The following is a 56753-nucleotide window of genomic DNA, read 5'->3' as shown; positions in this document are numbered from 1 at the left end:
CTTCTCCCACGCGGCCTTGACCTCGCGGCCCCGGTCGAGCGCCTCGCGCGTGTGGGCGAGGACCTCGTCCGCGACGTCGAAGCTCTTCTCCGGGTCGAAGCCCAGGACGCGCTTGGTGGCCGCGACCTCGTCGGCGCCGAGGGCCGAGCCGTGCGCGGCCTCGGTGTTCTGGGCGTGCGGGGCGGGCCAGGCGATGATCGAGCGCATCGCGATGAAGGACGGGCGTTCGGTCTCGGCCTTGGCGGCCTCCAGCGCGGTGAACAGCGCCTTCGGGTCCAGGTCGCCGTTCTCCTGCGGGGCGACGCGCTGGACGTGCCAGCCGTACGCCTCGTAGCGCGCGAGGGTGTCCTCGGAGACGGCCGTCTCCGTGTCGCCCTCGATGGAGATGTGGTTGTCGTCCCACAGCAGCACGAGGTTGCCGAGCTTCTGGTGGCCGGCCAGCGAGGACGCCTCGTGCGAGATGCCCTCCTGGAGGCAGCCGTCGCCGGCGATCGCGTAGATCATGTGGTCGAACGGGGAGGTGCCCGGGGCGGCCTCCGGGTCGAACAGGCCGCGCTCGTAGCGGGCGGCCATGGCCATGCCCACCGCGTTGGCGACGCCCTGGCCGAGCGGGCCGGTGGTCGTCTCGACGCCCTTGGTGTGTCCGTACTCCGGGTGACCGGGGGTCTTGGAACCCCAGGTGCGGAACGCCTCCAGGTCAGCCAGCTCCAGGCCGAAACCGGCCAGGTAGAGCTGGGTGTAGAGGGTCAGGGACGAGTGCCCTGCGGAGAGCACGAAGCGGTCACGCCCAACCCACTCGGGGTCGGCCGGGTCGTGCCGCATGACCTTCTGGAAAAGGGTGTACGCGGCGGGGGCCAGGCTCATCGCCGTACCGGGGTGGCCGTTCCCGACCTTCTGTACCGCGTCGGCGGCCAGGATGCGGGCGGTGTCGACGGCCCGCTGGTCCAGTTCGGTCCACTCGAGCTCTGTGGTGGTCGGCTTGGTGCTCACCGTTTGTCAGGGCTCCTCTCCACATGTCGTTTCCCGGTGACGAACGGTGCACCGGCGCGATTCCGAGCCTACCCCCGCCGGGGCGTGCGGCTATTCGAGTGCCGGTAGTGCGTCGCCTGGTTGGCCACTGGTGTTCACCTGGGCTCCCGCCGATCGGCCCAACACGAGGCGACCCCCGCGCGGGGCGACACAAGAGCAACGTCTAGAGTGGCGTGGTACGCGCAAGCCTTTACCGGACTTTCACGCCTGAAGAGTGCGAGTCGGAGCTTGCTGGATTCTCTCTCAGGGGTGTGCGTGACGGCCGTCGAATCCCGTCCAGCGGCGGTGCTCGGGACGAGCCCCGGTCACCGGCCGTTCGGGGCCAGGGCCATGGCATTCGTGGCTTTGACCAAGCCTCGGATCATCGAACTTCTGCTGATCACCACAGTGCCGGTGATGTTCCTCGCCGAGGGGGGCGTCCCCAGCCTCTGGCTGGTGCTCGTGACCTGCTTCGGCGGTTACCTGTCGGCGGGTGGCGCGAACGCGCTGAACATGTACATCGACCGCGACATCGACGCGTTGATGGACCGCACGGCGCAGCGGCCGCTGGTGACCGGCATGGTGAGCCCGCGCGAGTGCCTGGCCTTCGGCCTCGGCCTCGCGGTGGTGTCCACCCTCTTCTTCGGGCTCCTCGTCAACTGGCTCTCGGCCGCCCTCTCGCTCGGCGCGCTCCTCTTCTACGTCGTGGTCTACACGATGCTGCTGAAGCGGCGCACCGCGCAGAACATCGTCTGGGGCGGCATCGCGGGTTGCATGCCGGTGCTCATCGGCTGGTCCGCGGTGAAGAACGAGGTCTCCTGGGCCGCGATCATCCTGTTCCTCGTCATCTTCTTCTGGACTCCGCCGCACTACTGGCCGTTGTCGATGAAGGTCAAGGACGACTACGCGCGCGCCGGCGTGCCGATGCTGCCGGTCGTGGCGGGCAACAGGGTCGTGGCGCGCCAGATCGTCCTCTACAGCTGGGTGATGGTGGCGGTCTCGCTGCTGTTGACCCCGCTCGGGTACACCGGCTGGTTTTACACGACGGTGGCGCTGGTGGCCGGTGGTTGGTGGCTGTGGGAGGCGCACGCGCTGCACGCGCGGGCCAAGGCGGGAGTGACGGGCGCGAAGCTGAAGGAGATGCGACTGTTCCACTGGTCGATCACCTATGTGTCGCTGCTCTTCGTCGCCGTCGCCGTGGATCCCTTCCTCAAGTGATTACTCGTCGGTAGCATGCGATCCATGGCAGACACCGCAGACACCCCGGTCACCCCGGCCACGCCGGACAAGAAGCAGGACCGCACCGCCGCGAAGCTGGCCCGGCAGATCGGCGCGTTCGCCAAGCAGCACGGCGGCGCCGAGGGCCAGCTGGCCCACATCGGCCAGGCCGGCACCCGGATCGTGCTCGTGGGCACCGACGGCGGCTGGGGCGACCTGGTGGCCCCCACCCACGGCGTGGCCGAGCTGGCCGCCGAGAAGGCCGGACTGACCCTGCACGCGGAGTTCGACGGCGAGTTCGCCGCGCGCGTGCGGACCGGGCCCTACGAGTGGACCCGGATGGCCGGCATCCAGTGGGGCGGTCCCGCCAATCCCGGATTCTGAGGGCTCGGTCAACAGCGCGAGCAACACCTCACACCCCGCTCACCCGTTAGGACGTGTGGAAGCCCCTTCCTCACGTCCGCAACGGGATGACCGGATGATCGAAACGCCGCCCCTGGTGGACCAGTACTGCCACGGAGTGCTCCGCACGGAGCTGGGCCTCGGCACCTTCGAGACCCACCTGATCAGCTCTGCCGGCCCGCCCGCCGCGGGCACCACCTTCTTCGACACCCAGACCGGCTTCGCCGTGCGCCGCTGGTGTCCGCCGCTGCTCGGGCTGGAGCCGCACTGCACGCCCGCCCGCTACCTGGCCCGCCGGCGCGAGCTCGGGGTCGTCGAGGCCGGCAAACGCCTGCTGCGCGGCTCCGGGGTCGCCGCGTACCTGGTCGACACGGGGGTGCCCGCGGACCTCACCGGGCCCAAGGAACTGGCCCTCGCCGGCGACGCCGACGCCTTCGAGATCGTTCGACTGGAGCTGCTGGCCGAGCAGGTCGCCGACACCTCCGGGAGCGTCACCGCCTTCCTCGCCAACCTCGTCGAGGCACTCCAGCACGCAGCCGCCGGCGCCGCGGCCTTCAGCTGCGGGGCCGCCGCCGGATACCCCGCCGTGCTGGCCTTCGCCCCCGAGCCGCCCGGCCCGGGCGAGGTGCACGGGGCGGCCGGGCGGTGGCTCGCCCGCCGGGCCAAGGGCGAGGCCGTACGGGACCCGGTACTCCTGCGGCACCTGCTGTGGAGCGCGGTGGCGTCCGGGCTGCCGATCCAACTGCACACGGGCGCGGGGGAGCCGGCGGAGTACCCGGGGCGGGCCGATCCGGCCCTGCTGACGGACTTCGTACGGGCCACCGCCGGCCTCGGGACCCGGCTGGTCCTGCTCGGCGGCTACCCGTACCACCGTCACGCGGCGCGACTGGCGTCCGCCTTCCCCCACGTGTACGCGGATCTGGGCGCCGTCCTCTCGCAGACCGGGGCGCGGGCGGCGACGGTCCTGGCCGAACTGCTGGAGACCGCCCCCTTCGGGAAGCTGATGTTCTCCAGCGGCGGTCGCCGGCTGCCCGAGCTGCACGCCGTGGGCGCCCTGGTGTTCCGGGAGGCCGTGAACGGGGTGCTCGGCGGCTGGGTCGCCGACGGGTCCTGGGCCCGGCGGGACGCGGACCGGGTCGCGGCCATGATCGCGGCGGGCAACGCCCGCCGCGTCTACCGGCTGGACGAACGCGCCTGAGCGGCCCGGCCCGCGAGGGACCGGGCCGGGTCCCGGGCGGACCGGGTCTCAGACGCCGGCGAGCAGCGGGTCGCCCTGCGCGGGGATCCCGGCCGCGCCGGCCGGCCGCTCGCGCAGGCTCAGCACGATGCGGAGCACCGCGATCCACACCAGGCAGGAGCCCAGCATGTGGGCCGCGACCAGGGCCTCGGGCACTTGGGTGAAGAACTGCACGTAGCCGATGGCGCCCTGGGCGAGCAGGACGACCAGCAGGTCGCGGGCGCGCGCCCGGGTGTCGACGGGGGCGTCGACCACGCGCAGCACCAGCCACATCGCGACGGCGAGCGCGCACACCACCCAGGCGGCGATGGCGTGTACGTGGGCGGTGGCCGCCCAGTCGAACGGCATCCGCTTGATCTCGCTGCTGTCACCCGCGTGCGGACCGGATCCGGTCACCACCGTGCCCGCGGCGATCAGGACCAGGGTGGTGGCGAGCAGCGCCCAGGAGAGCCTGCGCACCGGGGCGGGCACCCGGGGCCGGGCCGGGGAGTCGCCCTCGGCCGCGCGCTGCCAGGTGATCGTCGTCACCGTGATCAGCGAGGTGGCGAGCAGGAAGTGCCCGGCCACGCTGTACGGGTTGAGCCCCGTGAGGACGGTGATGCCGCCGAGCACGGCGTTGCCCATCACGATGGCGAACTGGAGCCAGCCCAGCCGGCTGAGGGAGCGGCGCCACGGCTTGGCCGAGCGGGCGGCGACGATGGCCCAGCCGACGGCGGCGCAGAGCACGTACGTCAGCATGCGGTTGCCGAACTCGATCGCCCCGTGGAAGCCCTGTTCCCGGGTCACGATCAGGCTGTCGTCGGTGCACTTGGGCCAGGTGTCGCAGCCGAGACCGGATCCGGTCAGCCGCACCGCGCCGCCGGTGACGACGATGACCACGCTCATGACGAGCGCGGCGAGCGCGGCCCGCCGGACGGTCCGGGGTGACGGGGTCCAGCGGCCGGCGATGAAGGAGAGAGGGGTCAACACGGCCCCCATCGTATGCCGCCCCTTGTGCAAACTTTCACGAGGGGGTGCCGGCGGCCGAGTCCGGTCCCATGACCAGGCGGAACCGCGCCCCCGCCGGGTCACCCTCCTCGTGCCACCACAACCGGATCCGCCACAGGCCGCTGTCGCCCGGGTACTGCGGCGCATCCATGAAGCCGCGCACCAGCTCGGCCGCCACGTCCTGCGCGGTCCGGTTGCGCACCTCGGTGGCGCCGTGCCACGGACGCTCCTGCACGGTCCACAGCCCGTCCGCCCCCCGCACCTCCACCCGCCACACCGCGAGCCAGGGCGTGACCTCCAACATCGTGCCCACCTGCTCGGCGCCCAGGCCCAGCCGAGCGGCGATCTCGGGCTCGGCGACGCCCTGGATCCGCGCGGCCACCACCGCCTGCGGCAGCAGCCGTTCGGGCAGCAGGCCGCCCGCGCGCAGGCTCACCAGCGAGTCGAAGGACAGGAAGCGCAGGCGCAGCTCCAGTTGCCGACCGATGTGGTCCAGGGCCTCCTCGGCCTCCTGCGCCTCCTCGGCGCCGGGCGCGGCCAGCAGCAGGCGACGGAACCCGGCCTCGGCGTCCACCGCCCAGGCCACCGCGTCCTCGGCGAACCCCAGCTCCGCGAGCCGGTCCCCGAGGAACACCTTGGCCTGCGCCAGGCCCCGGCGGTTGACCGGGTCGTGCTGGTCGAGGGAGGCCCACACCTCGACGGCGGCCCGGGTCAGGTCCCGGGCGCGCTCCCCGGCCGCGCGTTCCATCGGGGTCGGGCCGCTCTCGGCCACCGTCCCCAGCGGATACCGGGGGAGCCGGGCGCCGTCGCTGAGGGGCCAGGACAGCCAGACGCCCTGGTTGATCAGACCCCGGGCGTACCAGCGGGCGTACTCGGGGGCGTGTCCGGCGGCCTGCTGCGCGTGCCGCAGGGCCTCCTCGATCGCCGAGAGAGCCCCGGCCCGGTCCCCGACGGCGAACCGACGGGCCGCGAGGTCGCCCAGCCGCAGCCCCAGCCGGGCCGCACACTCGGCGTCGGTCCGGGCGGGCTCACGGAGCGCGCCGATGAGTTCGGCCAGCAGACGGTCGTCCTCGCCGGGCTCCGCGTGCGCGGCCCCCGACCGGACCCTCGCCCATTGCTCGTCCAGCCGCAGAACGGCCTCCCGCTGTGTCATGCCCGCCCCCCGGCGTCCTCGTCCTGCGTCGCTGATGCGTGGAGGTGGTCATCCTCCTGCCAAGCCAACGCACGGGGGAAGGGATTCACTCCCAGCGGAAGAACCGCGCGGCGGCCCCCAGTCCCAGCACCGCCCAGCCGGCCAGGATCGCGGCGTCGCCCCAGGGCATCGGGGCCCCGTGTCGGAGCACCTCCCGCAGCCCGTCGGACAGGGCCGAGATCGGCAGCAGTTCCAGTACGGAGCGCACCGCGTCCGGGAACCGGTCCAGCGGCACGATCACCCCGCCGCCGACCAGCAGGAGCAGGAAGACGAGGTTGGCGGCGGCCAGGGTCAGCTCTGCCTTGAGCGTGCCCGCCATCAGCAGGCCCAGCCCCGAGAAGGCGGCGGTGCCGAGCAGGATCAGCGCCGCGACCGACAGCGGGTTCCCGTGCGGGGACCAGCCCAGCGCGAGGGCGATCACCGTCAGCAGGGCGATCTGGAGCACCTCGGTGACCAGGACGGACAGCGTCTTGGCGGCCATCAGGGCACGGCGCGGCAACGGGGAGGCCCCGAGCCGCTTGAGGACCCCGTAGCGGCGGTCGAAACCGGTGGCGATGGCCTGCCCCGTGAAGGCGGTGGACATCACCGCGAGGGCGAGGATGCCGGGCGCCAGGAAGTCCACGGCCTTGCCCTCGCCGGTGTCCACGACGTCGACCGCGGAGAAGAGCACGAGGAGCAGCGCCGGAATGATCACGGTCAGCAGCAGCTGTTCCCCGTTGCGCAGCAGCATCCGGGTCTCCAGCGCGGTCTGCGCCCGGATCATGCGGGACAGGGGGGCGGCCCCCGGCTTGGGGGTGAACGTACCGGCGCTCATGCGCGCAGCTCCTTGCCCGTGAGCGTGAGAAAGACGTCTTCCAGCGTGTGCCGCTCGACCGAGAGGCTGTCCGGCATCACCCCGTGCTGCGCGCACCAGGACGCGACGGTGGCCAGCAGTTGCGGGTGCACGTCGCCGGTGACCCGGTAGACGCCGGCGCTGAGCTCGGCGGCCTCGGTGCCGTCGGGCAGCGCCTTCAGCAGGGAGGCCAGGTCGAGGGAGGGGCGGCCGGTGAAGCGCAGGGTGTTCTCGGCGCCGCCCCGGCAGAGCTGCTCGGGGCTGCCGTGGGCGATGACCTTGCCCGCGTCGACGATGGCGACCTCGTCCGCGAGCTGCTCGGCCTCGTCCATGTGGTGGGTGGTCAGGACGACGGTGACCCCGTCGGCGCGCAGTTCCCGGACCAGGTCCCAGGTCGCGCGGCGGGCCTGCGGGTCGAGGCCGGCCGTGGGCTCGTCGAGGAAGACCAGCTCGGGGCGGCCCACGACGGCCATGGCGAGCGAGAGGCGCTGCTGCTGGCCGCCGGAGAGCCGGCGGTAGGTGGTGCGGCCGCATCCGCCGAGTCCGAGGCGCTCCACGACGGTGTCCACGTCGAGGGGGTCCGCGTACAGCCTGGCCATGTGGCGGAGCATCTCGACGGCGCGGGCGCCGGAGTAGACCCCGCCGGACTGGAGCATGACGCCGATCCGCGGACGCAGGGCCTCGGCGTGGGCGATCGGGTCGAGGCCGAGGACGCGGACGGTGCCCGCGTCGGGGTGCCGGTAGCCCTCGCAGGTCTCCACCGTGGTGGTCTTTCCCGCGCCGTTGGGGCCCAGTACCGCGGTGACCGACGCCGTGCGGACGGTGAGGTCCAGTCCGTCCACGGCCGGCCGGTGGGGGAGGGGGCGGTACCGCTTCACCAGTCCGCGGATCTCCACGGCGGGGTCGTTGCTCATGCCGGTGAGTCTACGGAGGGCCGAGGGGGGGCCTCGGCGGCGGGGGCGGCGGGGTCACGGGCGCGGCCGTCCATGATTCCTCGGCCCGCGGGACGCGGTGGAAATCCCCGCTCCCAGGTCGCCCGGGCGGATTTCCCGGCCATCGGATTCGAACACGGCGTCCCGAACCCGGCTCTTTTCGGCCCGGTGATCCTGGATGGCCCAGTCGGTTTCCGTGAACTTTTCCGGCCCTCCGCGCCTACCGCTTCCGGAGCCCTCCCGGGACCGTCCTGGGCGGGGGATTGCTGGTGGGAGCCGTGGGACGGGGCATCGGAGGCGCCCCCGCAGAGTAGGGAATGCAGGCCTCCGAATAACTCTGCGTCGACAAATTAGGTAACCCTTAGTGATGGAGACCACCTGGAGTGGCCTCGGTCACGGCTTGTCGATGCTCGGTTAATTACGCAACAATGGCGTTGTGAAATACGGCGAACGGATGATCGAGACCCCCCAGGGGGAACTCGTGACCGGGGAGCGGTCCACCCGCAACCGGGTCGCGCGCTCCATCCTGGACCACGGTCCGTCCACCGTCGCCGACCTCGCCCAGCGTCTCGGCCTCACCCAGGCCGCCGTCCGTCGTCACCTCGACGCACTCGTCGCCGACGACGTGATCGCACCCCGAGAGCAGCGTGTGTACGGCGCACGCACTCGGGGTCGACCGGCCAAGGTCTTCGCGCTCACCGACTGTGGACGCGACGCCTTCGACCAGTCCTACGACTCGCTCGCCGTCGAGGCCCTGCGCTGGATCGCGCAGTCCGCCGGCGGAGGCGAGCAGGGCGAGGCGGCGGTGGCCGCGTTCGCCCGGGCGAGACTGGCCGCACAGGCGGAGACCTACCGGGAATCCGTCGAGGCGGCCGCCCCCGCGGAACGGACCGAGGCCCTGGCCAAGGCGTTGACCGCGGACGGGTACGCTGCTACGGCCAAGAGCGCTCCCGGTCCGCACAGCGGTGAACAGCTCTGCCAGCACCACTGTCCGGTCGCCCACGTGGCCGAGCAGTTCCCGCAGCTCTGCGAGGCGGAGACCGAGGTCTTCTCCCGCCTGCTCGGGACCCATGTGCAGCGACTCGCCACGATCGCCCACGGCGACGGGGTGTGCACGACGTTCATTCCGCGCAGCGCGGGCGCCGGCGCCAAGGGTGCCGCACAGACCGACACATCAGTATCTGCAAGTACGGCCGGGAGGAACCCCGCATGACCACGGAGACTGCTCACCCTGAGCTCGATGGCCTGGGCACCTACGAATACGGCTGGGCCGACTCCGACGCGGCGGGCGCCGTCGCCAAGCGGGGTCTGTCCGAGGATGTCGTCCGCGACATCTCGGCCAAGAAGTCCGAGCCGGAGTGGATGCTGAACCTCCGGCTCAAGGGCCTGAAGCTGTTCGGCAAGAAGCCCATGCCGAACTGGGGCTCTGACCTCTCGGGCATCGACTTCGACAACATCAAGTACTTCGTGCGTTCGACCGAGAAGCAGGCCGCTTCCTGGGAGGACCTGCCCGAGGACATCAAGAACACGTACGACAAGCTCGGCATCCCGGAGGCGGAGAAGCAGCGCCTCGTCGCCGGTGTCGCCGCCCAGTACGAGTCCGAGGTCGTCTACCACCAGATCCGTGAGGACCTGGAGGAGCAGGGCGTCATCTTCCTCGACACGGACACCGCGCTGAAGGAGCACCCGGAGCTCTTCCAGGAGTACTTCGGCACGGTCATCCCGGTCGGCGACAACAAGTTCGCGTCGCTGAACACCGCCGTGTGGTCGGGCGGCTCGTTCATCTACGTCCCCAAGGGCGTCAAGGTCGACATCCCGCTCCAGGCCTACTTCCGCATCAACACGGAGAACATGGGCCAGTTCGAGCGGACGCTGATCATCGTCGACGAGGACGCCTACGTCCACTACGTCGAGGGCTGCACCGCCCCGATCTACTCCTCGGACTCCCTGCACAGCGCCGTGGTCGAGATCATCGTGAAGAAGGGCGGCCGCTGCCGCTACACGACGATCCAGAACTGGTCGAACAACGTCTACAACCTGGTCACCAAGCGCGCCGTGGCGTACGAGGGCGCGACCATGGAGTGGATCGACGGCAACATCGGTTCCAAGGTCACCATGAAGTACCCGGCCGTCTACCTGATGGGCGAGCACGCCAAGGGCGAGACCCTGTCCATCGCCTTCGCGGGCGAGGGCCAGCACCAGGACGCCGGCTCCAAGATGGTCCACATGGCGCCGAACACCTCCTCGAACATCGTCTCCAAGTCGGTGGCGCGAGGCGGCGGTCGCACGTCCTACCGCGGCCTGGTCGAGATCGGCGAGGGCGCGCACGGCTCCAAGTCCAACGTGCTGTGCGACGCGCTCCTGGTCGACACGATCTCCCGCTCGGACACGTACCCCTACGTGGACGTCCGCGAGGACGACGTGTCCATGGGTCACGAGGCCACCGTCTCCAAGGTCTCCGACGACCAGCTCTTCTACCTGATGAGCCGCGGTCTGACCGAGTTCGAGGCCATGGCCATGATCGTGCGCGGCTTCGTCGAGCCGATCGCGCGCGAGCTGCCCATGGAGTACGCGCTGGAGCTGAACCGGCTGATCGAGCTGCAGATGGAGGGGTCGGTCGGATAGTCCCGACCGCCCGACCGTCCCGCAGACATTCTTTGACGTAGGAAGAGAGCACGAAGACAGCCATGGCTGAGGCTCAGAACATTCCGGCGGGCTCGACCACCGCCGGCGCGATCGCGGTGGCCGCCGAGTCCACCGTCGCCACCCGGATGAGCGCGCCCCCGTCCTTCGACGTGGCGGACTTCCCGGTTCCCAACGGCCGCGAGGAGGAGTGGCGGTTCACCCCGCTCGCCCGCCTCAAGGGCCTGCACGACGGCACCGCGGTCGCCGACGGCACCCTGAAGGCCCAGATCGACGCACCCGAGGTCGTCACGATCGAGTCGGTGGAGCGCGGCGACGCGCGCATCGGCAAGGCCGGCACCCCGGTGGACCGGATCGCCGCGCAGGCGTTCTCGTCCTTCGCGAAGGCCACGGTCGTCACCGTGCCCAAGGAGGCCGTCCTCACCGAGCCCGTGCGCGTCACGCTGCACGGCGAGGGAGGCACCACCTTCGGCCACACGGTCTTCGACGTGAAGGCCTTCGCGGAGGCCGTCGTCGTCATCGACCACACCGGTGACGGCGTGCGCGCCGCCAACGTCGACTTCCTCGTCGGCGACGGCGCCAAGCTCACCGTCGTGTCGGTGCAGGACTGGGACGACACCGCCGTCCACGTCTCCCAGCACAACGCGCTGGTGGGCCGGGACGCGACCTTCAAGTCGATCGTCGTCACCTTCGGCGGCGACCTCGTCCGCCTGCACCCGCGCGTGACCTACGCCGGCCCCGGCGGCGAGGCCGAGCTCTTCGGCCTGTACTTCACGGACGCCGGCCAGCACCAGGAGCACCGTCTCCTGGTCGACCACAGCGCGCCCCACTGCAAGTCGAACGTGGTCTACAAGGGCGCCCTGCAGGGCCAGGACGCCCACGCGGTCTGGATCGGTGACGTGCTCATCGAGAAGACCGCCGAGGGCACCGACACCTACGAGATGAACCGCAACCTCGTCCTCACGGACGGCGCGCGGGTCGACTCGGTGCCGAACCTGGAGATCGAGACCGGCGAGATCGTCGGCGCCGGCCACGCCTCCGCGACCGGCCGCTTCGACGACGAGCAGCTCTTCTACCTGCAGGCCCGCGGCATCCCGGCCGACGAGGCCCGCCGGCTGGTCGTGCGCGGCTTCTTCGCCGAGCTGGTCCAGCAGATCGGTGTCGACGACATCGAGGAGCGCCTGCTCTCCAAGATCGAGACCGAGCTCCAGGGTTCCGTCTGATGAATTACGTCAAGGCCTGTGCGCTGAGCGAGCTGGAGGCGGACACCCCCAAGCGGGTGGAGCTGAACGGCACGCCGGTGTCCATCGTCTCCACCGAGGGGGAGGTGTTCGCGATCAACGACATCTGCTCGCACGCGAACGTGTCCCTCTCGGAGGGCGAGGTCGAGGACTGCATGATCGAGTGCTGGCTGCACGGCTCGGCGTTCGACCTGCGAACCGGCAAGCCGTCCGGCCTGCCCGCGACGCGCCCCGTACCCGTATACCCCGTAAAGATCGAAGGGGACGACGTGCTCGTCTCCCTCACCCAGGAGTCCTGAGGTATCCATGGCAACGCTTGAAATCCACGACCTGCACGTCTCCGTCGAGGCCGAGAACGGCGCCCGCGAGATCCTCAAGGGCGTCGACCTCACCGTCAAGCAGGGTGAGACGCACGCCATCATGGGTCCGAACGGCTCCGGCAAGTCCACGCTGGCCTACTCGCTGGCCGGTCACCCGAAGTACACGATCACCGGTGGCACCGTCACCCTCGACGGCGAAGACGTCCTGGAGATGTCCGTCGACGAGCGCGCCCGCGCCGGCCTGTTCCTCGCGATGCAGTACCCGGTCGAGGTCCCCGGCGTCTCGGTCTCCAACTTCCTGCGCACCTCGGCCACCGCCATCCGCGGCGAGGCGCCGAAGCTGCGCACCTGGGTGAAGGAGGTCAAGTCCGCCATGGAGCAGCTCCAGATGGACACGGCCTTCGCCGAGCGCAACGTCAACGAGGGCTTCTCCGGCGGCGAGAAGAAGCGCCACGAGATCCTCCAGCTGGAGCTTCTCAAGCCGAAGATCGCGATCCTCGACGAGACCGACTCCGGCCTGGACGTCGACGCCCTGCGCGTCGTCTCCGAGGGCGTCAACCGGGTCCGTGAGAGCGGCGAGGTCGGCACCCTGCTGATCACCCACTACACGCGCATCCTGCGCTACATCAAGCCCGACTTCGTGCACGTGTTCGCGAACGGCCGGATCGCCGAGTCCGGCGGCGCCGAGCTGGCGGACCAGCTGGAGGCCGAGGGTTACGACAAGTACGTGAAGGGTGGCGCGACCGCGTGACACAGCTGCCCGGCCTCCTCGACATCGAGGCGATCCGCAAGGACTTCCCCCTTCTGGATCGTGTGGTCCACGACGGGAAGAAGATCGTTTACCTGGACAACGCGGCGACCTCGCAGAAGCCGCGCCAGGTGCTCGACGCGTTGAACGAGTACTACGAGCAGCACAACGCCAACGTCCACCGCGGCGTGCACGTGCTCGCCGAGGAGGCCACGGCGCTGTACGAGGGCGCCCGCGACAAGGTCGCCGCCTTCATCAACGCACCGAGCCGCGACGAGGTGATCTTCACCAAGAACGCCTCGGAGTCGCTCAACCTGGTCGCGAACATGCTCGGCTGGGCGGACGAGCCCTACCGGGTCGACCGCGAGACCGAGATCGCCATCACCGAGATGGAGCACCACTCCAACATCGTCCCGTGGCAGCTGCTCTCGCAGCGCACGGGCGCGAAGCTGAAGTGGTTCGGCCTCACCGACGACGGCCGGCTCGACCTGTCCAACATGGAGGAGGTCATCACGGAGAAGACGAAGATCGTCTCCTTCACGCTGGTCTCCAACATCATGGGCACGGTCAACCCGGTCGACGCGATCGTCCGCCGGGCGCAGGAGGTCGGCGCGCTGGTGCTGATCGACGCCTCGCAGGCCGCTCCGCACATGCCGCTGGACGTCCAGGCGCTCGGCGCCGACTTCGTGGCCTTCACCGGCCACAAGATGTGCGGCCCGACCGGCATCGGCGTCCTGTGGGGCCGGCAGGAGCTCCTGGAGGACCTCCCGCCGTTCCTCGGTGGCGGCGAGATGATCGAGACCGTGTCGATGCACGCCTCGACCTACGCCCCGGCCCCCCACAAGTTCGAGGCGGGTACGCCCCCGATCGCCCAGGCCGTCGGCCTCGGCGCGGCCGTGGACTACCTGAGCGCGATCGGCATGGACAAGATCGCCGCGCACGAGCACGCGATCACGGAGTACGCGGTCAAACGCCTCCTGGAGGTGCCCGACCTGCGGATCATCGGTCCCACCACGGCCGAGGACCGCGGCGCCGCCATCTCCTTCACGCTGGGTGACATTCACCCGCACGACGTAGGCCAGGTGCTGGACGAGCAGGGCATCGCGGTGCGCGTGGGACACCACTGCGCGCGCCCCGTCTGCCTGCGCTACGGAATTCCCGCGACCACGCGGGCGTCTTTCTACCTGTACTCCTCTCCGGCCGAGGTCGACGCGCTGATCGACGGGCTGGAGCACGTACGGAACTTCTTCGGATAGCGACGAAGGCGACGAGGACGCAGTGAAGCTGGATTCGATGTACCAGGAACTGATCCTGGACCACTACAAGCACCCGCACGGGCGTGGCCTGCGCGACGGCGACGCCGAGGTGCACCACGTCAACCCCACGTGCGGTGACGAGATCACGCTGCGCGTGAAGTACGACGGCGAGACGCTCACCGACGTCTCGTACGAGGGCCAGGGCTGCTCCATCAGCCAGGCCAGCGCGTCCGTGCTGAACGAGCTGCTGGTCGGCAAGGACCTCGCCGACGCGCGTCGGATCCAGGAGACCTTCCTGGAGCTGATGCAGTCCAAGGGCAAGATCGAGCCCGACGAGGCCATGGAAGAGGTACTGGAGGACGCGGTCGCGTTCGCCGGTGTCGCCAAGTTTCCCGCCCGCGTGAAGTGTGCTCTGCTGAGCTGGATGGCGTGGAAGGACGCGACCGCCCAGGCCCTGGGCGACGCGGAGAGGAAGACGGCATGACCGAGAACGCGACGCCCGAGGCGTCGATCAAGCCGGCCAGCGAGGAAGAGGTCCGCGAGGCCCTCTACGACGTGGTCGACCCCGAGTTGGGCATCGACGTCGTGAACCTGGGCCTGATCTACGGCATCCACGTCGACGACGCGAACATCGCCACCCTCGACATGACGCTCACCTCGGCGGCCTGCCCGCTGACGGACGTCATCGAGGACCAGGCGAAGTCGGCGACGGAAGGCATCGTCAACGAACTTCGCATCAACTGGGTCTGGATGCCCCCGTGGGGCCCGGACAAGATCACGGATGACGGCCGTGAGCAGCTGCGCGCACTCGGTTTCAACGTCTGAGTGGACGTGTGTGAGGAGGGGCCCCCGGCACGGTGCCGGGGGCCCCTCCTGCCGTTCGGGCCCTCGTGCGAGGTCCGCTCCACGGCCTGTTCGCCCGGCCGTCGGACGGCGTGCACCGGAAGTTGGCCGCAGTGGCCGAATCTTCTCCATGGCCGCCATGCTCATGCCGTGGCGCAGCAGACGAGAGGACCATCCGTGACCGTTCGCCTGTCGCCGGTGCGCCGTGCGGGCGCCGTGGGCGTCGCCGGGGCCGCAGCCCTCCTCCTGGCCGGGCTGGGAGCGCCCGCGCACGCCGTCGGGCACACCGGCGGGTACGCCGACCCGACGATCTCGCTCTCCGCCACGCACCTCACCGGGGCCGTGGGCGCGCACGGCGACCCCGCCGTGACCGTGGACGTCGAGCAGGCCGGGGTGCCCGTCGGGTTCCTGCGGCTGCGGGTGCTGTCCTCCAGCAACCCCGCGGTGGTCGCGGTGGGCGACGTACGACAGGAACGCACCCGCTCGGGCGACCGAAGCCTGACGGTGCGCCCCCGCGGGCAGGGCTACACCGACCTGACGCTCCAGGTCACCGGACGCGGCGGGAAGACCGCGACGGCCACCCTCGCCTACGCCGCCTCGGCGCGGGTCGGCGGCGCGCCCACGACCCGCTACCTCACGGGGTCCTCGGACGCCTCGGCCGCCGTGGACGTGGGCGGCGGGCACGTGCTGGTCGCCGACGACGAGTCCAACGTGCTGCGTCTGTACGACCGTTCCCGCACCGGCGCTCCGGTCAGGACCTGGGACCTCGGCCCCTCGCTCGGCCTGAAGAAGGAGGTCGACATCGAGGCGGGTGCCCGGGTGGGCGACACCGTCTACTGGACGGGCTCGCTGGGCAACAACAAGGACGGCAGGTACAAGGCGGAGCGGAACACCGTCTTCACCACGAGGATCACCGGATCGGGCGCCGGTACCGAGGTCTCCTTCGGCGGCGCGTACCGCGGCCTGCGCGAGGACCTGATCGCCTGGGACACCGAGCACGGCGACCGCTTCGGCTTCGCGGCCGGCGCCGCGAACGGGCAGGTCCCCAAGCGGATCGACGGCTTCAACATCGAGGGGCTGGAGTTCGCACCGGGCTCCACGAGCACCGCCTACCTGGGCTTCCGCGCCCCACTGGCGCCCGCGGTGCCCGGCGGGAAGGCGCTTGTCGTGCCCGTGACCAACATGGACCGGGTGGTCGCGGGCACGGCCCGGCCGGCCTTCGGCGAGCCGATCGAGATGGACCTCGGCGGGCTGGCGATCCGCGACGTCCGCAAGAACGCGGCGAACCAGTACCTGATCCTGGCCGGTACGCACGCCGCGGACGACAACTCGGACCCGTACGCGCTGTACCAGTGGGACGGGATCCCCGGGCACGCCCCGCGCAAGCGGGTGGACCTGCCCACCGCCGATCCCGGCGGCTGGGAGGCCGTGGTGAACGTGCCCGACCTGCGGGCCCCCGGCGCCCGCGTGCAGCTGATCACCGACAGCGGTTCCGCCGACCTGTACGGGGACGGCACCGAGGCCAAGGACCTGACGCACGCGGAGTGGAAGAAGGCGCGGGCGGCCTGGTTCACGCTGCACTGACCTCCGTCCGCGCCGTCGGACCGGTCTGCGGGCGTGTGCCCGGGCGCACGTACGGGCGCGTTCGGCCATGTGTACGGGCGTACGCAACGTTGTGTACCCTCGTACACATGCCCTACGTACTGCTTGCCGCGGCCATCGCCGCCGAGGTCGCCGGCACGACCGCCATGAAGTTCAGCGACGGCTTCACGAAGCTGTGGCCCTCGATCGGCACGGTCCTGGGCTACCTCGTCGCCTTCACCCTGCTCGCCCAGACCCTGAAGTCGATGTCGGTGGGAACGGCGTACGCGATCTGGGCGGGCGTCGGCACGGCCGCGATCGCCGCCATCGGCATGCTGTTCCTGGGGGAGGCGGCGACCGCGGCGAAGATCGCCGGGATCGCGCTGATCATCGGTGGGGTCGTCCTGCTGAACCTCGGCGGGGCGGCCCACTGATGCCGGCCGGAGCGGTGCGCCGGCACGACCCGGAGCGCCGGCAGCGGATCATCGACGCGGCGATCCGGGTCGTGGGTGCCAGGGGCATCGCGGGCCTGAGCCACCGCACCGTGGCGGTCGAGGCGGACGTCCCCCTGGGGTCCACGACCTACCACTTCAAGACCCTGGACGACCTCCTCGTGGCGGCCCTGCGTCAGGCGAACGAGCAGTTCGCCCCGGTGCTCGACCCCGCCGAGCCGGACCTCGCGACGGCGCTCGCGCGGCTGCTGGGGGAGTTCCTGGCGGCGGGCCGGGACCGGGGGCGGGTGGAGCTGGAGTACGAGCTGTACCTGGCGGCCCTCCGGCGCCCGGCGCTGCGGCCGGTGGCCGCCGAGTGGTGCGCGTCCGTGGCGGCGGCGCTGGGCGGGCGGACGGATCCGGTGACGGCGCGGGCGCTGGTGGCGGTGATGGACGGGATCAGCCTCCAGGTGCTGCTGACGGACGCGGAGTACGACCCGTCGTACGCGCGGGACATCCTGGGGCGGGTGCTGGCCGGGGGATGAGGGGCGGCAGCCCGGGGGCCGCCGCCCGACGGTGGCACCCGCGGCCGGCGGGGCCGCTCAGGGGGCGCGGCGGACCGCCTCCAGGGCAGTTCGGACGCCGGCCTCGATGTCCGTGATCGGGTAGATCACCTCGCGCACCGTTCGCTCCCGGTCCAGGACCAGCGTCAGCCGCTTGAGCCGGCTCACCCCCGCCGCGCGGAAGGTCGGCAGCCGCAGCGCCGAGGTCAGCGCGAGTCCCGCGTCCGAGAGGAGGGGGAAGCGCAGCCGTTCCGCCTCGGCGAACTCCCGCTGCTCGTCGGGCCGCTGGGTGGAGACGCCCTGGACCGTCGCGCCCGCCGCCGTGAACTCGGCCAACTGGTCCCGGAACGTGCAGGATTCGAGGGTGCACCCCTTCGCGCCGGGGATCCCGGCCCACCCGGGCGGATACGACTCGGCCCGGGCGTAGGCGCCGGGGAAGCAGTACAGGACCGTGTACGGCGTGTCCGCCACGGGGTCGCGAGGCTCCCCGAACCGGTCCGGCAGCAGCAACTCCGGTACCCGGGTGCCGAGCAGCGCCTGGACCCGCGCCGCCTCCCGCGAGGACTCCTCGGTCGTCGCCGTCACCTCTCCCCCTCCCAGGACCCAGGTGTCCCCCCAGTCCTGGAGGGCCACCAGCACCGGCAACAGCCCCCGGCCGCGCGGGGTCAACCGGTACTCGTGCCGCACCGGACGTTCCTGGTACGGCTCGCGCGTCAACACCCCGGCCTCGACCAGCAGTTTCAGCCGCTCGGTCAGCACCTTGCGGGAGACGCCGAGCTCGCGCTGGAACTCCTCGAAGCGGTGCACACCGCGCGCGGCGTCGCGCACGACGAGCAGCGTCCACCAGTCGCCCACCACGTCGAGGGCCTGGGCGATGGAGCAGTCCGCGTCGCCGAGGTGCGTGCGCTGGGCCATGGGAACTCCTTTGTCCGTTGACCCAAGGCTGCCATGCTGACATAGTCCGTTCCCAAAGGGAACTGATGTGTTCGTGGGGGGCGCCACCGTGTTGCGAGGGTTCAAGGACGTGCCGAGGGTGGTGTGGCTCCTGGCCGCCGGGGTGTTCGTCAACGCCGTCGTCGGCTTCACCTTCGTGTTCGTCTTCGTGTACCTGGTCGGGCCGCGCGGCCTCGGCGCGGCGCAGGCGGGCCTCGCCGTCGGAGTCGGCGGCGTCGGCCTGGTCGCCGGCAACTTCACCGGAGGCTGGTACGGCGACCGCCTCGGCCACCGCAAGGTGCTGCTCGCCGCCTCCGCGTTCGGCGGCCTCGCCCTGGTCTGCCTCCCGCTCCTGCCCACCCCGCTGCTGTGCGCCGCCCTGCCGGCCGTCCAGTACGCGTCGGGGGTCGTCCGCGCCGCCAACTCCGCGCTCGTCGCCGTCACCGTCCCCGCGGGTGCCCGCCGCCAGGCCTACGCCGTCCTGCGGTGCGCCTCCAACGGCGGCTTCACCCTCGGCCCGCCCCTCGGGGCCCTGGTCGCCGCCGGCCTCTCGTACGACTGGCTGTTCGTCGCCGACGGCGTGGGCACCCTCGCCCTCGCCGTCTGGACCGCCCGGATCGTGCCCGCCCGCGGCGCCGCCCACGGACCCGCCGCGGCCCGGGACGGGGGTCCGGGCCGCGGCGTCACCGCCGAGCTGCGGGCCCGCCCCGCCCTGCTCGTCCTGCTCGCCGCCGTCCTCGTCGTGGACGTCGTCTACCGGCAGCAGTACTCCACGCTCCCGGTCTTCCTCGCCGACCACGGTTTCGACATCCGCGCCTTCGGGCTCGTCGTCGCCCTCAACGGCGGGGTCGTCCTGCTGCTGGAACTGCCCGCCGCCGTCGCCCTGCGCAAGCGACCGCCCCTGGCCGTCGTCGGCACCGGGCTGCTCCTCGTCGGGGCCGGATACGCGGCGCTGATCGCCGGGGCGGGCATCGCGAGCGCCGTCGTGATGATGGTGCTGCTCAGCCTCGGGGAGATCCTGTACAAGACCACCGCCACCGCCTACGTCGCCGACCAGGCCCCCGCGCACGCGGTCGGCCGCTTCCAGAGCCTGTACGCGGGGGTCTCGGTCAGCGGCGTCGTCCTCGGCGCACCGCTCGGCGGCGCCCTGTACGCCGCCGCCCCCGGGCTGCTGTGGCCGCTGTGCGCGGCCCTGGCCGGGGGCGCGGGGGTCGCGGTGCTGTGGACCTCCCGCCGCCCGCCGCGGCCCGCGGGGCGGGGAACGGGCCGGGTAGCGGGCGCGTCCGGGGCGGCGCGCGGTGCGGGCGTCGAGGCCGCCGGGGCGGCGCGTGGTGCGGGCGTGGAGGTTTCGGGTGCGGCGCGCGGTGGGGGCGTCGAGGCCGCCGGGGCGGCGCGTGGTGCGACCGTCACATGAGACCGGTTCGCGACCGCGGCCCGTCGCCGGTTAGGTTTCGGGCATGACTGCTACGCGTACCTCCGGCGCCGTCGCCGCCGGCCTTGCCACCATCACCGCCGACGGCACCGTCCTCGACACCTGGTTCCCCGCCCCCCGCCTCGTCGCCGAGCCCGGCCCGGCCGGCACCGAGCGCCTCACCGCCGAGCAGGCCGTGGAACTCCTCGGGGCCACCGCGCCGAAGGCGATCCGCCGCGACGCGGTCCGCGGGGTCGAGGTCGTAGCCGTCCGTACGGTCATCTCCTCGCTCGACGACAAGCCGCTGGACGCCCACGACGCGTACCTGCGCCTCCACCTGCTCAGCCACCGCCTGGTCAAGCCGCACGGCCAGAACCTCGACGGCCTCTTCGGCCTGCTGGCCAACGTGGCCTGGACCTCCCTCGGACCCGTCCCCGTCGACGAGATCGAGACCGTCCGCCTGAACGCCCGCGCCGAGGGCCTGCACCTCCAGGTCACCTCGATCGACAAGTTCCCGCGCATGACGGACTACGTCGCCCCCAAGGGCGTCCGCATCGCCGACGCGGACCGCGTCCGCCTCGGCGCGCACCTCGCCGAGGGCACCACCGTCATGCACGAGGGCTTCGTCAACTTCAACGCCGGCACCCTGGGCACCTCCATGGTCGAGGGCCGCATCTCGGCCGGCGTCGTGGTCGGCGACGGCTCCGACATCGGCGGCGGCGCGTCCACCATGGGCACCCTCTCGGGCGGCGGCAAGCAGATCATCTCGATCGGCGAGCGCACCCTGATCGGCGCCGAGGCGGGCGTGGGCATCGCGCTGGGCGACGAGTGCGTCGTCGAGGCCGGCCTCTACGTGACCGCCGGCACCCGCGTCACCCTTCCGGACGGCCAGATCGTCAAGGCCCTGGAACTCTCGGGCGCCGACAACATCCTCTTCCGCCGCAACTCGGTGACCGGCGCCGTCGAGGCCCGCCCGTACAAGGCGGCCTGGGGCGGCCTGAACGAGGTCCTGCACAGCCACAACTGACGGCCCGCCGGGGCCCCCTCGGGCCGGCCTGATCGCCGGCGCCGGATGTCGCGACGCCCTCCCACCCCGAGCGGGTGGGAGGGCGTCGCGCGTCCCCGAGTGGACGCCGGCCGCGGGCGGCCCTCCCGCCCCGAGCGGGGGAGGGGGCCCTGCGGGCCGAACCGGTCAGTGCGGGGGGATCGAGCGGACCAGGCCGGCGAAGGCCTGCTCCTCCTCCTCCGTCAGTTCCACCGACTCCATGGGGTGCCCGGCCGGGCCGCGCTGGGTCGGGATCGTCGACAGGCCCTGGAACGCGCCCGGCTGCGGCTGGTGGAAACGGCCGTCCCACAGGATGTGGCCGAGGCCGACCACCCAGACGAGGGCGGCCACGAGCAGGACGGCGATGCCGATTTCCTGGACGAGGGTGATGGAGGGGAACACACGGTCCTCCGGGGTGCGGGATCGAGCGTGCAAGATCGGGCGTGCAGACACTCAACACCAGAACGGCCGAATTGGACAGGGGTGTGTCGAGTGTCACGCCAGGGCCGAAAGCCCCCACCTTGTCCTGAAAGGCGCCCTCCGGTCTGGCAGGGGATCCGGGCGGGACGGCGCCCGGACCCCCTGCCGATCCGCCCGTGACTACGGACGGAAGCGCAGCACCTGCGGGTCGTGGTCGCTGTTCTGGTCCGCGAACTCCGCGTTGATGTGCACGCTGTCGTACGTGAAGGTCTTGATCGCCGGGCTGGTCAGGATCTGGTCCAGCACCTGCGCGTTGCCCTGGTACACGTACGAGTAACGCTCCGCCTTCGGCAGCGACTTGATCGCCGGGTACAGCGCCCCGCCGTCCGCCAGGGCGTCGGCGGTCGCCGAGAACTCGAAGTCGTTGATGTCGCCGAGGGCGATGACGTTCGCCTTCTTGTCGGCCGCCAGGATGTCCTTGACGAAGCCGTTCACGGCCTGCGCCTGGAGCAGGCGCTTGGCCTCCGAGGAGCGCACCGGCGGCTGGTGGTGCGAGGTGAGGCCCTCGTCGCCGCCCTTGGAACCGAAGTGGTTGGCGATGACGAAGACCGACTTGCCGCGGAAGACGAACTCGCCGGCCAGCGGCTTGCGGCTGTCGGCCCACGCCGCGTTCGCCGGGTCGATCCGGCCGGGGGAGTGGGTCAGGGCGGCCTTGCCGTCGACCGTGGTGACGCCGGTGGCCGTCACCGCGTCGCCCGCGGCGCGCTCGGTGAACGAGACCCGCGCCGGGTTGTAGAGGAACACCTGACGGATGTTGCCGCCGGGCTCGCCGCCGTCCTTGTTGTTCTCGGGGTTGACGGTGCGCCACTGGTACGCGGGACCGCCGGCCGCCGTGATCGCCGCGGTGAACTTCGTCAGCGTCTGCTCGGCCGAGACGGTGCCGTCGTTCTTCGCGCCGTTGTCGTCCTGGATCTCCTCCAGGGCCACGACGTCGGGCGAGGCCAGGTTCTCCACGACGGCCTTCGCCAGCGCGTCGAACTTCTCCTGCGGGTCGCTCGGGTCGAGGTTCTCGACGTTGTACGTGGCCACCGCGAGCTCGTTCGCCGCCTGCGCCTTGGTCTTCTCGGGGGCGAGGGTGCCCGCCTTGACCGTGCCGAGGGTGCGGGCCACCAGGGTGTAGCCACCGAACTGGTTGAAGTCCAGCGGGCCCTCGGTGGTGCCGGTCAGCTTGTCGCCGACGTTGGCCACGGGGAAGGGCTGCTGCGCGACGGGTGCGAGCTGCTGGATCTGGAGCCGGCCGGTGTTCTGGGACTCGTACGATCCGTAGATCGTGCCACCGCGCTTGGCGGTGTTCTCCCAGCCCTTGACCGTGACCCACAGCTCCGAGTACGGGTCGGTGGCGCCGACCACGCGGGAGTTGCCGATCTTGACGTTCATGCCCTCGACGGACTCGTAGAAGTCCAGGGCGTAGCGCGCGGGCTCCAGGGTCAGCCCGTTGACGCTGCCGGCGGCGGCCGGGTCGCCGGCCGGGGCGTACTCGGCCGGGACCGTGTACTCGTTGATCGCGGCCGCGGCGGGCAGGGCGTTGCCCGAGGACAGCACGGTCACGACCGGCTTGGCGATCTGGGTCACGGACTGGTTGCCGGAGGAGACGCCGCCCGGGATGTACTCGCCGACCGTGCCGGTCACCTTGACGGCGTCGCCGACCGCGACGGTCGGCACCGAGCTGGTGAAGACGAACACGCCCTCACTGGTGGCGGCGTCGTCGTCGGTGTCGGGGTCCTGGATCCAGAAGCCGCGCGAACCGTACGTCCGCACACCGGTCACGATGCCCTCGACGTCGGCGACCTGCTTGCCGTTGAGCGGGGATATGCGGGTGGTGCCCTGGATGTCGTGGATGCGTATCGGATCGGCGGACACGGCGCCTTCGGCCGCGTCGGCGGAGCCCGCGAGCAGGCCGGTGGCCAGCGCGGTGGCGACGAGGGCCGCGACGGCGGCGGAACGGGGATGCGAGGAGCGCATGGGCGGGAACTCCGGTGTGAGGGTGGGGGGGAACGCCGGGAGATCCGGGGCTCCTGTACTGCTCAGTACATCTACGCGCGTCAATTTCCTGTGTGGACCGCAAAGTTGTCAAGGTCTCCGAGGAAGACGGCAGCTGACTGGGGGATGAACCAAGGGCGATGGCCCCTCGGGCATGCCCGAATTGCGTCTACGCTGGGTCGTCGCCGTACGACCCAACGGCCCCACCGCGACCGCGAGGAGAACCGCCCCATGTCCGCAGAGCCGCACCCCACACTGCCGCCGGTACGGCTGCACTCCGATGCGGAACTGGCCCGCGACGCCCTGGTCACCCCGCTGTTCGCGCACGCCGTGCGCCTCGCCCGCTGGGCCGGGCCCCACACCCGCGTGGACGTCGGCGGCGAACTCACCGCCGAACAGCTCGCCGAGGCGGCCGCCGTACTCGGGCTCGACCCCGAGGGCGAGGAGGGCCCGGTGCACGCGAGCCAGGCCTGGCGGGTGGCCGTGGACACCGGGCTGGTCGACGTGACCGAGCCGGACGAGGAGGCGGGCGCCGCGGAGCACGAGGCGGGCGAGGGCGCCGCGGACGGCGCCGAGCCGCGGTACGGGACCGCCGCCCCCGGCGAGGACCTGGCGCTGATCGCGGGCGGCGCGCCCGGCGACGTGCTCGACCTGTGGCTGGCGGCCCTGGACGCCGTCCTCGCGGACGCGGCCGTGCCCGACCTCGACGACCTCGTCGACGCGTTGGACGCGGGCGGTGACATCGACTTCGACCGGCTCGACTGGAACCCGCAGCGCGAGGCGGACTTCCTCGACGGGGTGCTCGCCAACCTCTACCTGCTGACCGTCGCCGAAGGGGGCTCCGGCGACAGCCCGGTACCCCTGCCGGTGCTCGCCGCCTCGATGGTCGTCCCCGACGACATGGGCGATCCCACCGACGCCGTGCTGGAGCAGGTCTCCGACGCGATGATGCGCCTCGACGACCAGTTCCGGCAGCTGGAACCGATCGGGCTGGTCGAGTTCCGTCCGGTGGACGAGGCGCTGATGGCGGAGGTCGACGACGAGGAGCTCCTCGCCGGGCAGGGCGACGGCTCCGAGGACGACGTGGCGCGGTACGGGATGGTCCGGCTGACCGCGCTCGGCCTGTACGGGATCCGGGCCCGGATGCTGGAGGCCGGAGTCGCGGCCCCGGCCATCGGAGAACTGGCCGACAAGGGCGCGGACGCGCTGCTCGACGCGGTCTCCCTCTACCCGGAGGGCGCGGCGCAGGCCGAGATCGAGCAGTGGCTGGCCGGACGTGAACTGCCGGTCGCGGTGGCCGAACTGCTGGCCGCGGCCCGCGGCGACGACGAGGGCGCCCCGCTGCGCAGGCTGCGCTGCCAGCAGGCCCTCGCCCCGGCCGGCCCCGACGCCGAACCGGCGGTCCGCGCGGTACTGGGCGACCCGGAACTCGGCGGACTCGCCCGGGTCTGGCTGGCCGAGCGCGGGGCGACGGACGTGCCGGCGCCGGACGGGGCGATGGTGTTCTGGCTGACGGTCGACACGATCGCCGCGCAGCTCGCCGCCGACGGCGAGACCGACGAACTCCCGTTGTTGATGGGCACCCTGACGGAACATCATGCAGGGTTCTTCGAGCAGGCGTGGCGGGTGGAACACCCCGCGACGGCCTACGTGCTGGAGGCGATGGGGCGGCTGCACCCGGACAAGAAGGCGGCGAAGGAAGCCCGCAAGGCCGCCTTCAAGGCCCGCTCCCGGCAGGGCTGACGGGCGGGGCGGCGGCTCCCGCCCGGCGGACGGGCGGGGCGCGGTACGGACGGGGCGGCGGGCGCGCGCGACGGATGAGGCGGCGGGTGCGCGTGGCGGGCGGGGTGGCGGGTGCGCGTGGCCGATGAGGTGTCGGATGCGGGCGGGGGCAGCGGGCGCGACGGATGGGGCCGCCGCTCCCGGCCGCCGGGGTGCGCGAGGAGCGGCGCTGTCGGCGGGGGCGCACCCTCGGGGCTCCCGCTCGGTGGGCCCGTCGGGGTGCACAACGCGCCGATCCTGGGCCGGAGTCCGCCATTCCGGCCGGACGTGAGGGGATGGCCCGCGTTCCCGGGTAGTTCAGCCGCCGTTCACGTGCGGGCGGGAGCGTGTGCGCCGACGACCGCACGACAGGCGCACCACCTCCCCACCCCAGGAGATCCGATGCCGCTCACCCGTAGAGACTTCACCGCCCGCACCGTGATCGCCGGCGCCGGAGTGGCCCTCACCGGAACCGTCGGCGCCCTCGCCACCGCCCCCGGCGCGCTCGCGGCCGACGACGACACGCGGCACGACGAGCACGGCCGCCCGCACGGCCCCGGCTACGGCCCGCTCGTCCCCGACCCGGCCGGAATCCTGGCCCTCCCCGCCGGATTCAGGTACCGCGTGATCACCCACAGCGGTGTCACCACGCTGGACTCGGGCGAGAGCACCCCGTCCCACCACGACGGGACGGCCGCGTTCGAGGGGCACCGGGGAGTCACCCTCCTCGTCAACAACCACGAGCTGAAGGGCCCGCGCACGGGCTGGGAGCGCCCCGTACCGCTCACGGAAGGTCTCGTCTACGATCCGGCCGCCGCCGGCGGCTGCACGGTCGTCGAGGTCCGGCGCGGCGGCGAGGTCGCCGAATGGGTGGGCATCGCCGGTACGTCGACCAACTGCGCCGGCGGTGCCACCCCCTGGGACACCTGGCTGACCTGTGAGGAGAACTCCGACCTCGCCGGCAAGAACGGCATGACCAAGGACCACGGCTACGTCTTCGAGGTGGATCCGCACGACCGGCGCGCCAACCGCGACCCCAGGCCCGTCAAGGCCTTCGGGCGCTATGACCACGAGGCCGTGGTCATCGACCCGCGCCAGGGCCACGCGTACCTGACGGAGGACGCCTCCGGCCCCAACGGGCTGCTCTACCGCTGGACCCCGCCGCACGGCTTCCGGCACGGGCGGGGCCGGCTCCGTACCCTCGCGCCGGACGCGGGCGTGCTCGCCGCCGCCAAGTGCTTCGACCGCACCGGCCGGTTCGTCGACGACCTCTCGCGCGCCACCGCGATCGGCACCGTGTACGGGGTGGACTGGGTGGAGGTGCCCGACCGCGACGCGCGGACGACGCCGGTACGCAAGCAGTTCGCGGACACCGCGGTGACCCGGGGGCGCAAGCTGGAGGGCATGTGGTGGGCCGACGGGGGCGCCTACTTCGTCTCCTCGTTCGCCCGCGCGGAGAGCCCGGGCGCCCCGCACGACGGCCAGGTGTGGTTCTACGACCCGAAGCGGCGCACGATCCGGCTCACCGTGCTGCTCGGTGTGAACGCCGACCCGGCGAAGGAGGGTGCCTACGACGGCCCCGACAACATCACCGTGTCCCCGTACGGAGGCCTGGTCATCGCGGAGGACGGGACGGGACTCCAGCACCTGTTCGGCGCGACCGAATCGGGACGCACCTACCCGCTGGCCCGGAACGAGCTGAACATCGGGACGGACGAGGCGCCCGAATACTCGGAGTTCACCGGCGTCTGCTTCTCACCGGACGGGCGCACCCTCTACGCGAACCTCCAGGACCCGGGCATCATGCTGGCCGTCACCGGACCGTGGCGGCGCGCCCGCTGAGGCGGGGCACGACCACGGCCGGCGGCGCGCTACTGGGTCGCCGCGGTCTCCGAGCGGGAGGCGGCGGCCCATTCCTCCAGGAGGAATTCGTACGCGTCGGAGGGCCACTCACCGCCGACCCCGGTCTCGACGAGGTGCCGGATCGCCTCGTTCGCCTCTGCGGCGGACGGGCGGGCCGGACCCGCAGGCTGGAGTGTCTTGTGCATGGCTCAAGGCTACGGGCGGGCACTGACGGCCACCGCCGATTCGGGGGTGGAATCGCTCACCCGAACCGGGCTTTGGTAGCGCCATGTGCCCGCCCACCTGCTCAGAGTGCCTGCGAGGCGGGCTTGACCATGCCGCGCACTGTGCGGGACTTCACAAAGTCCCCGATGGCCGTCATCTCCCACTCACCACTGAACTGCTTGATCAACTTGGCCATCATCACCCCGGTTTGGGGTTCGGCGCCCGTGAGGTCGAAGCGCACGAGCTCCTCTCCGCTCGCCGCGTCGATCAGGCGGCAGTAGGCCTTCGCGACCTCGCTGAACTTCTGGCCGGAGAAGGAGTTGACCGTGAAGACCAGCCCCGTCGCCTCGGCGGGCAACCGGCCGAGGTCCACGACGATCACCTCGTCGTCCCCGGAGCCCTCGCCGGTGAGGTTGTCCCCGGAGTGCTTGACGGCGCCGTTCAGGATGGACAGTTTGCCGAAGTAGCAGCTGTCGATGTGGTTGCGCTGGGGGCCGTACGCGATGACCGACGCGTCGAGGTCGATGTCGCGACCGCGGAAGGCGGGCTCCCAACCGAGACCCATCTTGACCTGGGAGAGCAGCGGGCGGCCGCCCTTGACCAGGGAGACGGTCTGGTTCTTCTGGAGGTTGACCCGGCCCTTGTCGAGGTTGATCTTCCCGGCCCCGGGGGCGGCCGCGGGCGGGGCGGCGGGGGGAGGCGTGGGCGCTCCGGCGCCCCAGGCCTGAGGCGTCTGGGCGGGGGCCTGGGCGGGGGTCTGGGCGGCCGGGGTGGGCGTCGAACCCCCCAGCCAGGGGGAGGGCGGGTACTGGGTCGGCGGTGCGGCGGGCGGCGCCGGCGGGGCGGGGGGCGCCTGCGGTGCGGCGGCGGCAGGGGTCGGCTCCTCGTCCACGGAGACCCCGAAGTCGGTGGCGATGCCGGCGAGGCCGTTGGCGTAGCCCTGGCCGACGGCGCGCACCTTCCACACTCCGCCGCGCAGGTAGACCTCCACGACGACGAGCGCGGTCTCGGAACCCAGCTGCGGCGGGGTGAAGGTGGCGATCACCGCGCCGCCCACCGCGTCCCGCACGGTGGCCGTGGGCTCGATGCCCTGGAAGGTCTGCCCGGCGGCGTCGGGGCTGGCGGTGACCACGATCCGCTCGATGCCCGGCGGGACGGCGCCGGTGTCCACCGTGATCGAGTCGGGCGTCGACCCGCCCCCGGACCGGTGACTCACACCGGGCCCGGTCGGCTGGTTGTAGAAGATGAAGTCGGCGTCCGAACGCACCTTGCCGTCAGCGGCGAGGAGGAGTCCCGATACGTCGAGCCGCACCGGAGCAGCCACGTCCACCGTCACCCGGACGGTGTTGAGCGGCAGATTGGAACCAGGGGTCATAGCGGTCATGCCCGGAGAACGACCGGGGGTGCTTTGCCGTTCCCTTACCTTCGCGGGATATTTCCGGGGCCGGTGGTGCCGGTGGTGCTTGCTCGACGGGCCGGGGCCGGGGGCGGTCGGCCAAGGTGCCGGGGCGCCGGCGGCCGGTGAGAAGGCGGCCGGCGCGGATCAGCGTTGGTTGCGGGGGTGGTTCCTGGCGGTGCGCTCGTTGCCGAACTTGTAGGCGCCCGTCCAGCGCGCCATCACCAGCTGCGCGTCACCCGACTCCACCTCCGCCAGGAACTTCTCGGCGCGCCCGCCCCGCAGGGTCCCGGCGGCGCGCCCCCGGTGTGTGATGACGACGGAGTCGCCCTGTCTCTCGTACGTGAATCCGTGTGGCTTGGGCATGACGCGCAGCCTGCCGGGCCGGGGCCGGGCGGGCAACGGATTATGCGCCGACGGTCGAGGTTGCGTGGCGGGGGTGGTGGCCGCGCAGGCGCGGGGGCGGCTCAGTGCTCCGGTGTGCGGGCCCGCTCCCCGGTGACCCGGCGGGGCAGCCCCAGCGGGTTGGCCCCGCGCAGTTCCGCCGGCAGCAGGGCGTCGGGCACCGACTGGTAGGCCACCGGCCGCAGCCAGCGTTCGATGGCGGTGCCGCCGACGGACGTGGAGTGCGAGGTCGCCGCCGGGTACGGGCCGCCGTGGTGCTGGGCCGGCGCCACCGCGACGCCGGTCGGCCACCCGTTGACGACGATCCGCCCCGCCAGCCCGGTGACCAGCTCGATCAGCGCGCCGGCCGGGTCGGACGCGCCCCCGGTCTCGGCAGTGGACAGCTGGAGGGTGGCGCTCAGATTCCCGCCGAGCAGGCCCAGCACCCCGGCCGCCTCGGATTGATCGGCGTACCGGACCACGACGGTCACCGGACCGAAGCACTCCTCCAACAGCACCTCGTGGGCGCCGCCCGCCAGGAGGCTCGCGGCGTCGACCGTCAGGTAGCCCGCGCCGACGGTGTGTTCCCCGCCGGAACCGGGGGTCACGGGCGCGGTGACGCCGGGCAGGGCCGCCCGCTCGCCGACCCCGGCGATGAAGTTCTCCCGCATCCGGTGGTCCAGCAGCACGCCGGGTTCGGTCTCGCCGAGCGCCTTGGTGAGGGCAGTGGCCAGCCGGTCGCCGTCACCGCCCGAGGGGACCAGTACCAGGCCCGGCTTCACGCAGAACTGGCCGACCCCGAGGGTGACGGAGGCCGCGAGTCCGGCGCCGATCTCCTCGGCGCGCTCGGCGGCCGCCGCCGGGGTGACCACGACGGGGTTGAGGGAGCCGAGTTCGCCGTGGAAGGGGATGGGCACGGGCCGCGCGGCGGCCGCGTCGAACAGGGCCCGGCCGCCCCGGATGGAACCGGTGAATCCGGCGGCGGCGACCAACGGGTGGCGCACCAGTTCCAGCCCGGCGTCGAAACCGTGGACCACCGCGACGACGTCGGCCGGCAGCCCGGCCGCGACCGCCGCCCGGCGCAGCAGGGAGGCGCACAGCTCGGAGGTGGCCGGATGGTCGGGGTGGGCCTTGACCACGACCGGACAACCGGCGGCCAGCGCGCTCGCGGTGTCCCCGCCGGGGACGGAGAAGGCGAGCGGGAAGTTGGAGGCGGCGTAGACGGCGACCACGCCCAGCGGCACCTTGTAGCGACGCAGGTCGGGGCGCGGCGGGCTCAGCGTCGGGTCGGCGTGGTCGATGCGCACGTCGAGGTACGCGCCCTCCTCCACGGCGTCGGCGAAAGCGCGCAGCTGGCCGGTGGTGCGGGCGAGTTCGCCGGTGAGGCGGCCCGGGCCCAGCGCCGTCTCGGCGTCGGCCGCCTCGATGACGTGGCCGGCGGACTCGTCGAGCAGATCGGCGGCGGCGCGCAGGAACGCGATCCGAGCGGCGCGGTCCGTCAGGGCGGCGCGGGCGGCGTGGGCCGCGCGGACGGCCTCGTCCACCTCCCCGGGTGTGGCCTCCACCGCAACCTGTTCGCGCTGCTTCCCGGTGCGGGGGTCCACACTCCAGACTGGTGTTGCTGCCATGGCGCACTGCCTCCTGGATCTACGCTGACCCGCGCGGCGGCGTTCAGTATTCTGAACGCCGTTCCGATGGATGAATGATCACATCCATCGTGGACTCTATTTCCGCGTCTTCCGGGTTGACAAGAGACAAAGGGGCACGAAGGCGAATGACCACAGCTGAGTCCGCCGGGTCGGGGGGTGCGGAGCCGGGGGGTTCGGGCACGCACGCGGCCGTCAAGTCGGCGGTGCGCACGGTGCTGTTGCTGGAACACTTCGCGGCGCGGCCGGGGCTGCACAGCCTCGCCGACATCCAGCACGACCTCTCCCTGCCGAAGTCCAGCCTCTACATGCTGCTGCGCACCCTGGTGAACCTCGGCTGGGTGGAGACGGACGCGACCGGCACGCGCTACGGCATAGGCGTACGGGCCCTGCTCGTCGGCAGCTCGTACATCGACGGCGACGAGGTGGTGGCCGCCGCCCGGCCCACCCTGGACCGGCTCTCCGACGACACGACGGAGACCATCCACCTGGCCCGGATGGACGGGACGAGCGTGGTCTACCTCGCCACCCGACAGTCCCGGCACCACCTGCGGCCGTTCACCCGGGTCGGACGGCGACTGCCGGCCCACTCCACGGCGCTCGGCAAGGCGCTGCTGGCCACGCACACCGACGACGAGGTGCGCCGGCTGCTGCCGCGCCGGCTGGAGGCGGTCACCGAGCACACCATCACCGACCGCGACCGGCTCGTGGACGAGCTGGCGTTGGTACGGGAACAGGGCTACGCGGTGGACCGGGAAGAGAGCACGCTGGGGCTGCGCTGCTTCGGCGTGGCGGTGCCGTACCGGACGCCGGCGCGGGACGCGGTGAGCTGCTCGGTGCCGGTGGCCCGGCTGACGGACGGGCACGAACGGCTGATCAAGGCGGCGTTGTTCGAGGCGCGGGACCGGCTGTCGGTGGTGACGCGGCGGATGTGAGGCGCCGGCTGTGAGGTGGGGCGCGGGGGTGGGGGTGCGAGGGGGGTGGGGCGGCGGGGGTGCGAGGGCGCGGGGCGCGGGTCGGGGTGCCGGGGGGCGCGGGTCGGGTGGCCGGCGGGCCGGAGTCGGGCGGCGGAATCGATGCGTCCTCCCCCGCGTGGGGGAGGAGGTTCCCCAATGAGGGGGAGGCGCGGCGGGGCGGGGCACGGGACCGTTGAGTCATGACCGGAGCAACCGTTCACCCGCAGCCACCGACCTCCGACCCACAACCGTCGTCAACCACAGCTGTGCCCGTATCCGGACCCGCGCCTGTGCCCGTATCCGGACCCGCGCCTGTCCCCGTATCCGGACCCGCTCCGGTGCCCGCATCCGGGGCCGCACTGGGGGCCGGGCGGCGGATCCTGCGCGCGGTGGCGATCGCCGCCACCGTGCCGTATCTGACGCTCAAGTCTGCCTGGCTGGCCGGGAGTCACCTGGGCATACCCGAAGGCAGTGACCTGCTGGGGTCGGGGTTGTTCTTACCCGTGCTGAACGCCCTCTCCCTGGTCATGGACTCGGGCGTGGTGCTGCTCGCCCTGATCCTCACCCGGCCCTGGGGCATACGGCTGCCGGCCCGGCTGTTGACCGTCCCGGTCTTCGTCGCCACCGGACTGCTCACACCGATCGTCCTCGGCTATCCCGGCCAACTGCTCATGGTGGCGCTGGGATCGGGCCCGGACGCGGCCGAGCGCGCGCAGAGGGAGCCCTTCCTCGACCCCTGGGTGTTCGACGTCGTCTACCTGGGGTTCATGGTCCAGGCCGTGGCCCTGGCCGGGCTGTTCGTGCCCTACGCGCGGCAGCGCTGGGGCCGGCGGTGGCAGGGGCGCCTGGGCGAGCGGCTCCCGCCATCCACGGGGGTGGTGGCGGGAGCCGCGGCGGTCACGGCTCTGGCGGTGGCAGCCGCTTACGTGTACTGGGGCTTCGGCGGCACGGCCGGACAGAACCCGACGCAGATCGCGCGCTACTCCTCGGATTCGGGAGTGGTGTCCGTCGCCCACGCGATATGTGCCCTGGCCGCGGGGGCGGGTTCGGTGTGGCTGGCCCGGGGCGGGCGGAGACGGGCGCGGGGGCCGTTGGCCGTGGCCTGGATCGGTTCGTCCGCGACGTTGAGTTGGGGGATGTGGCTCGCCCTCGCCCTGCTGGGCGCAGGATCGGGGCCGGCCGAACGACCCACCGCCGCGACCCTTCTGCTCTACGCTGCCCAAATGATCACCGGACTGCTCGCCGGCATGGTTCTCACGCGGTTCCTCGCCGCCCGCCGCGCGGCCTGAGGCGACCGGGGATGACACGCGTGCGGTCGGGCAGGTCGGGCCGGTCAGGCCGGGGCGGTCTGGCGGGCCGGGCGGGTTTGGTGGGCTTGGTGGGTCGGCCAGGGTTGGTGGGGCGGGCAGGTTTGGTGGGGCGGGCAGGCCGAGCGGGGCGGGTGGGCTCGAACGGGCGGCCAGGGTTGGTGGGGCGGTTGTTCGGGGCGCGGGCGCGGTTGCGATGGGTGCACCAGATACTCGGCGGGGCCCTGCTGATGCCGTACTTCCTGCTGGCCCAGGTGGTGGTCGGGGTGGTCGCGGGCGGGCGCAACACCCTCACCTCCCTCCCGCTGGCCTTGGCCGCCTACGGGACGGCCCTGCCCCTCGCCGCCGCGACCGGGCTGTTCGGGTTGGTCCGGCCGATGTCGGTCGCGGCGGTGCGCGCCTTGTGCGGGGTGCCGGGGGAGAAGCTGGCGGAGGGCCCGGCCCGGTCCTGGTCGGCGCGGGGGCGCGGCTCGGTCTGGTGGACCGCGCATCTGGGGGTGGGCGCGCTGGTCAGCGGGATGTGTCTCGCGTTGCCGCCGTTGGCGGTGCTGCTCCTCGTGGCACCGTTCACGGGCTCGGTGCGGCACTCCGAGCTCGGGCTGTTCTGGCTCGACGGCGAGGCTCGGCCCTACACGACCCCACTGCTCGGGGTGGCCCTGCTCGTCGCGCTCGGGTGGTGCGTCGCCGGTGCCGGGGCGTTGTTGGCCCGGTTGGCGCCGGTCCTGCTCGGCCCCACCCCGGCGGACCGGCTGGCGGCCTCCGAGGAGAGGGCCGCCGACCTGGCGGTGCGCAACCGGCTCGCCCGGGAGCTGCACGACGCGGTCGGACACGCGCTGAGCGCCGTCACCCTCCAGGCCGGTGCGGCCCGGCGGGTGCTGGACCGGGACCCCGAGTTCGTGCGCGAAGCGCTGACCGCGATCGAGGAGACCACCCGCCGCACGGTCGGTGAGCTGGACGCGGTGCTCGGTCTGCTGCGCGAGGGGGAGGGCGGCCCGGGCGGCCTGTCCGGGGCAGGCACGGAACCGGCCCCCACCCTCGCCGGCGACCTCGACGGGCTGCTGGGGCGCTCCCGGGCCGCCGGTATCCCGATCACCGCCCACCTGGACCCCGGGCGGGCCGGCGACTGGGCCCGGCTTCCGGCGATCACCTCCCGCGAGGCCTACCGGATCGTCCAGGAGGGCCTGAGCAACGCCCTGCGCCACGGGTCCGGCCCTGTGGAACTGCGCATCGTGCTGCGCGACGGCGACGGTGATGGGGGTGACGGCGGTGGCGGTGGCGGGGGTGCCGGTACCGGCACGGACATTGGTACGGGCGACGGCCACGGCAGCCATGACCGCGACCCCGCCCCCGACCGCGACCGCGACCGCGACCCCGACCCCGCCCCCGACCGCGACATCCACCCCGACCGGGACCCCGGCCCCGAGCGCAACCCCGGCCAGGTCGGCAGCCGCGACCGCGACCCCCACCTCGACCCCGACCCCGGCCCCGAGCGCAACCCCGGCCGGGTCGGGAGCCGCGACCGCGACGGCGACGGCGACCGCGATCCCGGCCGGGTCGGGAACCGTGAGCGGGATCGGAAGCGGGATCGTGAGCGGGATCTGGATCGTGAGCGGGATCGGGGCCCGGGTTCGGATTGGCGTCCGTACGGGCAACCGCAGGGCCAACCGCACGGGCATCGGCATCGGCATCGGGCTCGGCATCGTGAACTGGAGATCACCATGACCAATCCACCGGCCTCCCCCGGGAGGACCGGGGCGGCCGGGGCGTCCGGCCACCGCGCCACCGGGGGGCGGGGGCTGCGCGGGATCGCCGAGCGGGCCGCCCTGCTTGGCGGCGCCGTCGAGGCCGGACCGCACGACGGGCTGTGGCGGCTGCGGGCCGTCCTGCCGCTGGGCGGGGGCGGCCGATGACCCGGGCCGCGCTGCGCATCGTGATCGCCGACGACGAGCGGATGGTGCGTACGGCCCTGCGGGTCATCCTGGAGGCCGAACCGGATCTGGAGGTCGTCGGCGAGGCCGGTTCCGGCGCCGAGGTCGTCCCGCTGGTTCGTTCGCTGGCGCCCGACGTGGTGCTGATGGACGTCCGGATGCCCGAGATCGACGGTATCCGGGCCACGGAGCAGATCCTCGACACCATGGCCGCGCCGCCCCGGATCGTGGTCGTCACCACCTTCGAGAACGACTCCTACGTGTACGAGGCGCTGCGCGCCGGCGCGGCCGGGTTCCTGCTGAAGCGGGCCGACCCCGACGAGCTGATCGGCGCGGTCCGGCTCGTCGGTCGCGGTGATTCGCTGCTCTTCCCGGCGGCCGTCCGATCGCTGGCCGCCGCGTACGCACCCGCCCCGTACGGACCATCCCCGCACTCACCCGCCCCGCACGCACCCGCCCCGCATTCGTCCGGCGGCCGGTTCGACGCGGCCTCGCGGGTGGCTTCGCGGGTGGCCCCGTGGGTGGCCCGGCTTACCGAGCGGGAGGCCGACGTACTGCGCCTGATCGCCACCGGGCTCTCCAACCAGGAGATGAGCGAGCACCTCGGCGTCGGACCGCAGACGGTCAAGACGCACGTGGCGGCCGTCCTCGCGAAGACCGGGTCCCGGGACCGTACGCAGGCGGTCATCGCGGCCTACGAGGGAGGCTTCCTCATGAGGAAAAGCTGAGAACCCCGCCACAATCGGGTCGGAGCGGAACGCCTGGGGCCGTTGACACGTCCTTCTTGAGGATGAACAAAACGATCAGGCGTGCGTCGGTCTTCTGTCTGCTTCTGGTGTTGGCCCTGCTGGTCCGCGTCACCTGGGTGCAGGCATACCAGGGCCAGGCGCTCGCAGACGACAAGAACAACCGACGGAACCTCATCGGGCAGTACGAGAACCCGTTGGGCAACATCATCGTGGGCGGGGAGGCGATCACCGGTTCCGTGAAGACGGGCGGCAAGGACTTCGGGTACAAGCGCACGTACACCGACGGTCCGCTCTACGCGCCGGTCACCGGGTTCAGCTCCCAGGCGTTCGGCACGTCGATGTTGGAGGGTGTCTACAAGAACATCCTCAACGGCTCCGACAACCGTCTCAAGACGATGATGGACATGCTCACGAACAAGCGGGCCTCCCCGGGCAACGTCCTGACCACCATCGACAAGGGCGTCCAGAAGGCCGCCTACGACGCGCTCCAGGGCAAGCAGGGCTCCGCCGTGGCCATCGACCCGGCGACCGGCGAGATCCTCGCCGTGGTGAACAATCCGTCGTTCGACCCCGGCCGCATCGCCGGAGCCAACGACACGAAGGCGTGGGCGGAGCTGTCCGCCGACAACGGCAAGGCCATGGAGAACGGTGCGCTGCGCAAGCCGCAGGCCCCCGGTTCCACCTTCAAGCTGGTCACGCTCGCGGCGGCCATCGAGAACGGGCTGGTCACGAGCATCGACCAGAACACCTCCGTTCCGGGCAACTACACGATTCCCGGCACCACGACCAAGCTCAAGAGCGAGGTCCCCGACGAGATGTGCAACAACGTCTCGTCGCGCACCGCCCTGCGGCTGTCCTGCAACAACGTGTTCGCGGAGTTCGCGCACAAGCTGGGCCAGGACAAGATGCTGAAAATGGCCGAGAAGCTCGGCTTCAACGCGCAGATCGACACCCCGGTGCGGACGAACCCGCCGAGCAAGTACCCGTCGGAGAAGATGTCGGTCGACCAGGTCGCGCAGACGGGTATCGGCCAGTTCGACGTGCAGGCCACCCCGCTCCAGATGGCGATGGTGACCGCCGCGATCGAGAACGGCGGCAAGCTCGTCGGCCCGCACATGGTCTCCGAGGTCACGGACGCCAACGGCAACGTGCTGGAGAGCCTGAAGGATCCGAAGACCGAAGAGGTCATGAGCGCCAAGACGGCCTCCATGCTCCAGGACGCCATGCGGACGGTCGCCACCGAGGGCGGTGGCAAGCCCGCCCAGGTCGCGGGCGCCGAGGTGGGCGGCAAGACCGGTACCGCGCAGCGCGGCGTGAACAACAGCCAGTCGCCGCTGGCGTGGTTCACCTCGTACGGGAAGTCGGGCGACCGGCAGATCGCCGTGGCGGTCGTCATCGAGAACTCGGACACGGACCGTTCCGAGATCGGCGGCGGCCGGCTCGCCGCGCCGATCGCGCAGAAGATGATGGCGGCGTGGCTGAAGAAGTAGCCGCCTCGAACGCGTAGCCGACGCGCCGGGAACCGACACGGTTCCCGGCGCGTTCCCCTTCCCATGATCCGGACCGCGCTCCCCGCCGATCTCGACGCCATCGCCGCCCTCCACACCCGGGCCCGCTCCACCTACTACCGGGGTCGGGTTCCCGAGGCGGCGCACGGCGGGGACGCCGGGTTCGCGCGGACCCGCGAGGGCTGGTCCCGGGCGGTCGCCCGGGCCGGCGCCGAGGGCGGGGTGTTCTGCGCGGAGCAGGACGGGGTACTGAGGGGGGTCGCCGCGTTCCGCACCGCCGACGGGCAGGCCACGCTCACCCAGTTGCACGTCGACCCCGACCACTGGCGGCGGGGCACCGGGGCGGCCCTGCACGCCGCCTGCCTGGACGTCTGGCGTCGGGCCGGCGTCGATCGGGTGCGCCTGGAGGTCTTCGAGCACAATCTGCGCGCCCAGGCCTTCTACGCCTCGCGCGGCTGGCTCCCGGATCCCGCCGCCGACCGCTCCGGGTCCCACCTCACGCTCTGGTTGCGGGTCACGGGCGGGGCGGGGCCGGTGTCCGGGGAATGAGACGACCCCCGGGTTGGTTGAACCCGAAACCGCCGTGCCGCGAAGGGTGCGGTCGCCGGCCGCGTCCCGAATCACGGAGACCGGCCGTGTCGCCGAACACGGAGAGAAGAAGGAACATGCGCGTCGAGATCTGGAGCGACATCGCCTGCCCCTGGTGCTACATCGGCAAGGCCCGCTTCACCAAGGGGCTGGCCGCGTTCGCGCACCGCGACGAGGTGGAGGTCGTCTTCCGGTCCTTCGAGCTCGACCCCAACGGCGCCAAGGGCGTCGTGGCCCCCGTCGTGGACATGCTGGCCCGGAAGTACGGCCGCACCCTCGACGAGGCGCGCGGCATGGAGGAGCACGTGGCGGCGAGCGCCCGCACGGAGGGCCTCGCCTACCGGGTCGAGGGCCGCGACCACGGCAACACCTTCGACATCCACCGCCTGCTGCACCTGGCCGCCGCCCGCGGCCGCCAGGAAGAGCTGCTCGACCTCGCCTACCGCGCCAACTTCGCCGAGGAGCGCAGCGTCTTCGACCCCGAGGTGCTTCGCGCTGGCCGTCGAGGCGGGACTGGACGAGGCGCAGGCCCGTACGGTCCTCGCCGACGAATCGTCCTACGCCGAGGCGGTACGGGCCGACGAGCGCGAGGCCGCGGAACTGGGGGCCAACGCCGTCCCGTTCTTCGTCTTCGACCGCCGCTACGGGATCTCCGGCGGCCAGCCGGCCGAGGTGTTCACCCAGGCGCTGGAGCAGGCCTGGGCCGGACGCGAGGCCCTCGAACCGGTGGCCGCGGCCTCCGACGCGGAGGTCTGCGCACCCGACGGGTCCTGCGCCGTCCCGAAGGCCTGATCAGATCCACGTGATCGCCCCGGCCATGGACTGCGGGGCGTTTGCGGCTCACAGTGGAAGGCATGGATCTTCCGCTTCCCGATTCCGTCCGGGCCGAGTTCGCGCACACCACCACCTACCTGAACACCGCCACCTGTTGCGTCCTCCCGCGTCGCGCGGTCGCGGAGGTACGGGCCCTGGCCGAGGCGGCCGGGGCCGGACTCCCCGCCGGATCCGGCGACTTCGACCGGGTGAACCGCGCACGGGACTCCTTCGCACGGCTGGTGGGGGTGCCGTCCGACCGGGTGGCCGTCGGCTCGACCGTGGCCACCCACGTCGGCCTCGTCTCGGCCTCCCTCCCGGCCGGCGCCGAAGTGCTGTGCCCCGAGGGTGACTTCGCCTCGGTGATCAACCCGTTCGTGGTGCGCGGGGACCTCAAGGTCCGCTTCGCCCCGCTGGAGGCGATGGCCGAGGCCGTCGGCCCGGACACCACGCTGGTCGCGTTGAGCGCCGTGCAGTCCGCCGACGGCCGTACCGCCGACCTCGCGGCGGTGCGCGCCGCCGCGGCCGCGCACGGAGCGCGGATCCTGGTGGACGCCACCCAGGCCGTGGGCTGGCTGCCCTTCGACGCGTCCCCGTACGCGTACACGGTCACCGCCGGTTTCAAGTGGCTGCTCGGCGCGCGCGGGGTCTCGTACCTGACCGTCTCGCGGGAGGCCCAGGACGACCTCACACCCCTGCACGCGGGTCGGGGCGCCGCCGAGTCCCCGGACGAGGCCACCTACGGGCCGATGCCCCGACCGGCCCACGGGGCACGACGGTTCGACGAGTCCCCGGCCTTCCTCGCCTACCACGCCGCCGAACCCTCACTGGCGCTGCTGGAGCGGATCGGCGTCGCGGCCGTGCACGCCCACGACACCGCGCTGGCCGCCCGCTACCGGGCAGGCCTCGCCCGCATCGGCCACGAGCCCGTCCCGGGCGGGTCGCCCATCGTGTCCGTCTCCGGACTGGCCGGCCGGCAGCCCGCGCTCCAGTCGGCGGGCATCGTCGTGGCGGCCCGCGCCGGTTCCCTGCGGGCCTCCTTCCACCTCTACAACACCGAGGCGGACGTGGACAGGCTGCTGGACGTACTCGCAGGCTGACCCACCCACCCACCCACCCGGCGCGGTCCCGGCCCCGCCCACGCGGCCTCCCGGCGGACCGGGGCCTCGGGCCCGGGTGTCCCGGGCCCGTCCCGTCACCAGGCCGCGGTCGCCGCCGCCACCGCCTCGGTCGGGTCGGCGGACAGCGCCGCGGCCAGGGCCGTCAAGGAGGCCCGCACCACGGGCAGGTCGGCCGCCGCACCGTAGTGGTTGACGCGCAGCATCTCCTCGGCCGGCGCCCCGCCACCCGCCGCGAGCGGGACGGACGGGTCAACCGACAGCGCCTTGGCCACCACAGCCGAGGCCCCGGGAACCCGCAGGGTGGTCGCCACCGGCGCGGCCTGCGCCGCCACCGCGACGTACGGGGCCACGCCCAGCGCCGCCGCGCCGGCCCGGGTGGCCCGCGCCGCCGCCGCGTGCCGGGCCTCGACCGCGGTCAGGCCCTCGGTCGAGATCCGCTCCAGGCAGGCCTCCAACGCGAGCATCTCCAACTGCGCCGGCGCGTGCGGCAGCGCCGTGCGACCGCCGTCGATCCAGCGCTCCTTCCAGTCCAGCAGCGACAGGTAGGAGCGGCGGGGCGCCGCCGGGTTCTGCGCGAACCGGGCCCAGGCCCGCTCCGACACCGACACCATCGAGACGCCGGCCGGGCCGCCCATCGCCTTCTGCGCGCCGATCACGCACAGGTCCACGCCCCACGCGTCCGGGAGCAGGGCCTCCGCGCCCACGGACGCCACCGCGTCCAGCATGAACAGCGCGCCGTGGGCGCGTACGACCTCGCCGATCTCCGCGATCGGGTTGGTGTTTCCGGTGGCCGCCTCGGCGTGCACCAGCGAGACGAAGTCGATCTCCGGGTGCTCCTCCAAGGCCTCGGCCACCTGCGCGGCGGTCACCGCGGTGTCGTACGGCACGGCCAGGTCCACCACCGTCGCCCCGCAGTCGCGCAGCCAGTTGCCGAAGGTGGTCCCGTACGGGCCGGTCACGATGTTCAGCGCCGTCGAACCCGGCCTGGCCCCCGAGCGGATGCAGCCCTCCAACGGCAGCAGTGCCTCGCCCTGGGTGATCACCACGTCCTGTCGGGTGCCGAGGAGTTCCGCGACCCCCCGCTCGATCGACGCGAAGCGCGCCGCGGTGAGCGGCGGAAGGTCCAGCAGGGGGTGGTTCACGGCGGTGTTCTCCTCGTCCGGGGCTACCGGTCGAGCCTACCGAGCACCCGCGTAGGGTGCCGACATGAGCGATGTGAGCGGTCCGGGCGTTGTGCTGCACGTGAGGGGACGGGTCCTCGTGGGACCCGACGAGGTACGCGACGAGCTCTGGGTCGTCGGTGGCCGGATCTCGTACGAGCGCCCGCGCGGCGCCCGCGACGTCACCGAGGTCTCCGGCTGGGCGTTGCCCGGTCTGGTCGACGCGCACTGCCACGTGGGACTCGACGCGCACGGGCCCGTGGACGCCGCCACGGCCGAGACGCAGGCACTCGCCGACCGGGATGCCGGGACCCTGCTGATCCGTGACGCCGGATCCCCCTCCGACACCCGCTGGATCGACGACCGCGAGGACCTCCCGAAGATCATCCGGGCGGGCCGGCACATCGCCCGCACACGTCGCTACATCCGCAACTACGCCCACGAGATCGAGCCGGCCGACCTCGTCGAGTACGTCGGCCGCGAGGCGCTGCGCGGCGACGGATGGGTGAAGCTCGTCGGGGACTGGATCGACCGCGACGCCGGTGACCTGACGGCCTGTTGGCCGCGCGCCGAGGTGGAGGCGGCGATCGCGGAGGCCCACCGCCTGGGCGCCCGGGTCACCGCGCACTGTTTCGCGGAGGACTCGTTGCGCGATCTGGTCGAGGCGGGCATCGACTGCGTCGAGCACGCCACCGGGTTGACCGAGGACACCATCCCGCTGTTCGCGGAACGCGGGGTGGCGATCGTGCCGACCCTCGTGAACATCGCGACGTTCCCGAAGTTGGCGGCGGGCGGCGACGCGAAGTTCCCGCGCTGGTCCGCGCACATGCGCCGGCTCCACGAGCGCCGCTATGACACGGTCCGGGCCGCCCACGACGCGGGAGTCCCGGTGTACGTGGGCACCGACGCGGGGGGTTCCCTGCCGCACGGACTGGTCGCCGCCGAGGTGGCGGAGCTGGTGAAGGCCGGAATCCCGCCGCTGGAGGCCCTGTCGGCGACGGCCTGGGCGGCCCGGGAGTGGCTCGGCAGGCCCGGTCTGGTCGAAGGGGCGCCGGCGGACCTCGTGGTCTACGCGTCCGACCCGCGCGCCGACGTGCGGGCGTTGGCGCGGCCGCTGCGGGTCGTGGTCGACGGCAAGGTCCGGGCCTGAGCGCCCGGTTGACCGGGCGTGACGTCGCGGGTCCGGCGGTCGTTAGGGACGCCTGATCGGGCCGTTCGGGCGCGGTGGGAGGTGACTTCCGTTCCTCCTGAGCCCTTCTGAGGCGCAAAGAATCGAAAGTATGCGTGGAAACCACCCGTTGGAGTGAACTCACCTCAGGTGCCCGCCCGTTCACTCACAGTGCGTAAAGATTCCGAGGGTCGAAGCCGTCGGCGCGCGCAATGTCCCCCATTGGCGGCGCGACGGCACCCATCTCCCCGGGGGTTCCACCATCTTGAACAGCAACACCTTCCGCATGCCCGCGGCCGCCCTGCTCGCGACGGGGGCGGTGGCGCTGCTCACCGCGCCGCCCGCCTCCGCCACGGGCGGCGGCGCCGGGAGCGAGGGCAGGGCCGGAGCCGTGGTCCTGCGGGCCACACTGGACGTGGGCCTGCTCAACAAGACCGTGCACGTCCCGCTGAAGACCACGCTCAACGAGGTCAGCGCCCCGGCGTCCGCCGAGAAGACCGTGCTCTCCGTCGCCCTCGACGGGGTCGACAAGGGCAAGCCGGTCAGCGTGCTGCGGGCCGAGGTCGCCACCTCCAAGGCGACCGCCGACAAGAAGCGCGCCGCTGCCGAGGTCAACCTGGCCAAGGCCAAGGTCCACGTCCCCGGACTGCCGCTGCTCTCCCTCGTCCAGGTCGAGAAGGTCACCTCCAAGGCGGTGTGCGAGGCCGGCAAGAAGCCGGTGGCGAGCGCGAACGTTCTGGGCGGCGTCTCCGTCCTCGGCAAGAAGGTCACCCTCACCGCGGGCGGCCCCACCAAGGTGGAGGTGCCGAAGGTCGGGCTGGTGAGCCTGGAACTGTCCGGTACGGAGACCACCTCCACCACGGCCGCCGCCGCCGCGCTCCGGCTGAAGGTGTCGGTGAACCCGCTGGACCTGAACGTCGCCCAGGTCGCGGGCGACATCGTGTTGGCGGAGGCGCGCTGCGAGTCCCCCTCGGGTCCGGCGCCGAGCACCTCCGCCCCCGCCCGGCCCGACGTCAAGCCCCAGACCGGGACGAACGTCACCGGCGCCAACGTCACCAGCCCCGCGCCCACCACCCCCGCGAGCAACCTCGCCGAGACCGGGGCGGGCTCGGTGACCCCCTACGTGGCCGGCGGCGCGTTGCTGCTGCTCGGCGTCGGGGCGGGCGCGCTCGTCGTGACCCGGCGCGGGCGGGCCACCCCGTAGTCGGGAGCGCCGGCGGGCGACCGCGGGCGGCCGTGGCCGGGCTCAGCGGGCGACGTGCTCCAGTCCCTGGGCATGCGCGCCGCGCGAGGCCACGGCCGCGGTGATCTGTCGGTCGACGGCGGCGTACCGGCTCCGGTCGGCCGCGGACAGGGCGGCGTCACCGGCGGCGCAGGAGGTGCAGACGACCCGGAACGGCGGGGTCATGTCCGAGTACTGCGTCAGGTACTCGGCCTTCACCACCTCCCAGCGTCCCGGCCGACCGGCCGCCGGGGAAAAGGTGAAGCGGGGGATCGAGGACATGTTGCCGCGTGCCTTGTCCGCCTCGTAGAAGCTGGCCACCTGGTCGCCCATGCCGAAGACCACCCAGGTCCCGTTGATCTTCTCGTAGGGCTGCGGAACGTGGTTGTGCGTGCCCAGGATCAGATCGATGTCGGGGAGGCCGTCGGCGCCGCGCGACGCGGTCAGGGCCTGGGCCAGTTCCCGTTGCTGCTGGTCGGGCGCCGTCTGCCATTCGGTGCCCCAGTGGACGCTCAGGACGACGACGTTCGCGCCCGCCGCCCGGGCGGCGCGGGCGTCGGCGATGATCCGGCCCTCGTCGATCAGGTTGACGGACCAGGGCTTGCCGGCCGGGACCGGAATGCCGTTCGTCCCGTACGTGTAGTCCAACTGGGCGACCTGGGCGCCGCCCGCCCGCAGGACCGCGGGCGCCTTCGCCTCGTCGGCGCCGCGGCCCGACCCGACGTGCTTGATGCCGACCCGGTCGAGGTGGTCGAGGGTGCGGACGAGGCCGTCGTAGCCGTCGTCGAGCGTGTGGTTGGAAGCGGTCGAGCAACTGTCGTACCCGGCGTCCTTGAGGCCGTCGGCCAACTCGTGGGGCGCCTTGAAGGCGGGGTAGCCCGTGTAGGGGCCGCCGGGGCGCCCGTAGGGTATCTCGTGGTGGCATATCGCCAGGTCGGCGGCGGATATCAGAGGTTTGACCCCCGCGTACATCTTCCGGAAGTCATGGGCCCGGCCGGTGCCCTTCGCGTCGTCGGCGGCCCGCTGGATGATCGACGGGTACGGGATGATGTCGCCGGTCGCCACCAGCGTGAACGGCTTCCAGGCGGGCGTCGGCGCCCCGGTGGACGGCTTCGCGCCCAGCCGCTGCCCCGTGGCCGGCTTGGCGCCGTCGCCCCCGCTCCCGCCCATCAGGTGCGGGACGGCGTAGACCGCACCGCCCACGACTGCCAACGCGGCCGCGGCGGCGCCCATCCTGGCGACTGCCCTCATCCTCGAACCCCCGGTGTTCACGCACGACTGGTGGGCTGATCCTCGCTCACCCCGGCCCCCGCCGCCACGGCCGGCCCCGGCCCGGCCGCCCCGGCCCGAGCGCGTTCCCCGGCCCGGCCGAGCCCGGCCCCGGCCCAGGTCAGCGCGTGGTCAGGGCGAGCGCGCGATCCAGGGCCTGGAGCAGTAGGCCCGTCGTGGCGCGGTCGCGGACCGCCAGCCGGAGCCAGGAGTGGTCCAGCCCGGGGAAGGTGTCACCCCGCCGCACGGCGAAGCCCAGGGCGCGCAGCCGGGTGCGGACCTCCGCCGCGCCGGCCACCTTGATCAGGACGAACGGCCCCTGCGCCACCCCCGCCACCGTGACCTCGTCGAACTCCGCGAGCCCGGCCAGCAGGTGCGCCCGGTCCACCGCGATCCGCCGCGCGGCCGCCTCCGCCTCCGCGAGCGCCGCCGGGGCCACGCAGGCCTCCGCCGCGACCAGCGCCGGCGTGGACACCGGCCACAGCGGTTGCGCCGCCGCGAGCTTCGCGATCACCGAGGGCTCCGCCAGGACGTAGCCGATCCGCAGCCCCGCCAGCCCCCAGGTCTTGGTCAGGCTCCGCAGCACCACCAGCCCCGGTACGTCCATCCGCCCGGCCAGCGCCTCCCGTTCGCCCGGGACCGCGTCCATGAACGCCTCGTCGACCACCAGGATCCGGCCCGGCCGGGCCAGCGCCGCCAGGTCCGCCGCCGGGTGCAGGACCGACGTCGGGTTGGTCGGGTTCCCCACGATCACCAGGTCCGCGTCCTCGGGAACCTCGGCCGGGTCCAGCCGGAACCCGTCCGCCGCGCTCAGCACCACCCGCTCCACCCGGTGCCCGGCGTCCCGCAGGGCCGCCTCGGGCTCGGTGAACTGCGGATGCACCACGACGGGCCGTACGGCGCCCAGGGCCCGCGCGATCAGCACGAAGGCCTCCGCCGCGCCCGCCGTCAACAGCACGCGCTCCACCGGCAGGCCGTGCCGGTCCGCGACGGCCGCGCGGGCCGCCCGGCCGTCCGGGTACGCGGCGAGGTCCCCGAGACAGTCGGCGATCCGCTGCCGCAGCCACCGCGGGGGCGTGTCCGTCCGTACGTTCACCGCCAGGTCCACCAGTGCCTCATCCGCGTCCAACACCTCGGCGTCCCCGTGGTGGCGCAGGTCGTGGGCCTGCGCGGTGGCCACGGCGCAGGTGGCGGCCATCGACCGGCGCTTCGGCACGAGGAGTTCCCCGCCCCCCGCGAGGGCGGCGGCCTCGGCGACCGAGGAGGTCCCGGCCGCGTCGCGCACCGCGTCCGAGGGATGCGGTACCACGATGGCGGCCAGCCGCTCGGCGGAGTAGCCGACGAGCGGTACGCCGAAACGTTCCGCCGCCCCGGCGAGACCCGCCTCCGCCGTCTTCGACTCCACGGTGGCCAGCGCCGTCACCGACCCGGTGGCCAGCCCGGCGCCGCGCAACGTCTCCTCGACCAGGGCGCAGACCTCCGCCACGGAGACCCCCGCGCGTCCGCCCACCCCCACCACCAGCGGCGTCACGTACTCACCCACGGGGTCCTCCCTCCGTCGTCACTTGCGACATCACATTCGTCAACTCGCTGATGCCCGCCACCCGCGAGCGGAAGTGCGCGAGCCGCCCCCGCCCGGTATCCAGGGGCACATGGCGGTGATCGTGGCGTTGGGCGCGTTCCTGATGACGCTGGCGGGCGGATGGACGGCGCAACGCGTCACCGACCGCCGCCACCTCGTCCTGGGCCTGGCCGGCGGGCTGATGCTCGGCGTGGTCGGCCTGGACCTGCTCCCGGAGGCGATGCGCGCGGCGGGCAGCGAGGTCTTCGGCGTGCCGCTCGCCCTGCTGCTCTTCGTGACCGGCTTCCTCGTCGCGCACGTGGCGGAACGCCTGCTGGCCGTGCGTCAGCACGCGCACGGCGCTGCGAACGGAGACGGCGCCGGCGTCGAGCACGGCGGCCGGGTACCGGAGGTCGGCCTCACCGCCGCCGCCGCGATGGTCGGCCACAGCCTCGCCGACGGGGTGGCGCTGGGCGCGGCCTTCCAGGTCGGCGGCGGCATGGGGGTGGCCGTGGCGCTGGCCGTCATCACCCACGACTTCGCCGACGGATTCAACACGTACACCCTGACCCGGCTCTACGGGAACGCCCGCCGCAAGGCGATGCTGATGCTGTTCGCCGACGCGGTCGCGCCGGTCGTGGGCGCCGCGTCCACTCTGCTGTTCACCCTTCCGGAGGAACCGCTCGGGGCCTACCTCGGGTTCTTCGGCGGTGTCCTGCTGTACCTGGCCGCCGCCGAGATCCTGCCCGAGGCGCACCACAAGCACCCCGCCCTGTCCACGCTGATGTGCACGGTGGGCGGGGTGGCCGGCATCTGGCTCGTGGTCGGCCTCGCGGGCTGAGGCCACCGGCTCGCGGACCGAGGTCACCGGACCGGCGCCGCGGCTTCCGCGAACCGCCGGGCGGACCCGGCGAACCGCAGGGCGACGGCCGGGGCCGCCGCCCAGTGCGTGTGCAGGTAGCTGGCGTGCACCCCGTCCCGCACGAACCCCTCGACGCGACGCTCGGGATGCGTGAACCCCCAGGCGGGCGAGGCGCCGGCGCCCGGCTCGATGACCGTGCGGTGGAACTCGTGCCCGCGCAGCCTGGTCCCCGCCACGGCGAGCGAGCTGTCGGACACCGCCACCGCCTCGCGGTAGCCCAGCGTCAGCCGCTCCGACATCCGGGCGTCCGCGTCGAGCACCCCGCACATCGGCCTGCCGTCCAACGAAGACGCGAGGTACAGCAGTCCGGCGCACTCGGCCGCGACCGGCCCGCCGGCCGCGGCGAAGGCGGCGACGGCCGCGCGCAGCGGCTCGTTGGCGGACAGCTCGGGCGCGTACACCTCGGGGAACCCGCCGCCGATCACCAACCCGGCGGTCCCGTCGGGCAGCCGCTCGTCCCGCAGCGGGTCGAAGGTGACGACCTCGGCGCCGGCGGCGGTGAGCAACTCCGCGTGCTCGGCGTACGAGAACGTGAACGCGGCCCCGCCGGCCACGGCGACCAGGGGCCGGCCGGGCCGGCCTGCCCCCCGGGTCCGCGCGCGGACGCCCGCGACCGCCCCGTCCACCGCCGGACCCGACAGCGCCGGACCCGACAGCGCCGGACCCGACACCGACGCGACCTCCGCGCCGGCGTCCCAGGGCTCGCCGTCCAACGGCGGCGCGGTCCGGGCCAGCGCCATCAGCGCGTCCAGGTCACAGCCCGCCCGTACCTGGTCGGCGAGCGCCCCGACCGAGGACACCGCGTCGGCCCGGCGCTCGGCCACCGGTACCAGCCCCAGGTGCCGCGAGGGCGCCGCGACCTGCGGAGCCCGCCGCAGGACACCCAGCACCGGCATCCCGGCCTCCTCCAGGGCCTCCCGGAGCATGATCTCGTGCCGGTCGGAGCCGACCTTGTTGAGGATCACGCCGCCGAGGCGCACCTGCGGGTCGAACGAGGCGAAGCCGTGCACCAGCGCCGCCACCGACCGCGACTGCGAGGAGGCGTCCACGACCAGCACCACCGGCGCCCGCAGCAACTTGGCGACCTGCGCCGTCGAGGCGAGCTCACCGCGCCCCGCGGCCCCGTCGTACAGCCCCATCACGCCCTCGATCAGGGCGAGGTCGCACCCGGCCGCCCCGTGCGCGAACAGCGGGGCGATCAGCTCCGGCCCGCACATGAAGGCATCCAGGTTCCGCCCCGGCCGGCCGGTGGCCAACGCGTGGTAGCCCGGGTCGATGTAGTCGGGCCCGGCCTTGTGCGGGGACACGGCGAGACCGCGCTGCGAGAAGGCCGCCATCAGACCCGTCGCGACGGTGGTCTTGCCACTGCCGGAGGACGGCGCGGCGATGACCAGGCGCGGTATGGGGAGCGACGTCACCACTCGATGCCCTTCTGACCCTTCTGGCCGGCGTCCATCGGGTGCTTGACCTTGGTCATCTCGGTGACCAGGTCCGCGAACTCCACCAGCTCCCGCGGCGCGTTGCGACCCGTGATCACCACGTGCTGGGTGCCGGGACGCCCGCGCAACACCTCGATCACCTCGTCCACGTCGATCCAGCCCCAGTGCATCGGGTACGCGAACTCGTCGAGCACGTACAGCTTGTGCGTCTCGGCGGCCAGATCGCGCTTGACCTGCTCCCAGCCTTCCTTGGCCGCCTGCTCGTTGTCGAGCTGCGCGTCGCGCTGGACCCAGGACCAGCCCTCGCCCATCTTGTGCCAGACGACGGAGCCGCCCTCGCCCGAGGCGCCCAGTACCTTCAGCGCGTTCTCCTCGCCGACCTTCCACTTCGCCGACTTGACGAACTGGAACACCCCGATCGGCCAGCCCTGGTTCCAGGCGCGCAGCGCCAGCCCGAACGCCGCCGTCGACTTGCCCTTGCCGGGGCCCGTGTGGACGAAGACGAGCGGGCGGTTGCGACGCTGGCGCGTCGTGAGTCCGTCGTCCGGAACGACGGACGGCTGTCCCTGCGGCATTACGCGGCCCTCCTGTTGCCGGCGCCCTGGGGCGACCGGGCGGATTCCACCGATGTACGAACGTTCTTCACGAGCCCCGCCAGACTGTCGGCCCGCAGCCCGTCGAGGCTCACCGCGGGCCCGCCCAGATCGGCGGCCAACACTCCGGCCAGGCCCAGCCGGACCGGCCCGCTCTCGCAGTCGACGACGACCGAGGTGACCCCCTCGGCGGCCAACAGCCGCGCCCCGCGCCCGGCCAACTCGCGCGCGTCTCCGCCCAGACCGCCGGCCGACGTGGCCCGCCCGTCGGTGACGACCACCAGCAACGGCCGCCGCGAGGGGTCCCGCAGCCGCTCGATGCGCAGCACCTCGCGCGCCTTCAACAGACCGGCGGCCAGCGGCGTACGGCCCCCGGTCGGCAACTGCTCCAGCCGCGCCGCGGCCGCGTCCACCGAGGACGTCGGCGGCAACGCCAGCTCGGCGCCCGCACCCCGGAAGGTGATCAGACCGACCTTGTCCCGACGCTGGTAGGCGTCCAACAGCAGCGACAGCACGGCGCCCTTGACCGCGCTCATGCGCTGCCGGGCGGCCATCGAACCGGACGCGTCCACCACGAAGAGCACCAGATTGCCCTCGCGGCCCTCCCGGGTGGCCTGCCGCAGGTCGTCCTTGCGCACCACCAGCCCGCGCCCGCTGCGCCCGCGCGCCTTCTGGTGCGGGGCGGCGGCGTGCACGGTCGCGGCCAGGTGCAGCTTCGTCAACTGCCCCCGGGGGCGCTGGGAACCGGTGGTCCGGCCGTGCGCCGTCCGGGCCCGGGAGCGGCGGCCGGCCGCGCCCTCGCCGAGACCGGGCACGCTCAACATCTTGGTGCGAAACGGCTCGGCGGCCCGTACCGCGGCCTGCTCCGGGGCGCCGCCGCCCTGCGGGGCCGGGGACTCCGGGACCTCGGCGGACTCCGGCGCGCCGGGGTCCTCCCCGGCGTCGGAGGTCTCCGGGGTGCGGGGCGCCTCGGGGGAGTCCGGCGCCCCGGGGCCCTCGCCCCGCGGCGCGCCGCCGCCCCCGTCCGGCCCGCCGTCGTCCGGGCCCTCGTCCTCGGGACCGCGGTCGTCCGGTCCCTCGGGCTCCGGTTCGGGTTCCGGTTCGTCGTCGGGGAACTCGTCCAGGATCCGGTCCAACTTGTCCTCGTCCAGGCCGGGCGCGTCGAACGGGGCCCGCCGGCGTCGGTGGGGGAGCGCCAGCAGCGCGGCCTGCCGCACGTCCTCCTTGACCACGTCGGTCCGGCCGGCCCAGGCCGCCAGGGCCGTGGCCGTACGGGCCATCACGATGTCGGCGCGCATGCCGTCGACCTCGAAACCGGCGCAGGTGGCGGCGATCCGCAACAGCGAGGTGTCCCCGAGCACGACCTGCGGCAGCAGGGCCCGCGCGGCCACCACCCGGGCGCGCACATCGTGCTCGTCACCGGCCCAGCGGCTCGCGAAGCCGGCCGGGTCGTCCTCGTAGGCCAGCCGCCGGCGCACCACCTCGACGCGCTGCGCCGGCTCGCGCGACGCGGCGACCTCGACGGTCAGCCCGAACCGGTCCAGGAGCTGCGGGCGCAGTTCGCCCTCCTCCGGGTTCATCGTCCCGACGAGCAGGAACCGGGCCGCGTGCCGTACGGAGACGCCCTCGCGCTCGACGTACGAGGCGCCCATCGCGGCGGCGTCGAGCAGCACGTCCACCAGGTGGTCGTGGAGCAGGTTCACCTCGTCGACGTACAGGATCCCCCGGTGCGCGTCGGCCAACAGACCGGGCTCGAAGGCCTTCACGCCCTCGGACAGGGCGCGTTCGATGTCGAGGGAGCCGACCAGGCGGTCCTCGGAGGCGCCGACGGGCAGCTCGACCATCCGGGCCGGCCGGTCCCCGCCGGGACCGGGCTCGTGGGGGCCGTCGGGGCAGTCCGGGTCGGGCGCGGCGGGGTCGCACGAGAACCGGCAGCCGGGCACGACGTCCACCCGCGGCAGCAGCGCGGAGAGCGCGCGCACGGCGGTGGACTTCGCGGTCCCCTTCTCGCCGCGCACGAGCACGCCGCCGACCGCCGGGCTCACGGCGTTCAGGAGCAGGGCCAACCGCAGGTCGTCCTGCCCGACGACGGCCGAGAACGGAAAGTGGGCGCTGCTCATGAGACGGTCACTCCTTCGAGTGGCTTGCGATGGACATCGGCGCCGCCGGATCGGCGGCCCCTCGGATGTGCGGCCCGAGCGGAGCCCGCGCCCCTCACGGGGCGCCCGGCGGCAGGAAGGGAAGACCCGCCGGGGCCCCGCCCTCGATCAGCCGCAGCAGGGCGTCCGTGTCGGCGTGTTCCTCGATCAGGTCGCCCAGCAGGTCGAGCTGTTCCTCGCGCAACGTCTCGAAGGAGGTGTCCGGCGCCGGGACGAAACGCCGCCCGGCCGCGGCCGCCACCTCCCGCAGGAAGGCGCGGCGGAAGCCGTCCGACTCCAGCGAGCCGTGCCAGTGCGTACCCCACACCTCGCCGACCCGGCAGCCGTCCAGGAAGGGGGTGCCGCCCAGCACCTCGGCCACGCCGTGGTGGATCTCGTACCCCGAGACCTCCTCGCCCAGCGCCGACCCCACCGGCCGCGCCAAGGTCTTCTCCCGCGCGAAGCGGACGCGCACCGGCAGCAGGCCGAGTCCGTCGACGGCGCCCGCCCGGGACTCCACCTCGTCCTCGATGTGCTCGCCGAGCACCTGGAACCCGCCGCAGATCCCCAGGACCGGCCGGCCCTCGGCCGCCCGCGCGGCCAGCGCGTCGGCCAGCCCCCGCTCCCGCAGCCACGCCAACGCCTTCACCGTGCCGCGGGTGCCCGGTACGACGACCAGGTCGGCGTCGGTCAACTCCTCGGCCCGGTCCACGAACCGGACCACCACCCCCGGCTCCGCCGCGAGGGCGTCGACGTCCGTGAAGTTCGACATCAGCGGGACCGCGCACACCGCGACGCGCAGCACGTCCGCGCCCACCGGCGGGGCCACCGCCGACTCGCGCACCGCGCCCCGCAGCGAGACCCGCAGGCCGTCCTCCTCGTCGATGCCCAGCCCGTGCCGGAACGGCAGCACCCCGTACGTGGCCCGACCGGTCAGCCCGCGCAGCATCTCCATGCCCGGCTCCAGCAACGACACGTCGCCGCGGAACTTGTTCACCAGGTAGCCCGCGATCAGGGACTGGTCCTCGGGCGACAGCAGCGCCGTGGTCCCGAAGAACGACGCGAAGACCCCGCCCCGGTCGATGTCGCCGACCACGACCACGGGGAAGCGCGCGGCCCGCGCGATGCCCATGTTCACGATGTCGGTCCGGCGCAGGTTGATCTCGGCCGGACTGCCCGCCCCCTCGCAGATCACGGCGTCATACGTGCCCCGGAGCTGCTCCAGACAGTCCGTGACGACCCCGAGGAGCTCTTCCCGACGCCCCCCGCGCAACTGCTTCCCGGAGGAAGCCCCTTCGGGCCCCCCGAAGAAACCGCGCGCGCTCATCTCGCCGACCGGCTTGCCCAGCAGCACCACCTGGCTGCTCTGGTCGCCGCCGGGCTTGAGCAGCACCGGGTTCATCAGCGCCGTCGGTTCCACGCGGGCGGCCTGGGCCTGCATGGCCTGGGCCCGACCGATCTCGGCGCCCTCCCGCGTGACGAAGGAGTTCAGCGACATGTTCTGGGCCTTGAACGGCGCCACCTTGACGCCCTGGCGGGTCAGCCACCGACAGATGCCGGCGGTGACCACGCTCTTGCCCGCGTCCGAGGTCGTCCCGGCGACCAGCAGACCGCCGCCCCGCTTGGTACCCGTCACGCGCTTCCCCTCCCGAACCGACGCGACACCGCACACCGCAGTGCCACACACGTGGCCAGCGCCACCCACGTCACCCGACGCGACAGCCGTACGGCGCGATCGATGTCGGCCACCTCCACCGGCCTGCCCGCCGCGCCGTTCAACACGGCCCGGTGCTCGACCCGGCCCCCGTACGCGAGGGTGCCGCCCAGCCGTACGCCCAGCGCGCCGGCGAAGGAGGCCTCCACCGGGCCCGCGTTCGGACTCGGGTGCGCGGCGGCGTCGGCGCGCCAGGCCCGCACGGCGCCCCGCCGGTCGGGTCCGGCCAGTACCGCGGCCAACGCCGTCAACCGGGCGCCCGGCCAGCCGGCCAAATCGTCGAGTCGGGCGGAGGCCCAGCCGTAGCGCAGGTGCCGGGGCGACCTGTGGCCCACCATCGCGTCCAGCGTGTTCACGGCGCGGAAGGCCAGCAGCCCGGGCACGCCGGCGACGGCGCCCCAGACCAGGGCCCCGACCACCGCGTCGGAGGTGTTCTCGGCGACGGACTCCACGACCGCGCGGGCCATCTGCTGATCGTCCAGGGCCTGCGGGTCGCGCCCGCACAGGTGCGGCAGTCGTTCCCGGGCCACCTCGGTGTCCCCGGCGCGGAGCGCCCCGCCGATGGCACGGGCCTCCCGCCCGAGGGAGGTGCCGCCGACGACGGCCCAGGTGGCGACGGCGGTGAGGGCGACACGGGCGGCCGCGGGCCGGGAGCGCACGGCGCGTGAACCCAGCGCGCCGAGGGAGGCCGCGCCCCCCACGCACACCAGGGCGTGCACGACGCCGCGGGCGCGGTCGTCGCGCCACAGGGCGCGTTCGAGGGAGGCGGCGGCTCTTCCGAAGGCGGCCACGGGGTGCCCGCGGCGCGGATCCCCGAGGATCCGGTCGCCGATCAGGCCCGCCGTGACGCCGTACGCGAAAACGCGATCGGCACGCATGGTGGCAGGTATGTCCTCACTCAGGGTCCGCGCCCTGGTTCGACGTGTCCGGCGGCGAGAGTTCCTGGCTCCCGGGGCGCACGGATGGTGTGCGCTCCCCGGTGACAGTGGCGGGACCGCGCCGGATTCGCACCGGACTTCCTCTCCATGCCGCCGTATTGGCTCGGGCAGTCCACCACGGCCCAGGAACGCCCGTCAACTTGCTGTTGACCTGCGGTGAGTGTGGGGCGACGGCATGCGAAAGCTCCCCCCGGGACGGACCCGGAGGGAGCTTTCGGACGTGCGACGTCAGCTGACGATCAGGTAGATCCCGAAGGTCACGGCCGCGGCGCAGAGCGCGAAGCACGCGTACGCGCCGCTGCGGGCCAGGGTGGCGGCCCCGCCCTGTTCGGTGGCGGCCTCGTGCTTGGACAGGCCGACCAGGCCCAGGGTGAAGAGGGCCACGAGGGCGACGGTGGCGGAGAGGCTGACCCCGAAGACGGAGCCGAGTGCTGCCCAGTCGATCTTCATACTGCGGATTCCTCTGTCGTTCTCGGGGGTCAGACCGCGGCGGCCGGAGCCGACGGGGTCGCCGGAGCGGCGGCGGCCGGAATGGTGGCCCGGAGCTCGTCGTCCGCGGCGATCGCGGCCAGGGCCGCGGCGGTCGGCGGGACGGTGACGGCCGCGATGGCCGTGGTGACCACGCCGGGCTCCTCGGTCGCGACCTCGGAGACGGCGGGCTCCACGGCGTTGACGTTGTGGTGGTCGACGACCTGGCGGCGCGAGATGACCCAGATGGCGAAGCAGGACGCCACGAGGAAGACCGCGACGGCGGCGACGCCGATGTCACCGGTGCGCATGACCAGCTCGGCGCCGGCGGCGACGAGGGCGGCGGCCGGCAGGGTCAGGCCCCAGGCGATGAACATCCGGGTGGCGGTGGACCAGCGGACCACACCGCCCTTGCGGCCCAGTCCCGCACCCATGACCGCGCCGGAGCACGAGTGGGTGGTGGAGAGGGAGAAGCCGAGGTTCGAGGAGGCCAGGATGACGCTGGCGGCCGAGGTCTGGGCGGCGAAGCCCTGCTGCGGGTGCAGGTCGGTCAGGCCGCTGCCCATGGTGCGGATGATGCGCCAGCCGCCCAGGTAGGTGCCCATCGCGATGGCGAGACCGGCGGAGACGATGACCCAGACCGGCGGGTTGGACCCGGCGGGCAGGGCGTTCCCGGCGACGAGCGCCAGGGTGATGATGCCCATCGTCTTCTGCGCGTCATTGGTGCCGTGGGCCAGCGAGACGAGGCCGGCGGAGGTGATCTGACCGGCCCGGAAGCCCTTGGTCGAGGTCTTCTCGCCGAGGTTCTTGCCGACCCGGTACGAGAGCTTCGTGGCCAGCATCGCGGCGGCGCCGGCGACCAGCGGCGCGGCGATGGCGGGCAGCAGCACCTTGGTGACGATCACGCCGCCGTTGACGGCGCCGAGACCGGCCGAGGCGACGGCCGCACCGATCAGGCCGCCCATCAGGGCGTGCGAGGAGCTGGAGGGCAGACCCACCAACCAGGTCACCAGGTTCCAGAGGATCGCGCCGACGAGCGCCGCGAAGATCACTTCGGGCTGGATTCCGCTCTCGTTGACGAGTCCGCTGGAGATCGTCTTGGCGACCTCCACCGACAGGAAGGCTCCGACCAGGTTCAGCACGGCGGACATGGCGACCGCCGTCTTGGGCTTGAGGGCGCCGGTCGAGATGGTGGTGGCCATCGCGTTGGCCGTGTCGTGGAAACCGTTCGTGAAGTCGAACACGAGAGCGGTGATGATCACGATCCCGAGGAGAAGCGTTACGTGCTCCATTTACCCAGGCTTCTGTTTGACGTCAGTGGCTCGGCGACCGTAAGCAATCTGAGTGAACGGAAGATGAACTGGATGGGACCGGGTGGTGGATCAAGCCGCGGCTCGATCGGGTCGTTTCTCCCGATTCTTTCGTAGATATGTCGATTAATGCACGTCAGGGCGGGGTGAACACGCTGCCGCGCGCGGGCCCTTCGGTCGGGCGAGCTCCCCTCGGGCGGACCCCGAAGAGACCTACATCACTCCCTCACGTATCCCGGGCCTCTCCTTCCGATCCCGGTTCCGATTGCCGCGCCGAGCCTGCCGGGACGAAGGCGGAGCCTGCCGGGGCGAAAGCGGAGACATCCCCTCCGGTGGCCCCCGCGCCCGCACGCCCCGAGACTGGAGCGGTGCGAACCGCCACGACGACGGCAGCGGCCGTCACCACGACCCTGATCGGCGCCGGCGCGGCAGCCGTCGCCGCCGGTCGGTACGCCGCCGACGCGGCCCTGCGACCCCGACCCGGCCGCCCGCTCCCCGGCGGACCCCGGCTCAGCGTCCACTCCACGACCGCCGACGGGATCACGCTGACCCGCTCGCTCGCCTCCCTGCGCCCCGGTACGTACGGACTGGACGCGCCCGGGGTGCACGCGGTGGTCGGCCCGGTCGTCGCCGACGTCCCGCACGCCCCGGACACCGTCGTGCGGCGGCTCCTCGGCGTCACCCACGGCAGCCTCGACCCCGGAACCCGGGTCACCCTCACCCCCCAGGTGCACGTGGGCAACCCGCGCACCGCCCTGGGACTCGACCACGCGGACGTGGACGTCCCCGGCGAGCTCGGCCCACTGCCCGCCTGGTTCCTCCCCGGGGCCCGGGACACCTGGGTGATCACCGTGCACGGACTCGGCACCACCCGGGAACACCCGATGGCGCTCATGCCCTTCCTGCACCGCCACCACCTCCCCGTCCTCGACCTCGCCTACCGAGGCGACCTCGGCGCCCCCGCCTCCCCGGACGGTCTCGGCCACCTCGGCGAATCCGAATGGCGGGACCTGGACGCGGCGATCCGCTACGCCCTGCGCTACGGAGCCCGCCGCGTCATCCTGCACGGCTGGTCCACCGGGGCCGCCATGGCCCTGCGCGCCGTCGAGCGGTCGGCGCTGGCCGGCCGGATCTCCGGGCTGGTGCTCGACTCCCCGGTCCTCGACTGGCACGCCACCCTGCGGGGCCTGGCCGCCGCCCGGCGCACCCCCGCACCCCTGATCCCGCTCGCCGTCCGGGCCGCCGAGGCCCGCGCCGGACTGCGGGCCGACCGACGCGCCCCCGGCGCGGACCCCGACGCGCTGCGCGTCCCCATCTTGATCTTCCACGGCCCGGACGACCGGC

General features: G+C 73.0%; 51 protein-coding genes, 1 pseudogene and 1 riboswitch (2 of these 53 only partly in view). Of the genes and pseudogenes, 30 read left to right on the top strand and 22 right to left on the bottom strand.

Translation table 11 applies throughout. The features are described 5' to 3' along the window. A protein-coding gene (gene tkt / locus ACIRO3_RS22135; protein ID WP_404139280.1) for a transketolase crosses the window boundary here: on the bottom strand, positions 1-990 show its 5' portion. The gene continues 1098 nt to the left of window position 1, outside the view; 990 of the gene's 2088 nt are visible here — the first part of the coding sequence; the start codon lies at positions 988-990; its stop codon lies off the left edge, out of view. 294 nt (positions 991-1284) lie between these two features. Here tkt and ACIRO3_RS22130 point away from each other — a divergent pair, with 294 nt between their 5' ends. From ACIRO3_RS22130 to ACIRO3_RS22120, 3 genes are all read left to right on the top strand, one after another. Continuing rightward, positions 1285-2226 carry a heme o synthase gene (locus ACIRO3_RS22130; RefSeq protein ID WP_361774979.1) on the top strand — a complete coding sequence of 314 codons (942 nt, stop codon included), beginning with the start codon at positions 1285-1287 and terminating at the stop codon, positions 2224-2226. A gap of 24 nt (positions 2227-2250) precedes the next feature. Further along, positions 2251-2610 (top strand): hypothetical protein, encoded by a 360-nt coding sequence (locus tag ACIRO3_RS22125; RefSeq protein WP_361774982.1) that lies wholly within the window; start codon positions 2251-2253, stop codon positions 2608-2610. Positions 2611-2704: 94 nt separating this feature from the next. Next, entirely contained in the window at positions 2705-3826 is a 1122-nt protein-coding gene (locus ACIRO3_RS22120; RefSeq protein WP_404139277.1) for an amidohydrolase family protein, read from the top strand. A 48-nt stretch (positions 3827-3874) separates the two neighbouring features. On the opposite strand, the gene ACIRO3_RS22115 is transcribed toward ACIRO3_RS22120, so the two are convergent. The 4 genes from ACIRO3_RS22115 to ACIRO3_RS22100 all read right to left on the bottom strand — a co-directional run bounded on the left by ACIRO3_RS22115 (position 3875) and on the right by ACIRO3_RS22100 (position 7790). Then, entirely contained in the window at positions 3875-4843 is a 969-nt protein-coding gene (locus ACIRO3_RS22115) for a heme A synthase (RefSeq protein ID WP_404139274.1), read from the bottom strand. Between the two features lie 25 nt (positions 4844-4868). Continuing rightward, positions 4869-6005 carry a hypothetical protein gene (locus ACIRO3_RS22110; RefSeq protein ID WP_404139271.1) on the bottom strand — a complete coding sequence of 379 codons (1137 nt, stop codon included), beginning with the start codon at positions 6003-6005 and terminating at the stop codon, positions 4869-4871. Between the two features lie 85 nt (positions 6006-6090). Next, positions 6091-6858, bottom strand: coding sequence for an ABC transporter permease (locus ACIRO3_RS22105; RefSeq protein WP_361774994.1), 768 nt, complete (start codon positions 6856-6858; stop codon positions 6091-6093). Further along, positions 6855-7790, bottom strand: coding sequence for an ABC transporter ATP-binding protein (locus ACIRO3_RS22100; protein WP_404139269.1), 936 nt, complete (start codon positions 7788-7790; stop codon positions 6855-6857). Before ACIRO3_RS22100 ends, ACIRO3_RS22105 begins: the two co-directional genes overlap by 4 nt. Before the next feature lie 472 nt (positions 7791-8262). Between ACIRO3_RS22100 and ACIRO3_RS22095 the strand changes: the two genes are divergently transcribed. From ACIRO3_RS22095 to ACIRO3_RS22045, 11 genes are all read left to right on the top strand, one after another. Next, positions 8263-9021 carry a winged helix-turn-helix transcriptional regulator gene (locus ACIRO3_RS22095; protein WP_361775000.1) on the top strand — a complete coding sequence of 253 codons (759 nt, stop codon included), beginning with the start codon at positions 8263-8265 and terminating at the stop codon, positions 9019-9021. Then, on the top strand, positions 9018-10433 hold the full coding sequence (sufB, locus tag ACIRO3_RS22090) for a Fe-S cluster assembly protein SufB (protein WP_267796546.1): 1416 nt from the start codon (positions 9018-9020) through the stop codon (positions 10431-10433). The genes ACIRO3_RS22095 and sufB overlap by 4 nt, the downstream gene beginning before the upstream one ends. 62 nt (positions 10434-10495) lie before the next feature. Further along, on the top strand, positions 10496-11674 hold the full coding sequence (gene sufD, locus ACIRO3_RS22085) for a Fe-S cluster assembly protein SufD (protein ID WP_351759440.1): 1179 nt from the start codon (positions 10496-10498) through the stop codon (positions 11672-11674). Beyond that, positions 11674-11991 (top strand): bifunctional 3-phenylpropionate/cinnamic acid dioxygenase ferredoxin subunit, encoded by a 318-nt coding sequence (locus ACIRO3_RS22080; protein WP_361775007.1) that lies wholly within the window; start codon positions 11674-11676, stop codon positions 11989-11991. The genes sufD and ACIRO3_RS22080 overlap by 1 nt, the downstream gene beginning before the upstream one ends. A 7-nt stretch (positions 11992-11998) precedes the next feature. Continuing rightward, the gene (gene sufC / locus ACIRO3_RS22075; protein ID WP_150520152.1) at positions 11999-12763 is read left to right on the top strand and encodes a Fe-S cluster assembly ATPase SufC; all 765 of its coding nucleotides are present in this window, start codon (positions 11999-12001) and stop codon (positions 12761-12763) included. Further along, positions 12760-14016 (top strand): cysteine desulfurase, encoded by a 1257-nt coding sequence (locus tag ACIRO3_RS22070; RefSeq protein ID WP_361974497.1) that lies wholly within the window; start codon positions 12760-12762, stop codon positions 14014-14016. Before sufC ends, ACIRO3_RS22070 begins: the two co-directional genes overlap by 4 nt. A gap of 22 nt (positions 14017-14038) precedes the next feature. Further along, a complete protein-coding gene (sufU, locus tag ACIRO3_RS22065; protein ID WP_053681643.1) occupies positions 14039-14500 on the top strand; it encodes a Fe-S cluster assembly sulfur transfer protein SufU in 462 nt (153 codons plus the stop codon). After that, positions 14497-14841, top strand: coding sequence for a metal-sulfur cluster assembly factor (locus ACIRO3_RS22060; RefSeq protein ID WP_053681645.1), 345 nt, complete (start codon positions 14497-14499; stop codon positions 14839-14841). The genes sufU and ACIRO3_RS22060 overlap by 4 nt, the downstream gene beginning before the upstream one ends. A gap of 195 nt (positions 14842-15036) precedes the next feature. Then, on the top strand, positions 15037-16443 hold the full coding sequence (locus ACIRO3_RS22055) for a hypothetical protein (RefSeq protein ID WP_404139261.1): 1407 nt from the start codon (positions 15037-15039) through the stop codon (positions 16441-16443). A 107-nt stretch (positions 16444-16550) separates the two neighbouring features. Continuing rightward, positions 16551-16874, top strand: a complete 324-nt coding sequence (locus ACIRO3_RS22050; protein ID WP_404139258.1) for a DMT family transporter — start codon at positions 16551-16553, stop codon at positions 16872-16874. Then, positions 16874-17416: a TetR/AcrR family transcriptional regulator gene (locus ACIRO3_RS22045; RefSeq protein WP_404139255.1), complete on the top strand. Its 543-nt coding sequence runs from the start codon at positions 16874-16876 to the stop codon at positions 17414-17416. The genes ACIRO3_RS22050 and ACIRO3_RS22045 overlap by 1 nt, the downstream gene beginning before the upstream one ends. A 57-nt stretch (positions 17417-17473) precedes the next feature. On the opposite strand, the gene ACIRO3_RS22040 is transcribed toward ACIRO3_RS22045, so the two are convergent. After that, the gene (locus ACIRO3_RS22040) at positions 17474-18349 is read right to left on the bottom strand and encodes a winged helix-turn-helix transcriptional regulator (protein WP_404139253.1); all 876 of its coding nucleotides are present in this window, start codon (positions 18347-18349) and stop codon (positions 17474-17476) included. A gap of 73 nt (positions 18350-18422) precedes the next feature. Between ACIRO3_RS22040 and ACIRO3_RS22035 the strand changes: the two genes are divergently transcribed. Then, a complete protein-coding gene (locus tag ACIRO3_RS22035; protein ID WP_404139250.1) occupies positions 18423-19781 on the top strand; it encodes an MFS transporter in 1359 nt (452 codons plus the stop codon). Between the two features lie 43 nt (positions 19782-19824). Continuing rightward, positions 19825-20805 carry a 2,3,4,5-tetrahydropyridine-2,6-dicarboxylate N-succinyltransferase gene (dapD, locus tag ACIRO3_RS22030; RefSeq protein ID WP_361775026.1) on the top strand — a complete coding sequence of 327 codons (981 nt, stop codon included), beginning with the start codon at positions 19825-19827 and terminating at the stop codon, positions 20803-20805. Between the two features lie 165 nt (positions 20806-20970). On the opposite strand, the gene ACIRO3_RS22025 is transcribed toward dapD, so the two are convergent. Continuing rightward, positions 20971-21225 (bottom strand): hypothetical protein, encoded by a 255-nt coding sequence (locus ACIRO3_RS22025; protein WP_404139247.1) that lies wholly within the window; start codon positions 21223-21225, stop codon positions 20971-20973. A gap of 198 nt (positions 21226-21423) precedes the next feature. Continuing rightward, positions 21424-23265, bottom strand: a complete 1842-nt coding sequence (locus tag ACIRO3_RS22020; RefSeq protein WP_404139244.1) for an endonuclease/exonuclease/phosphatase family protein — start codon at positions 23263-23265, stop codon at positions 21424-21426. A 249-nt stretch (positions 23266-23514) separates the two neighbouring features. Between ACIRO3_RS22020 and ACIRO3_RS22015 the strand changes: the two genes are divergently transcribed. After that, complete coding sequence (locus ACIRO3_RS22015; protein ID WP_404139242.1) at positions 23515-25026, top strand: hypothetical protein; 1512 nt, start codon at positions 23515-23517, stop codon at positions 25024-25026. 420 nt (positions 25027-25446) lie between these two features. Further along, entirely contained in the window at positions 25447-26886 is a 1440-nt protein-coding gene (locus ACIRO3_RS22010; protein ID WP_404139239.1) for an alkaline phosphatase PhoX, read from the top strand. A 29-nt stretch (positions 26887-26915) separates the two neighbouring features. Here ACIRO3_RS22010 and ACIRO3_RS22005 read toward each other — a convergent pair whose 3' ends face one another. From ACIRO3_RS22005 to ACIRO3_RS21990, 4 genes are all read right to left on the bottom strand, one after another. After that, positions 26916-27092, bottom strand: coding sequence for a hypothetical protein (locus tag ACIRO3_RS22005; RefSeq protein ID WP_199826603.1), 177 nt, complete (start codon positions 27090-27092; stop codon positions 26916-26918). A gap of 101 nt (positions 27093-27193) precedes the next feature. Continuing rightward, complete coding sequence (locus ACIRO3_RS22000) at positions 27194-28486, bottom strand: TerD family protein (protein ID WP_404139235.1); 1293 nt, start codon at positions 28484-28486, stop codon at positions 27194-27196. Positions 28487-28654: 168 nt separating this feature from the next. Next, entirely contained in the window at positions 28655-28873 is a 219-nt protein-coding gene (locus tag ACIRO3_RS21995; RefSeq protein WP_053678540.1) for a hypothetical protein, read from the bottom strand. Positions 28874-28974: 101 nt separating this feature from the next. Continuing rightward, positions 28975-30519 (bottom strand): aldehyde dehydrogenase (NADP(+)), encoded by a 1545-nt coding sequence (locus tag ACIRO3_RS21990; protein ID WP_404139232.1) that lies wholly within the window; start codon positions 30517-30519, stop codon positions 28975-28977. Between the two features lie 146 nt (positions 30520-30665). On the opposite strand from ACIRO3_RS21990, the gene ACIRO3_RS21985 reads away from it, so the two are divergent. The 8 genes and pseudogenes from ACIRO3_RS21985 to ACIRO3_RS21950 all read left to right on the top strand — a co-directional run bounded on the left by ACIRO3_RS21985 (position 30666) and on the right by ACIRO3_RS21950 (position 39486). Continuing rightward, the gene (locus ACIRO3_RS21985) at positions 30666-31472 is read left to right on the top strand and encodes an IclR family transcriptional regulator (RefSeq protein WP_361775048.1); all 807 of its coding nucleotides are present in this window, start codon (positions 30666-30668) and stop codon (positions 31470-31472) included. A gap of 359 nt (positions 31473-31831) precedes the next feature. Further along, positions 31832-32782, top strand: a complete 951-nt coding sequence (locus ACIRO3_RS21980; RefSeq protein ID WP_404139229.1) for a hypothetical protein — start codon at positions 31832-31834, stop codon at positions 32780-32782. Between the two features lie 218 nt (positions 32783-33000). Further along, the gene (locus ACIRO3_RS21975; RefSeq protein ID WP_404139226.1) at positions 33001-34710 is read left to right on the top strand and encodes a histidine kinase; all 1710 of its coding nucleotides are present in this window, start codon (positions 33001-33003) and stop codon (positions 34708-34710) included. Further along, positions 34707-35456, top strand: coding sequence for a response regulator (locus ACIRO3_RS21970; protein WP_404139223.1), 750 nt, complete (start codon positions 34707-34709; stop codon positions 35454-35456). Before ACIRO3_RS21975 ends, ACIRO3_RS21970 begins: the two co-directional genes overlap by 4 nt. Before the next feature lie 62 nt (positions 35457-35518). After that, positions 35519-36967 carry a penicillin-binding protein 2 gene (locus ACIRO3_RS21965; protein ID WP_361775060.1) on the top strand — a complete coding sequence of 483 codons (1449 nt, stop codon included), beginning with the start codon at positions 35519-35521 and terminating at the stop codon, positions 36965-36967. A 63-nt stretch (positions 36968-37030) separates the two neighbouring features. Then, positions 37031-37534, top strand: coding sequence for a GNAT family N-acetyltransferase (locus ACIRO3_RS21960; RefSeq protein ID WP_404139219.1), 504 nt, complete (start codon positions 37031-37033; stop codon positions 37532-37534). A 116-nt stretch (positions 37535-37650) separates the two neighbouring features. Continuing rightward, a pseudogene (locus tag ACIRO3_RS21955) lies at positions 37651-38365 on the top strand (DsbA family oxidoreductase). Positions 38366-38427: 62 nt separating this feature from the next. After that, positions 38428-39486: an aminotransferase class V-fold PLP-dependent enzyme gene (locus tag ACIRO3_RS21950; RefSeq protein ID WP_404139216.1), complete on the top strand. Its 1059-nt coding sequence runs from the start codon at positions 38428-38430 to the stop codon at positions 39484-39486. A 95-nt stretch (positions 39487-39581) separates the two neighbouring features. Here ACIRO3_RS21950 and ACIRO3_RS21945 read toward each other — a convergent pair whose 3' ends face one another. Continuing rightward, on the bottom strand, positions 39582-40649 hold the full coding sequence (locus ACIRO3_RS21945) for a pyridoxal-phosphate-dependent aminotransferase family protein (protein ID WP_404139213.1): 1068 nt from the start codon (positions 40647-40649) through the stop codon (positions 39582-39584). Positions 40650-40713: 64 nt separating this feature from the next. Here ACIRO3_RS21945 and ACIRO3_RS21940 point away from each other — a divergent pair, with 64 nt between their 5' ends. Then, positions 40714-41817 (top strand): amidohydrolase family protein, encoded by a 1104-nt coding sequence (locus tag ACIRO3_RS21940; protein WP_404139211.1) that lies wholly within the window; start codon positions 40714-40716, stop codon positions 41815-41817. Between the two features lie 283 nt (positions 41818-42100). Further along, the gene (locus ACIRO3_RS21935) at positions 42101-43039 is read left to right on the top strand and encodes an SCO1860 family LAETG-anchored protein (RefSeq protein ID WP_361974556.1); all 939 of its coding nucleotides are present in this window, start codon (positions 42101-42103) and stop codon (positions 43037-43039) included. Between the two features lie 42 nt (positions 43040-43081). Here the strand turns inward: ACIRO3_RS21935 and ACIRO3_RS21930 are convergent, their stop codons facing one another. Further along, positions 43082-44308, bottom strand: coding sequence for a CapA family protein (locus tag ACIRO3_RS21930; RefSeq protein ID WP_404139207.1), 1227 nt, complete (start codon positions 44306-44308; stop codon positions 43082-43084). A gap of 139 nt (positions 44309-44447) precedes the next feature. Beyond that, a complete protein-coding gene (gene cobC / locus ACIRO3_RS21925; protein ID WP_404139204.1) occupies positions 44448-45869 on the bottom strand; it encodes an Rv2231c family pyridoxal phosphate-dependent protein CobC in 1422 nt (473 codons plus the stop codon). Between the two features lie 109 nt (positions 45870-45978). Between cobC and ACIRO3_RS21920 the strand changes: the two genes are divergently transcribed. Beyond that, a complete protein-coding gene (locus ACIRO3_RS21920) occupies positions 45979-46728 on the top strand; it encodes a ZIP family metal transporter (protein WP_404139201.1) in 750 nt (249 codons plus the stop codon). Between the two features lie 23 nt (positions 46729-46751). On the opposite strand, the gene ACIRO3_RS21915 is transcribed toward ACIRO3_RS21920, so the two are convergent. From ACIRO3_RS21915 to ACIRO3_RS21885, 7 genes are all read right to left on the bottom strand, one after another. Continuing rightward, positions 46752-48230 (bottom strand): cobyrinate a,c-diamide synthase, encoded by a 1479-nt coding sequence (locus ACIRO3_RS21915; protein ID WP_404139198.1) that lies wholly within the window; start codon positions 48228-48230, stop codon positions 46752-46754. Continuing rightward, positions 48224-48823 carry a cob(I)yrinic acid a,c-diamide adenosyltransferase gene (cobO, locus tag ACIRO3_RS21910; RefSeq protein ID WP_404139195.1) on the bottom strand — a complete coding sequence of 200 codons (600 nt, stop codon included), beginning with the start codon at positions 48821-48823 and terminating at the stop codon, positions 48224-48226. Before cobO ends, ACIRO3_RS21915 begins: the two co-directional genes overlap by 7 nt. After that, on the bottom strand, positions 48823-50961 hold the full coding sequence (locus ACIRO3_RS21905) for a putative cobaltochelatase (protein WP_361775097.1): 2139 nt from the start codon (positions 50959-50961) through the stop codon (positions 48823-48825). Before ACIRO3_RS21905 ends, cobO begins: the two co-directional genes overlap by 1 nt. A gap of 94 nt (positions 50962-51055) precedes the next feature. Then, positions 51056-52615, bottom strand: a complete 1560-nt coding sequence (locus tag ACIRO3_RS21900) for a cobyric acid synthase (protein WP_361775099.1) — start codon at positions 52613-52615, stop codon at positions 51056-51058. After that, positions 52612-53571 (bottom strand): cobalamin biosynthesis protein, encoded by a 960-nt coding sequence (locus ACIRO3_RS21895; protein ID WP_404139191.1) that lies wholly within the window; start codon positions 53569-53571, stop codon positions 52612-52614. Before ACIRO3_RS21895 ends, ACIRO3_RS21900 begins: the two co-directional genes overlap by 4 nt. A 58-nt stretch (positions 53572-53629) precedes the next feature. Then, positions 53630-53716: riboswitch (cobalamin riboswitch) on the bottom strand. A gap of 143 nt (positions 53717-53859) precedes the next feature. Continuing rightward, on the bottom strand, positions 53860-54081 hold the full coding sequence (locus tag ACIRO3_RS21890) for a hypothetical protein (RefSeq protein WP_053678577.1): 222 nt from the start codon (positions 54079-54081) through the stop codon (positions 53860-53862). Between the two features lie 29 nt (positions 54082-54110). Then, a complete protein-coding gene (locus ACIRO3_RS21885) occupies positions 54111-55391 on the bottom strand; it encodes an inorganic phosphate transporter (protein WP_365999744.1) in 1281 nt (426 codons plus the stop codon). Between the two features lie 386 nt (positions 55392-55777). On the opposite strand from ACIRO3_RS21885, the gene ACIRO3_RS21880 reads away from it, so the two are divergent. Further along, positions 55778-56753 carry the 5' portion of an alpha/beta hydrolase family protein gene (locus ACIRO3_RS21880; protein WP_404139187.1) on the top strand. It continues 155 nt past the right edge of the window, so the window shows 976 of its 1131 coding nt (coding positions 1-976); its start codon is at positions 55778-55780; its stop codon lies beyond the right edge, outside the window.

The sequence above is a fragment of the Streptomyces sp. NPDC102278 genome (assembly GCF_044766345.1).
Lineage (GTDB): Bacteria > Actinomycetota > Actinomycetes > Streptomycetales > Streptomycetaceae > Streptomyces.
The sequence above is the reverse complement of the archived record's forward strand: the minus strand, read 5'-3'. Positions and strand labels throughout refer to the sequence as shown.

Excerpts from the sequence above, each read along its gene's own strand:
- ACIRO3_RS22125 (WP_361774982.1), top strand. The coding sequence starts at position 2,251 with ATGGCAGACACCGCAGACACCCCGGTCACCCCGGCCACGCCGGACAAG.
- ACIRO3_RS22120 (WP_404139277.1), top strand. The coding sequence starts at position 2,705 with ATGATCGAAACGCCGCCCCTGGTGGACCAGTACTGCCACGGAGTGCTC.
- ACIRO3_RS22115 (WP_404139274.1), bottom strand. The coding sequence starts at position 4,843 with ATGGGGGCCGTGTTGACCCCTCTCTCCTTCATCGCCGGCCGCTGGACC.
- ACIRO3_RS22110 (WP_404139271.1), bottom strand. The coding sequence starts at position 6,005 with ATGACACAGCGGGAGGCCGTTCTGCGGCTGGACGAGCAATGGGCGAGG.
- ACIRO3_RS22105 (WP_361774994.1), bottom strand. The coding sequence starts at position 6,858 with ATGAGCGCCGGTACGTTCACCCCCAAGCCGGGGGCCGCCCCCCTGTCC.
- ACIRO3_RS22100 (WP_404139269.1), bottom strand. The coding sequence starts at position 7,790 with ATGAGCAACGACCCCGCCGTGGAGATCCGCGGACTGGTGAAGCGGTAC.
- ACIRO3_RS22095 (WP_361775000.1), top strand. The coding sequence starts at position 8,263 with ATGATCGAGACCCCCCAGGGGGAACTCGTGACCGGGGAGCGGTCCACC.
- sufB (WP_267796546.1), top strand. The coding sequence starts at position 9,018 with ATGACCACGGAGACTGCTCACCCTGAGCTCGATGGCCTGGGCACCTAC.
- sufD (WP_351759440.1), top strand. The coding sequence starts at position 10,496 with ATGGCTGAGGCTCAGAACATTCCGGCGGGCTCGACCACCGCCGGCGCG.
- ACIRO3_RS22080 (WP_361775007.1), top strand. The coding sequence starts at position 11,674 with ATGAATTACGTCAAGGCCTGTGCGCTGAGCGAGCTGGAGGCGGACACC.
- sufC (WP_150520152.1), top strand. The coding sequence starts at position 11,999 with ATGGCAACGCTTGAAATCCACGACCTGCACGTCTCCGTCGAGGCCGAG.
- ACIRO3_RS22060 (WP_053681645.1), top strand. The coding sequence starts at position 14,497 with ATGACCGAGAACGCGACGCCCGAGGCGTCGATCAAGCCGGCCAGCGAG.
- ACIRO3_RS22050 (WP_404139258.1), top strand. The coding sequence starts at position 16,551 with ATGCCCTACGTACTGCTTGCCGCGGCCATCGCCGCCGAGGTCGCCGGC.
- ACIRO3_RS22045 (WP_404139255.1), top strand. The coding sequence starts at position 16,874 with ATGCCGGCCGGAGCGGTGCGCCGGCACGACCCGGAGCGCCGGCAGCGG.
- ACIRO3_RS22040 (WP_404139253.1), bottom strand. The coding sequence starts at position 18,349 with ATGGCCCAGCGCACGCACCTCGGCGACGCGGACTGCTCCATCGCCCAG.
- dapD (WP_361775026.1), top strand. The coding sequence starts at position 19,825 with ATGACTGCTACGCGTACCTCCGGCGCCGTCGCCGCCGGCCTTGCCACC.
- ACIRO3_RS22020 (WP_404139244.1), bottom strand. The coding sequence starts at position 23,265 with ATGCGCTCCTCGCATCCCCGTTCCGCCGCCGTCGCGGCCCTCGTCGCC.
- ACIRO3_RS22015 (WP_404139242.1), top strand. The coding sequence starts at position 23,515 with ATGTCCGCAGAGCCGCACCCCACACTGCCGCCGGTACGGCTGCACTCC.
- ACIRO3_RS22010 (WP_404139239.1), top strand. The coding sequence starts at position 25,447 with ATGCCGCTCACCCGTAGAGACTTCACCGCCCGCACCGTGATCGCCGGC.
- ACIRO3_RS22005 (WP_199826603.1), bottom strand. The coding sequence starts at position 27,092 with ATGCACAAGACACTCCAGCCTGCGGGTCCGGCCCGCCCGTCCGCCGCA.
- ACIRO3_RS22000 (WP_404139235.1), bottom strand. The coding sequence starts at position 28,486 with ATGACCCCTGGTTCCAATCTGCCGCTCAACACCGTCCGGGTGACGGTG.
- ACIRO3_RS21995 (WP_053678540.1), bottom strand. The coding sequence starts at position 28,873 with ATGCCCAAGCCACACGGATTCACGTACGAGAGACAGGGCGACTCCGTC.
- ACIRO3_RS21990 (WP_404139232.1), bottom strand. The coding sequence starts at position 30,519 with ATGGCAGCAACACCAGTCTGGAGTGTGGACCCCCGCACCGGGAAGCAG.
- ACIRO3_RS21985 (WP_361775048.1), top strand. The coding sequence starts at position 30,666 with ATGACCACAGCTGAGTCCGCCGGGTCGGGGGGTGCGGAGCCGGGGGGT.
- ACIRO3_RS21970 (WP_404139223.1), top strand. The coding sequence starts at position 34,707 with ATGACCCGGGCCGCGCTGCGCATCGTGATCGCCGACGACGAGCGGATG.
- ACIRO3_RS21965 (WP_361775060.1), top strand. The coding sequence starts at position 35,519 with ATGAACAAAACGATCAGGCGTGCGTCGGTCTTCTGTCTGCTTCTGGTG.
- ACIRO3_RS21960 (WP_404139219.1), top strand. The coding sequence starts at position 37,031 with ATGATCCGGACCGCGCTCCCCGCCGATCTCGACGCCATCGCCGCCCTC.
- ACIRO3_RS21950 (WP_404139216.1), top strand. The coding sequence starts at position 38,428 with ATGGATCTTCCGCTTCCCGATTCCGTCCGGGCCGAGTTCGCGCACACC.
- ACIRO3_RS21940 (WP_404139211.1), top strand. The coding sequence starts at position 40,714 with ATGAGCGATGTGAGCGGTCCGGGCGTTGTGCTGCACGTGAGGGGACGG.
- ACIRO3_RS21930 (WP_404139207.1), bottom strand. The coding sequence starts at position 44,308 with ATGAGGGCAGTCGCCAGGATGGGCGCCGCCGCGGCCGCGTTGGCAGTC.
- ACIRO3_RS21920 (WP_404139201.1), top strand. The coding sequence starts at position 45,979 with ATGGCGGTGATCGTGGCGTTGGGCGCGTTCCTGATGACGCTGGCGGGC.
- cobO (WP_404139195.1), bottom strand. The coding sequence starts at position 48,823 with ATGCCGCAGGGACAGCCGTCCGTCGTTCCGGACGACGGACTCACGACG.
- ACIRO3_RS21905 (WP_361775097.1), bottom strand. The coding sequence starts at position 50,961 with ATGAGCAGCGCCCACTTTCCGTTCTCGGCCGTCGTCGGGCAGGACGAC.
- ACIRO3_RS21895 (WP_404139191.1), bottom strand. The coding sequence starts at position 53,571 with ATGCGTGCCGATCGCGTTTTCGCGTACGGCGTCACGGCGGGCCTGATC.
- ACIRO3_RS21890 (WP_053678577.1), bottom strand. The coding sequence starts at position 54,081 with ATGAAGATCGACTGGGCAGCACTCGGCTCCGTCTTCGGGGTCAGCCTC.
- ACIRO3_RS21885 (WP_365999744.1), bottom strand. The coding sequence starts at position 55,391 with ATGGAGCACGTAACGCTTCTCCTCGGGATCGTGATCATCACCGCTCTC.